The sequence below is a fragment of the Chelatococcus sp. KU-N122 genome (assembly GCF_055391085.1).
This window is the reverse complement of record NZ_AP043981.1, coordinates 8762212-8819882: the sequence shown is the minus strand read 5'-3', so window position 1 is coordinate 8819882 and position 57671 is coordinate 8762212. Positions and strand designations below refer to the sequence as shown.

Genomic DNA, 57671 nt, shown 5'->3' with positions numbered 1-57671 from the left:
TGGTGGAGACGCTGGCGCGCTCGGTGACCATCGAGATGGACCTGCGGCTCGAGGCGGCGGCGCTGTCGGAGCTGGCGGAGAACACCAAGGGCGACCCGGATTTCCGCGTGCCGCGCGTCGAGTGGAGCCTCACCGAGCGCGACGTGATGACGAGCGAATGGATCGACGGGGTCAAGCTCACCGATCTCGGCGCCGTGGCGGCGGCGGGCCATGACCGGGTGGCGCTGGCGCGGGCGATCATCCAGTCGTTCCTGCGCCATGCGCTGCGCGACGGCTTCTTCCACGCCGACATGCATCCCGGCAATCTGTTCGTCGACGGCGACGGCCGGCTGGTGGCGGTGGATTTCGGCATCATGGGCCGGCTCGGCTTCAAGGAGCGGCGCTTTCTCGCCGAGATCCTCTACGGCTTCATCAGCCGCGACTATATGCGCGTCGCCGAGGTGCACTTCGAGGCGGGCTACGTGCCGCCGGAGCACAGCGTCGCCGATTTCGCCCAGGCGCTCCGGGCCATTGGCGAGCCCATCCATAACCGCCGCGCCGACGAGATCTCCATGGCCCGGCTCCTGACGCTGCTGTTCGAGGTCACGGCCCTGTTCGCCATGAAGACGCGAACCGAGCTGGTCATGCTGCAGAAGACCATGGTGGTGGTCGAAGGCGTCGGCCGCACCCTCGACCCGCAGCTCGACATGTGGACGACCGCCGACCCGGTGGTGCGTGAGTGGATCACCCGCAACCTCGGGCCCGTGGGGCGTATCGAGGAGGCGGGGCGCGGCATCGCGGGCCTTGCCGCGCGGGTGGCGGCGCTGCCCGAGACCCTCGGCCGCGCCGAGCGGGTGCTGGACAGGCTGGAAGGCGCGACCACCACCGGCTTTGCGCTGGACGCCGACACCACCGACCGCATCGGGCAGGCCGAAGCGCGTCGGGCGCGGTGGAGCGCCTTCGCCCTCTGGCTGATCGTCATCCTGCTCGCGGCCTGGATGGCGTTCGGCTCGCACTAGATCGACGGAATCGGAGCCGCCGCTCTAGCTCTTTGTCTTAGCATTGGGCCCTTCCCAAAAACCGGCGTCCACTTTTGGTCCGATGTTCAAGATCGATCGCAGGCGTGCAGGCGCAGCCGTTGCCGGAGCGCGCCGAGGCACCTAATAGTCAAAATCTTCGGGGAGGAGACGATCCGTGCTGGTCGGGCGACGCATTCTGCTGATCATCGGCGGCGGCATTGCCGCCTATAAGGCGCTCGATCTGATCCGCCGCCTCAAGGAGCGCGGCGCCTCGGTCCGCTGTGTCATGACCGCGGCGGCACGGGAGTTCGTGACGCCGCTCTCCGCCGCTTCGCTGTCGCAGGAGAAGGTCTTCACCGATCTGTTCTCGCTCACCGACGAGGCGGACATCGGCCATATCGCCCTGTCGCGGCAGGCGGACCTGCTGGTGGTCGCCCCGGCGACCGCCGATCTCCTGGCCAAGCTCGCCAACGGCATCGCCAACGATCTGGCGAGCAATGCGCTGCTGGCCACCGACAAGCCGGTCCTGGTGGCGCCGGCGATGAACCCGCGCATGTGGCAGCATCCGGCAACGCAGCGGAACGCCGAGCGGCTCGCTGCCGACGGCGTGCTGTTCGTCGGGCCCAATGTCGGCACCATGGCCGAGCGGGGCGAGACCGGCGCCGGACGCATGGCCGAGCCGCTGGAGATCGTCGCCGCCATCGAACAGGCCCTGGGCCCGGAGGCCCCCGGCGTCTCGCAGGTGCCCTATCACAACGTCATCTATCAGGGCCCTCCGACCCCGGCCGCCGGCGCGGGCGAGCCCGTGGGCCGGCTCGAGCCGGCGCGGCCCCTGGTCGGACGGCGCGTGCTGGTGACCTCGGGGCCGACGCACGAGCCGATCGACCCGGTGCGCTATATCGCCAACCGCTCCTCCGGGCGGCAAGGCCATGCCATCGCCCGCGCCGCCGCCGAGGCCGGCGCCTACGTCACGCTGGTGTCGGGGCCGGTGGCGCAGCCGGATCCGCCTGGCGTGCACGTGGTGCACATCGAGAGCGCCCGCGAGATGCTTGAGGCGGTCGAGGTGGCGCTGCCGGCCGATGCGGCCGTGTTCACCGCCGCCGTGGCGGACTGGCGTGTGGCCGACGCCGCCGAGGAAAAGATCAAGAAGCAGGGAGCCAGCGCCCCCACGCTCACGCTCGTCGAAAACCCGGACATCCTCGCCCACGTGGCGCAGATGACGAAGGGCCGGCCGCGGCTGGTTGTCGGCTTCGCCGCCGAGACGGAGCACGTCGTCGAATACGCCAAGGCCAAGCTCGCCCGCAAGGGCTGTGACTGGATCGTCGCCAACGATGTGTCGCCCGAGACGGGGATCATGGGCGGCACGTCGAACACGGTGCACCTCGTCACCGGGACCGGCGTCGACGACTGGCCGACGCTGGACAAGGACGAAGTCGCGCGCCGGCTGGTGGCCCGTATCGCCGCCGCCCTCGGCCCGCAGGTGTGAGCGGATGGTCGTGCCGGTGCTCCGCTTCCTGAGACTGCCCGAGGCCGTGGGCCTGCCGCTGCCTGCCTATGCGACGGACGGCGCGGCGGGCTTCGATCTGCGCGCCGCGGTGCCGGAGGAGTCCGAGACGAGCCTCGCCCCCGGGGCGCGGCTGCTCGTGCCGACGGGCTTTGCCGTGGCGATTCCGCCCGGCTTCGAGCTGCAGATCAGGCCCCGCTCGGGCTTGGCGGTCAACCACGGCGTGACGGTGCTCAACAGCCCCGGCACCATCGACAGCGACTACCGGGGTGCGATCGCAGTATGCCTTATCAATCTCGGGGAGCGTGCCTTCCCGATCCGGCGCGGCGACCGCATCGCCCAGGCCGTCGTGGCGCCGGCGCCGCAGGCCGAGATCATCGAGGTGGAGGATCTCGACGGCACGGCCCGTGGAGCGGGCGGCTTCGGCTCCACCGGCGTGCGCTAAGGATCCAGCCAAATGACGCCCGCTCGGGTGCATTCTTATCATTAGACCCATTATGGTGGTATTTGGCGGGAAAGGGTCGGGGCAGGCCCTGATCGGGTGATCGCACCGGATCGGGGCCGTGCTTCGGGAAGCGCTTCATGCGTCCTCGCCCGGGGCGGGGGCACAGGCGGAGAGACTGGTCCATGATGTTATTGTCGCGGCGAAGCGTGCTTGCCATCGCGGCCGTGGTCGACGTGGCCATCCACGCCAGGCCGATGCCGGTCGCGGCCAAGCTTCTCGCCGCCAGACATCAGCTGCCGCCGCGCCACCTCGAAACCGTGCTGCAGACCCTGGTTCGAGCCGGTATCCTGAAGGGGGTGCGGGGCCCCCGGGGCGGCTACGAGCTGGCGCGTGAACGGCGGCGCATTTCTGCCGGCGATATCGTTCGCGCCGTCATGGCCGGCAACGACGACGAATCGCTGCCGCCCGCCCCGGAATCCCGGCTTGTGGAGGCGGTGATCGATCCCGCGGTCAAGGCGGCGGCTGAGGCATTCCTCGGCAAGCTCGACGAGATCACGGTGGAGGATCTGTGTCGCGCCGCCGAGGCCAGGACGGTCTTCGGCGGCTTGCAAAGCGCGGCCGATTTCACGATCTGATATGTTGATCGGTACAATTGCACGGAAACGTTCGTTATAAGGCGGCCGTCGGTGTGGCCGCAGATCGCCGTCGTCGACCACATGAGCGTCTGCGGCCGCGTCCAGGGGAGAGCAAGATGGCAGAACCAGCGGTGAAGGCCGAGGGCGGAGTGCAGACGGCCGGACGGGGCCGGATCTATGATTCGATCACCGATACGATCGGCGACACGCCGCTCGTGCGCCTGAGCCGCCTGGCCAAGGACAAGGGCGTGAAGGCGAACCTGCTCGCCAAGCTGGAGTTCTTCAACCCGATTTCGAGCGTCAAGGACCGCATCGGCGTCAGCATGATCGACGCGCTCGAGGCGCAGGGGCGCATCAAGCCCGGCTCGACGCTGATCGAGCCCACCTCCGGCAATACCGGCATCGCGCTCGCGTTCGTCTCGGCCGCGCGCGGCTACCGCCTCATCCTGGTGATGCCCGAGACCATGTCGATCGAGCGGCGCAAGATGCTGCTGCTGCTCGGCGCGCAGCTGGAGCTCACCCCCGGCGCCCAGGGCATGCGCGGCGCCATCGCGCGGGCCCAGGAGCTCAACGCCTCGATCCCCGGCTCGATCATTCCCCAGCAGTTCGCCAATCCGGCCAACCCGGAGATCCATCGCCACACCACGGCGGAGGAGATCTGGAACGACACGCACGGCGAGGTCGACTATGTCGTCGCCGGCGTCGGTACCGGCGGCACCATCACCGGCGTGGGCCAGGTGCTCAAGCAGCGCCGCCCGCAGGTGAAGATCGTGGCCGTAGAGCCCGAGGACAGCCCGGTGCTCTCCGGCGGTCAGCCGGGGCCGCACAAGATTCAGGGCATCGGCGCCGGCTTCGTGCCGGAGATCCTCGACCGCTCGGTGATCGACGAGATCATCACCGTCGGCAATCAGACCGCGTTCGACAGCTCGCGCCTGCTCGCCAAGGTCGAGGGCATCCCGGCCGGCATCTCGTCGGGCGCCGCCGTTGCCGCCGCCCTCGAGATCGCCCAGCGCCCCGAGGCGGCGGGCAACAACATCGTGATCATCATCCCCTCGTTCGCCGAGCGGTATCTCTCGACGCCGCTGTTCGAGGGGCTGTGAGGGCAGGGGGCTGCATCGCCCACCGCCTCACGGGTCATGGCCGGGCTCGACCCGGCCAGCCATCGTCTTGAGATGAAGTAGGTGAGGACAGCCCTCGCGGGCTGGAACCGTCGGCTCCGACGGATGGCCGGGTCAGGCCCGGCCATCACGGCGCGACACTCAGTTCGTCGTGAAATCGTCGGTCACGATCGGTCCGAACAGCACCCAGCGCTTGCCGTCGAACTTCATCATCTGGAACTGCTTGTTGATGCGCCAATCGTCGGGCGTGGTCGAGACCGTCATGCCCGGCAGCGCCAGATCGGCGGCGTAGTCCTTGATGCTCGTCGCCTGCTTCATGATGTTGGCGCGTGTCAGGTTGTCGCCAGCCTGCTTCAGGATCTGGACGAGCAGGGCGGCCGTGGAATAACCGTAGGTGGCAATGCCGCTGTCGGCGTCCTCGTTCGGCGCCCACTTCGCCATGAACGCCTTGTATTTCTTCATGCCGGGATCGTCCGCCCACTGCGGGTCGAGCGGGTCCTTGCCGTAGTTGACGGACACGATGTCCTTGGCGTTCTCGAGCCCGGCGGGCACCAGCGTCTGGCTGACCGGCGTGGCGTTGATGTCGAGGATGTGGAGGGCGGGTTTCCAGCCCAGCTCGGCGGCCTTGCGGATCGACTGCGCCCCGAACTTCGGCGTGGTGACGTTGAAGAAGATGTCGGCCCCGGACGCCTTCAGCTTCACCATCTGGGCGTCCACCGTCGGGTCCGACAGCTCATAGGAGGCCTCGGCGACGATCATGTTCGCCTTTGGCCCGAGCGCGTCCTTGAGGCCCTTGACGTAATCTTTGCCCAGGTCGTCGTTCTGGTAGAGGATCGCGATCTTGCCGTTGGGCTGATTGGCGAGAATGTACTTCGCGTAGATATGCGCTTCCGACTGGTAGTTCGGATTGAAGGCGATCGTCCACGGGTAGTTCTTGGGATCCGTGAAACGTGTCGCGCCGGTCGAAGCGAGAAGTTGCGGCACCTTCTTGTCGTTGAGGTACCTCTGCACTGCGGCGTTCGACGGCGTGCCGATGATCTGGAAGGTGGTGAGCACCTCGTCGCTTTCGACGAGCTTGCGCACCTGCTCGACAGCCTTCGGCGGATTGTAGGCGTCGTCGTACTGGATCAGATTGATCTTGCGGCCGTTGACCCCGCCCTGCTCGTTGACCATGCGGATGTAGGCCGCCTGCACCCTGCCGATGCCGCCGTAGGCCGAGGCGGGGCCGCTCAGCGGAATGGTCTGCCCGACCTTGATCTCGGTGTCCGTTGCCCCGGTGTCGTACGCCTTCTGCGCGAGTGCAGGGCTCGTGAGCATCGCCCCGAGCGCGAGCGCGAGTATGGCAGCCGACCTGAATCCGCTCATGCATCGTCCTCCCGAATGTGGGCGCGGATGCTTCGGCCGCGCCGGTTTCTGGAAGGCTATGCAAAAAAAAGCCGCGAGGGAATGCCTCTTCCGGCTAAATTTCGGGCGTTGCGAACCCACAGCGGTCCCGTGACGCACTCGCCGTCGGGTTGAACTCCGCTTCGGCGGCGCAAGGCGGCGCCCCTACGGCGTGGGCGCCCTCGCGGCCGCGCTGATCCGGCTGCTGCTTCCGAGCGACCTCAGGCCGCCGCCTCCTTGGCGCGCTCCTGGCGCTTGCGCTCGTTGGGGTCGAGGTAGCGCTTGCGCAGGCGGATCGACTTGGGCGTCACCTCGACCAGTTCGTCGTCCTGGATCCAGGCCAGCGACCGCTCCAGCGTCATACGGATCGGCGGCGTCAGCTTCACCGCCTCGTCCTTCGACGTGGTGCGGATGTTGGTGAGCTTCTTGCCCTTGAGGACGTTGACCTCCAGGTCGTTGTCACGGGTGTGGATGCCGACCAGCATGCCCTGATAGACCTTGACCCCGGCGTCGATGATCATCGGGCCGCGGTCCTCCAGGTTCCACAGGGCGTAGGCCACCGCCTCGCCCGCCTCGTTGGCGATCAGCACGCCGTTGGTGCGGCCGGCGATCTCGCCCTTGTGGTCCTGGTAGCTGTGGAACAGCCGGTTCATGATCGCCGTGCCACGGGTGTCGGTCAGCAGCTCGGACTGGTAGCCGATGAGGCCGCGCGTCGGCGCATGGAAGACGAGCCGCTGGCGGTTGCCGCCGGAGGGCTTCATCTCGATCATCTCGGCGCGCCGCTCGGACATCTTCTGCACCACCGTGCCGGCGTACTCCTCGTCGACGTCGATGACGACCTCTTCGATCGGCTCCAGCACCTCGCCGTCGGCACCCTGCGAGAACACAACGCGCGGCCGCGACACGGCGATCTCGAAGCCCTCGCGGCGCATGGTCTCGATCAGGATGGCGAGCTGCAGCTCACCGCGGCCCGACACGAAGAAGCTGTCCTTGTCGGAGGACTCCTCGATCTTCAGCGTGACGTTGCCCTCGGCCTCCTTGAACAGCCGGTCGCGGATCATGCGGCTGGTCACCTTGTCGCCTTCGGTGCCGGCCAGCGGGCTGTCGTTGACGATGAACGACATGGTGACGGTGGGCGGATCGATCGGCTGGGCCTGGATCGGGGTGTCGACCGAGGGGTCGCAGAAGGTGTCCGCCACCGAGCCCTCGACGAGGCCGGCGATGGAGACGATGTCGCCCGCCTCACCCAGCTCGATCGGCTGCCGTTCGATGCCACGGAAGGCAAGGATCTTGGAGACGCGCCCGGTCTCGACCAGCTTGCCCTCGCGGTTGATCACCTTGATGGACTGGTTGGGCTTGACCGTGCCGGAGGCGATGCGGCCGGTGATAATGCGGCCGAGGAAGGGATTGGCCTCCAGGAGGGTGCCGAGCATGCGGAAGGGGGCCGGGTCCACCTTGGGTTCCGGCACGTGCTTCAGCACGAGGTCGAACAGCGGCGCCAGGCCCTCGTCCTTCGGCCCCTCGGGCGACATGGCCATCCAGCCGTCGCGGCCCGAGCCGTAGAGGATCGGGAAGTCGAGCTGCTCGTCGGACGCGTCGAGCGCCGCGAACAGGTCGAACACCTCGTTGATCACCTCGCTCGGGCGTCCGTCCGGGCGGTCCACCTTGTTGATGGCCACGATCGGCCGAAGGCCGATCTTCAAGGCCTTGCCGACCACGAACTTGGTCTGCGGCATCGGGCCCTCGGCCGCGTCGACAAGCACGATGGCGCCGTCGACCATGGACAGGATGCGCTCCACCTCGCCGCCGAAGTCGGCGTGGCCGGGCGTGTCGACGATGTTGATGCGCGTGTCCTTCCAGACCACCGACGTGGCCTTGGCCAGGATGGTGATGCCGCGCTCCTTTTCGAGATCGTTGGAATCCATGACGCGCTCGGCGACGCGCTGGTTCTCGCGGAAGGACCCGGACTGCTGCAGGAGCTTGTCGACGAGCGTGGTCTTGCCGTGGTCGACGTGCGCGATGATCGCGATGTTGCGGAGCTTCATGACCGGACCTGAAAGGAATTTCGTTGCAGCGCAATAACAGAAGGCCGCGCCGGCGACAACGCGGCGCCCTTCCGATTACGCAGCTGGGCTGAATCTCCGCTTATATGCGGCGGCGCGCGGGCGAGCGCAAGCCGCCGCGGCGAACGGCGCGCCGCTCAGCCCTGCGCCGGGTCGATGATGGTGCTCCACAGATCGCTGTCGGCGGCGTCCTTGAGGGTCACCTTCATCTGCCCGGTCGCCCCATCGATCGCCACATGGCCGAAGAACTGGAGCCCTGCGGCCGGCGAGGCGTTCTGCCCCTGCTCCTTGGTCGGGGCCTTGGCGTAGCGCAGCTCCGGCCCGAAGGTGTCGTCGAGGTCGGCCGGCCCGAACGTGCCGGCGTGCAGCGGGCCCGAGACGAACTCCCAGAAGGGGTCGAAGTCCTGGAAGCGGGCCTTGTCCGGATTATAGAAGTGGGCGGCCGTGTAGTGCACGTCGGCGGTGAGCCAGACGGTGTTGCGCACCTTCTCCCGCTTCATGAACGCGAGCAGATCGGCGATCTCCAGCTCGCGTCCGAGCGGCGGGCCGTCGCCCTGGGCGATCGCTTCCGAGCCGAACTTGCGGTCGACGTCGTAGACGACGATGAGGCCGATCGGCATGTCGGCGGCGATGACCTTCCAGACCGCGTTCGACGCCTTGAGCTCGCGCTTGAGCCACGCCAGCTGCGCCGGGCCGAGGAAGTGAGCGTCCGGGCCGTACTGCTCCTGGCGGTTCTCGCCGTTGGGCCCGCGATAGCTGCGCATGTCGAGCATGAACACGTCGAGCAGCGGCCCGTAGGCGATCTTGCGGTAGACGCGGCCGGGCTCGGCCGGCTCGAAGCGCATCGGGCTGTATTCATGGAAGGCGCGCGACGCCCGCGCCGCCAGCAGCATCATGTTCTTGTCGACGTAGCCCTTGCGCAGGTGCTCGGCGCGGGTCAGCGGCTCGCCCGGCCACCAATTGTTGGTGACCTCGTGGTCGTCCCACTGCACCAGCAGCGGGATCTCCCGGTTCATGGCCAGCAGGTTCTTGTCCAGGAGGTTGTACTGGTAGTTGCCGCGGAACTCGGCCAGCGTCTCGGCAGGCTTGGATTTCGCCTCGGTGACGAGGTTCTTCCAGAGGGTGCCGTCGGGCAGCGCCACCTCCGCCTTGATCGGGCCGTCGGCGTAGATGTTGTCGCCGGAGTGGATGAAGAAGTCGGGGCGGTTCTTCAGGATGGTCGAGTAGATGGTCATGCCGCCGCGGCTCTCGTCGATGCCCCAGCCCTGGCCAGCGGTGTCGCCGGACCAGCAGAACGAGATCGAGCTCCGATCGGCCGGCGCCGTGCGGAAGCGGCCGACGAGGGCCTCGCCGCGGATGCCCGGCTCGGCCAGATCCTGCGGCGTGATCCTGTAGAAGACGTCCTGGCCGGCCGGCAGGCCGGCGAGCGCGACCTTGCCGGTCATGTCGCTCTCCGGCAGCACGTCGACGAACACCCCGCCGAACGGCTCCTTGAAGCTCTCCGTGGTGGAGAGCTCGATGATGAGCCGCGCCGGCCGGTCGGAGCGGCCCCAGACCACGGCGGCGTCGCCCGAAACGTCACCGGACTGCAGGCCATGGCTCAGCGCCGGGCGGTCGGCGGCGCGGGAGATCCCGGGCAGGGCGAGGTTGCCGCCGACGCCGACGAGACCGGCGGCCCCGCCGGCGGCGAGCAGGCGACGGCGAGTGATCGGTCGGTCGCGCAAAAGGTCACGCATGGGCTGCCGCTCCTGAAAGCCTGTATTGTGCGTGCACAACATTGAGAATCGGCGACCGCCCCATGACGCTGTCGTGACAGGGACCGGCTCCGTCCGAGCTGTTGACGGGCGTCGCCGTTACGCTAGAACGAGCCCGTACCGCTCGGTACCAAAGCCGGTATGCGCAGTATCGAACTGCTGCGCCGCTATCGCGCGCCTGCGCCGACCTGTACCGTGGGCGTATGGCAGGATTCAGGGAGGCTGCATGTCCATGTTGACGCTCGATCGTTGGGGGGCGCGTCCGCGTGCCGGCGCGCTGGCGTTGGGCGCGGCGCTGCTGCTGGCGCCGGCGATGGGGCGAGCCGACACGCCCGGCGTGACCGCGACGTCCGTGAAGATCGGCAACATCGACGCCTACAGTGGCCCTGCCGCCGTCTACGCCGCGCTCGGCCGGCTGCCCGGTGCCTATTTCAAGATGCTGAACGAGAAGGGCGGTGTCGCCGGGCGCACCATCGACTACATCAGCTACGACGACGGCTACAGCCCGCCCAAGACGGTGGAGCAGGCGCGTAAGCTGGTGGAGAGCGACGAGGTGGCGGCCATCTACGGCCCCCTCGGCGCGCCCACCAACTCGGCCATCGCCAAGTACATGAACATCAAGAAGGTGCCGCAGATCTTCATCGCCTCCGGCGCGACGAAGTTCGGCGATCCCAAGAACTTTCCCTGGAGCATGGGCTTGCAGCCGAGCTACCAGAGCGAGGGACGGGCGTTCGCCACATATCTCCTGTCCGCCAAGCCCGATGCCAAGATCGGCATCCTCTACCAGAACGACGACTTCGGGCGTGACGTGCTGAAGGGCTTCGAGGACGGGCTCGGCGACAAGAAGTCGTTGATCGTCGCCAAGATTCCCTACGAGACCACGGACGCGACCATCGATTCCCAGGTGCTGCAGATCAAGGCGGCGGGCGCGGACGTGTTCATGAACATGACGACGCCGAAGTTCGCCGCGCAGGCCATCCGCAAGATCGCCGAGCTCGGCTGGCACCCCATGCACTTCCTGGGCTCCAACGCCTCGTCGATCGCCTCGGTGCTGAAGCCGGCAGGACTGGAAAACGCCAAGGGCATCATCTCCAGCGCCTACCTGAAGGACCCCAACGACCCGACGTGGAAGGACGATCCCGCCTTCAAGACCTGGGGCGCCTTCCTCGACAAGTACTTCCCCGAGGCGGACCGCAAGGATTCGCTCACGGTGTACGCCTATGTCTCGGCCCAGGTGATGGAGCAGGTGCTGAAGCAGGCGGGCAGCGATCTGTCGCGCGAGACGATCATGAAGCAGGCGGCCAACCTGAAGGACTTCGCGCCGGACCTGCTGCTGCCGGGCATCAAGATCAACACCAGCCCGACCGACTACTTCCCCATCGAACAGCTGCAGCTGATCCGCTTCAACGGCGAGCGCTACGAGAGCTTCGGACCGGTGCTCGACAGCGCGCTGCCGCGCTGAGCCGACGAAGCCGCCGGAGAGGTCTCACAGCGTCATGGCCGGGCTTGACCCGGCCATGAGCGCGGGTCGGGGCAAAAAAGAGCTGGGAGGAGAGCGTCATGGCAAGCACCGTCTATCAGACGTTCGCCGATGTGGCCGCGCGGTGGCCGGACCGGCCCTTCGTCGCGGTCGGGCCGTTGGCCAGCCGGAGCTACCTGCCGGAGGGCGTCGAATACAGCTACGCCGAGGCGGCCGAACGAATCGGCCGGCTGCGCGAGGCCTATGCGTCGGCGGGCTACGGCGTCGGCCACCGGGTCGGCCTGCTGCTGGAGAACCGGCCGGAGCACCACTTCCACTTCCTCGCCCTGAACAGCCTCGGCGTCGGCGCGGTGCCGATCAACCCGGACTACCGGCCGGACGAGAGCCGCTACCTCATCGAGCATTCCGAGCTCTGCCTGATCATCGCCCTGCCGCACCGGCTCGATGACCTCGGCGCCGTCGCGGCGCAATGCGCGCAGCGACCGCCGGTGCGCTCGGTCGCCGACGACCGGCCGTTGCCGCCCGCCCCGTCCGCCGCCCGCCGCGAGACGCCGGGCCCCGACACCGAGACCACGCTGTTCTACACGTCGGGCACCACCGGGCGGCCCAAGGGCTGCGTGGTCACCAACGACTACTACGATCTGGTCGGCGAGCTCTATCGCACGCGGGGCGGCCTTCTGGTGCTGCGCGAGGGCGAGGAGCGCATCTACAACCCGCTGCCGCTGTTCCACATCAATGCCGGCGTGTTCAGCTTCATGGGCGCGCTGACCACCGGCGGCTGCTCGATCCTGCCCGACCGCTTCCACCCCCATTCGTGGTGGCAGGAGCTCGCCGACAGCCGCGCCACCATCTTCCACTACCTCGGCATCATTCCCGCCATGCTCATGAAGCTGCCGCCGGGGCCCTACGACCGCACGCACGGCGTGCGGCTGGGGGTGGGGGCCGGCTGTGAGCCGAACCTGCACCGGGCCTTCGAGGAGCGCTTCGGCCTGCCGCTGATCGAGCTGTGGGGCATGACCGAGACCGGCGGCGGCTTCATCGCCTCGGTCGAGCCCCGGCTGATCGATACCCGCGCCTTCGGCCGGCCCGGCACCAGCCCAGGCCTGGAACTGGAGGCACGTGTCGTCGACGCCGGCGATGTCGACGTGCCACTCGGCCGGCCCGGCCAATTGCTGGTCCGGCGGTCGGGCGGGAACCCCCGGCGCGGCTTCTTCACCGAATACCTCAAGAACGAGGATGCGACGGCCGAGGCGTGGCACGGCGGCTGGTTCCACACGGGCGACGTGGTCACCCAGGACGAGAGCGGCATGCTGTTCTTCGTCGACCGCAACAAGAACATCATCCGCCGGTCCGGCGAGAACATCTCGGCGGCCGAGGTCGAGGCGACCCTGCTCGGGCACGAGGCGGTGCTGGAGGTGGCGGTCATCGCCGTGCCCGACGACATCCGCGAAGAGGAAGTGATGGCCTGCGTGGTGGCGAAGGAAGGCTATCCCGCCGGCGAGGCCCTGGCGCGGGCGCTGTTCGATCACGCCAACGCACGGCTATCCTATTACAAGCCGCCGGGCTGGGTGCTGTTCGTGCCGGCCTTGCCGAAGACCAGCACGCAGAAGGTGCAGAAGACCGAGATCGTCGCCAAAGGCACCCGGCCGGAGGCGATCGCCGGCGCCATCGACCTCAGGGCGAGCAAGAAGCGCACGGCGCCGGCCCACTGAACGGCTGCGCTGGAGGTTCTGCCTCCGAGCCGCGGCGTCAGCGCACGATCGATGCGGCACCGCCGATCAGGGAGGTGCTCGCGACGATCAGCAGCGTGATCACCGCAAGGGCTGGAACGGTCAGCAGCAGGCCGACCAGGATGGCGGCGCCGTCGCGGGCCATCAGGCCCAGCGCGAACGCCACCATGGCGATGGCCGGTGCGAGGTTGCCGAAGGGGATCGGCGCCATGATCGCGAGCGCCAGAGCCAGCACCGGCAAAGCGAGCGCCATGCGGGCGCGCGGCCCGGTCAGGAACGACAGGCGCTGCTCGCAGAGCCAGCGCTCGGCGCGGACGATCCACGGCAGGGCGGCGGCAATGGCGAGGCGCAGCGTCGGCACCGGGATGGTCCGTTCGCGCACCATCCGGGGCAGCCAGAGCTGGCGTGCGCCGGCCATGATCTGCACCGAGATGAGCGCCATGAGCGCGCCGAGCACGAGGCCGACCGGCCCCGGCAGGGGGATCATGGTGGGCAGCGTCAGCAGCAGCAGCGCCAGGCCCAGCCCCTCCATGCCGAGCCGGTCGATGATGGTTCCGACGGTCGTGCGCTCGCCGCTGACGCCGCGCGCGACATCGAGCAGGTCGCGCACGATCGGCCCTCGCGGACCCTGCCGCGTCCTGGCGAACATTCGCCGCACGGCCCGCAGGAAACGGTTGCCCGGCGGGCGAAGGCGGTCGCCGACCGTCGATTGGCTGTCGCTCATTCCCACATCATCCCGGGGAGCGCCTTGCAACTGGATGGAGACACCCGATCGCGAGGGCGGCGCTCCGGATTCAAGCGCGCGACGCACGTCCCTCCGGCCGGATGAGCCCATCCGGATCGACATGCGCGAGCGATCCGGCCAGCTTGCCCGCCAATAGCGTCAACTTGGCGACGACGGTGAGGCGCCCGTGGGGTGCCGCGACGGCCGTGCGTCTCACGCCACCTTGGCGCGGGCAGGCTCCTCGAACTCGAACAGCCGCGCGTAGCGGGCGATTTCGCTCTCCTCGCCGGTCGCCTTCTGCGGATTGTCGGAGAGCTTGACGGCGGGGCGGCCGTTGGCGCTGGAGACCTTGCAGACCAGCGAGGCGGCCTTCAGCCCGTCGCGGGGACCCGGCGCGCAGCCCTCGAAGTCGTTGGTGAGGTTGGTGCCCCAGCCGAAGCTCATGCGCACGCGCCCCTGGAAGTGGTGGTAGGTGGTCTCGATCGCCGCCACGTCCAGGGCGTCGGAAAATACCAGCAGCTTCTCGCGCGGGTCGCGGCCCTTGAGCCGCCACCAGGTGCAGATCTCCTCGCCGCCCTCGAGCGGGGGCTTGGAATCCGGCCGGAAGCCGGTCCAATCCGCCACCCAGTCCGGGGCGCGCTTCAGGAACGACGTGGTGCCGAAGGAGTCCGGCAGCACGACCAGCAGATTGCCGCCGTAGTAGCGCTCCCAGGCCTCCAGCACCCGGTAGGGCGACATCAGCCGCTCCTCGTCCGTGTCCGCCAGCGCCGCCAGCACCATGGGCAGCTCGTGGGCGTTGGTGCCGATGGCCTCCAGGTCCGTGTCCATGGCGAGCAGCACGTTGCTGGTGCCGAGCAGCGCGTCGCCGAGACCTTCCTTCAGCGCCTCGACGCACCAGCGCTGCCACAGGAAGCCGTGGCGCCGGCGCGTGCCGAAATCGGAGATCCTGAGCTCCGGCAGCTTGCGCAGCCGTTCCACCTTCTCCCACAGCTTGGCCTTGGCGCGGGCGTAGAGCACGTCGAGGTCGAAGCGGCCCATGCCTTTCATGGCGGCGCGCGAGCGCAGCTCGTTGACGATGGCGAGCGCCGGGATCTCCCACATGGTGGTGTGGGTCCACGGCCCGGCGAAGTCGAGCACGAACTGGCCGTCCTCGCGCCTGAGGTCGTACTCCGGCAGCTGGAAGTCGGCGAGCCAGGCCAGGAAGTCCGGCGCGAAGATCTGGTGGCGGCCGTAGAAGGAGTTGCCGGCGAGCCAGATCATCTCCTTCTTGGCGAGGCGCAGGGTGCGGGCATGGTCGAGCTGCTCGCGCAACTCGCGCTCGTCGATCTCGTCGGCGATGCGGATCGAATGGGACCGGTTGATCAGCGTGAAGTCGGCGCGGACGTCCCGATACAGGCCCCAGATCATCTGGAGCATCAGCAGCTTGTAAAAGTCCGTGTCGAGCAGGCTGCGGATGATCGGGTCGAGCTTCCAGCTGTGGTTATAGACCCGCCGCGCTATATCGATGGTGGCCATCGGGCCTCTCCACACTTATCCCATCGCACCAATCCGCGCAGGCGGAATAATGTCAAGGTGATGCGGCGGGCTCCGCCTTTGGCGTCTCCGGAGCCGCTTCTTGCGCCGCGGCCTTCCCTCAGTATAGTCCGCGCCTTCAAACTCTCAGCCCGGCCGACCGAGCGTACCCCCCGCGATTGGAAGATCATGTCCGCCAAGCCCGTCAACAAGGTCGTTCTCGCCTATTCCGGCGGTCTCGACACGTCGATCATCCTGAAGTGGCTGCAGACCACCTACGGCTGCGAGGTCGTGACCTTCACCGCGGACCTCGGCCAGGGCGAGGAGCTGGAGCCGGCGCGGCAGAAGGCGCTGCTGCTCGGCATCAAGCCCGAGAACATCTTCATCGAGGACGTGCGCGAGGAGTTCGTCCGCGACTACGTCTTCCCCATGTTCCGGGCCAATGCCCAGTACGAGGGGCTCTATCTGCTCGGCACCTCGATCGCGCGGCCGCTGATCGCCAAGAAGCAGATCGAGATCGCCGAGAAGACCGGCGCCGACGCCGTCTCCCACGGCTCCACCGGCAAGGGCAACGACCAGGTCCGCTACGAGGTGGCCTATTACGCCCTGAAGCCGGACGTCACCATCATCGCGCCCTGGCGTGAGTGGGACCTGCGCTCGCGCGAGGCCCTGATCAAGTTCGCGGAGGATCACCAGATCCCGATCGCCAAGGATAAGCGCGGCGAGGCGCCGTTCTCGGTCGACGCCAACCTGCTGCACTGTTCCTCCGAGGGCAAGGTGCTGGAGGACCCGGCCGTCGAGGTGCCGGACTACGTCTATTCCCGCACCGTCGATCCCGAGAAGGCGCCGGATACGCCGACCATCGTCACCATCGACTTCGAGAAAGGCGATCCCGTCGCCGTCGACGGGGTCAAGATGTCGCCGGCCACCCTGCTCGCCAAGCTCAACGAGCTCGGCCGCATCAACGGCATCGGCCGCCTCGACCTGGTCGAGAACCGCTACGTCGGCATGAAGAGCCGCGGCATGTACGAGACGCCCGGCGGCACCATCCTCCTTCAGGCGCACCGCGGCATCGAGAGCATCACGCTCGACCGGGGCGCGGCGCACCTCAAGGACGAGCTGATGCCCAAGTATGCCGAGCTGATCTACAACGGCTTCTGGTTCTCGCCGGAGCGCGAGATGCTGCAGGTGCTGATCGACAAGAGTCAGGAGTTCGTCACCGGCTCGGTCCGGCTCAAGCTCTACAAGGGCGGCGTCCACGTCATCGGCCGCGAGAGCCCGTATTCGCTCTACAGCCAGGATCTGGTGACCTTCGAAGAGGGCGCTGTCGCCTACGACCACCGCGACGCGGCGGGCTTCATCAAGCTCAATGCGTTGCGCCTGCGCACACTCGCCCAGCGCAAGAGGATGCTCGGCCTCTGAGCCGCCACCGATGACCATTCACGCCATGACCCCCGAGGCGGACGCCGTCGCCCGCCGCCGGACCTTCGCCATCATCTCGCACCCGGATGCGGGCAAGACGACGCTGACCGAGAAGCTGCTGCTGTTCGGCGGCGCCATCCAGCTCGCCGGCGCGGTCAAGGCCAAGCGCGGTGGGGCGGCGACGCGGTCGGACTGGATGGGCATCGAGCGCGAGCGCGGTATCTCGGTGGTCACCTCGGTGATGACCTTCGAGTACGGCGGCCACGTCTTCAACCTGCTCGACACGCCGGGCCACGAGGACTTTTCCGAGGACACCTACCGCACGCTGACGGCGGTCGATTCCGCCGTGATGGTGATCGACGCCGCCAAGGGCATCGAGGCACGCACGCGCAAGCTGTTCGAGGTCTGCCGCCTGCGCGACATCCCCATCGTCACCTTCGTCAACAAGCTCGACCGGGAGGCGCGCGACCCCTTCGACCTGCTCGACGAGATCGAGAAGACGCTGGCCCTCGACACCGCGCCGGTGACGTGGCCGATCGGCCGCGGCAAGTCCTTCGCCGGCACCTACGACCTGCGCCGCAACCTGGTGCGCCGGCTCGACGACGATACCGAGGCTTTCGCCGTCAACGGGCCGGAGGACAGCCGCCTGCTCGCCATGCTGCCGGAGCACGAGCGCGACGCTTTCGCCGAGGAGCTGGGGCTCGCCCGCGAGGCGCTGCGGCCATTCGACCTGCCGAGCTTCCGCGAGGGCCACCTGACGCCGGTGTTCTTCGGCTCGGCGCTGCGCAATTTCGGCGTGCGCGATCTCATCGACGCCATGGGCGAGTTCGCGCCGCCGCCGCGCGGCCAGCAGGCCGACACGCGCCTGGTCGAGCCGACGGAGCCGCGCATGACCGGCTTCGTCTTCAAGATCCAGGCGAACATGGATCCCAATCACCGCGACCGCATCGCCTTCATGCGCGTCTGCTCCGGCCGGCTGACGCGCGGCATGAAGGCCAAGCTGGTGCGCACCGGCAAGCCGATGAGCCTGGCCGCGCCGCAGTTCTTCTTCGCCCGCGACCGTGCCATCGCCGAGGAGGCCTTCGCCGGCGACGTCGTCGGCCTGCCCAACCACGGCACGCTGCGCATCGGCGACACCATGACCGAGGGCGAGGAGATCGTCTTCCGCGGCGTGCCGAGCTTCGCGCCGGAGCTGCTGCGCCGTATCAAGCTGACCGACCCGATGAAGGCCAAGAAGCTGCGCGACGCCCTCCAGCAGATGGCGGAGGAGGGGGTGGTGCAGGTGTTCGTGCCCATGGACGGATCCGGCGCCATCGTCGGCGTCGTCGGCGCGCTGCAGCTCGACGTGCTGAAAGAGCGCCTCGCCGCCGAGTACGGCCTGCCGATCGATTACGAGCCGACGCGCTTTTCCATCTGCCGCTGGGTCACCTGCGACGACAAGGCGGAGCTCGACCGCTTCATCGATGCGCACACCTCGTCGATGGCGCTCGACCTCGACCGCGAGCCGGTGTTCATGGCGGCGAGCCCGTTTTCGCTGACCTACGAGCAGGAGCGCTGGCCGGCGATCCGCGCCAGCGACGTCAAGGACTACCAGACCCGCGCGGGCGACTGACGCCATGGCCCCGCCGCTCCTCGCCCTCGCCGACATCCGCCTGCGCCTGGGCACGCAGCCGTTGCTCGACGGCGCCGAGCTCGCCGTGGGCCGGGGCGAGCGGCTGGCCCTGGTGGGCCGCAACGGCTCCGGCAAGTCGACACTGCTGAAGATCGCCGCCGGTCTGGTCGAGCCCGACGGCGGCACGCGCTTCCTCCAGCCCGGCGCCACCCTGCGCTACCTGCCGCAGGAGCCCGACTTTTCGGGCCACGCCACCGTGCTCTCCTACGTGGAGGCGGGCCTCGGCCCCGGCGATGATCCGTACCCGGCGACCCGCTACGTGGAGGATCTGGGCCTCGGCCCCGATGACGATCCGGCCAATCTCTCGGGCGGCGAGGCGCGCCGTGCGGCGCTCGCCCGGGTGCTGGCGCCGTCGCCGGACATCCTGCTGCTCGACGAGCCTACCAACCACCTCGATCTGCCGACCATCGAGTGGCTGGAGAACGAGCTGGCCCAGTCCCGGACCGCCCTGGTGTTGATCAGCCACGACCGGCGCTTTCTCGGCGGGCTGGCCCGCGCCACCGTCTGGCTCGACCGCGGCATCACGCGCCGCGCCGAGATCGGCTTCGACAAGTTCGAGGCCTGGCGCGACAGCGTCTACGAGCAGGAGGAGCGGGAGGCGCACAAGCTCGACCGCAAGATCGCCTCCGAAGAACATTGGGTACGCTACGGCGTCACCGCCCGGCGCAAGCGCAACATGCGCCGCATGGGCGAGTTGGCGGCGATGCGCGACGCCCGGCGCACGGCCCGCCGCGCCACCGGCCAGGCCGCCATGGCGGCGACCGAGGCGGATGGCTCCGGCAAGCTGGTCATCGAGGCCGTGGGGATCGGCAAGTCCTTCGGCGACCGGCCGATCGTGCGGGATCTCTCGCTGCGCGTCCACCGCGGCGACCGGCTCGGCATCATCGGGCCCAACGGCGCCGGCAAGACGACGCTGCTCAACCTGCTCACCGGCACGCTGACGCCGGACACCGGCACGGTCCGCCTCGGCGCCAACCTGGAAATGGCGACGCTGGAGCAGCGCCGCGACAGCCTCGATCCCAATGCCACCCTGGCCGAGACGCTGACCGGCGGGCGCGGCGACACGGTGAGCGTCGGCGGCGTGCAGCGCCACGTCGTCTCGTATATGGGCGATTTCCTGTTCCCGCCGGAAATGGCTCGCACGCCGCTGCGCGTGCTGTCCGGCGGCGAGCGGGCGCGGCTGATGCTGGCCCTGGCGCTGGCCAAGCCGTCCAACCTGCTGGTGCTGGACGAGCCGACCAACGACCTCGACCTCGATACCCTCGACGTGCTCGAGGAGATGCTCGGCGAGTACAAGGGCACCGTCATCCTGATCAGCCACGACCGCGATTTCCTGGATCGCATCGTCGATGCGGTGCTGGTGCCGGAGGGGCAGGGGCGCTGGCTGACCTATGCCGGCGGCTATTCCGACATGCTCGCCCAGCGCGGCGCCGACATCGTCTCCACTCGGGAGCGGCCGGGCGAGCGCCGGGCGGACAAGCCGCGGGCGGCCGAAGCGGCGCCCACTGCGGCGCGGGAGAGCAAGCGGCGACTGAGCTTCGCCGAGAAGCACGCCCTGGAGACGCTGCCCAAGACCATGGCGGCGTTGGAGGCCAAGCTCACGGCGCTGCAGGCCAAGCTCGCCGACCCCGACCTCTACGCCCGCGATCGGACGGCCTTCGACAGGCTCTCCGCCGCGGCGGCACAGATGCAGGGCGAGCTGTCGGCCGCCGAGGATCGCTGGCTCGAGCTGGAGATGCTGCGGGACGAACTGGCCTCCTGAGCGCCAACTGCTCTGCACGATGATCTCGAGCGGCCGGGGCCGGCCGTGACGCAGGAATCGCCTCGCTTTCCCCCGTGACGCTAACTGTCATGGAAGAGCGATATGGCTGTGCTTGATGTCGATCAGGGCTCGAGCGGCGCCGTGCAGTCACACGTCGCGTCGCAGCCTGCAAGGCCGGCCAGCGGAGGGCGAGATGAAAGCGATCGATGTGATGGTGAAAGACGTCGTGACGGCCACGCCGGACATGACGATCGCGGACGCGGTCAAGCTCCTGGTCGGGCATGACGTCAGCGCACTGCCGGTGGTCGACGGCGACGGCCGTCTCGTCGGGATTCTGAGCGAGGCCGATCTCCTGCACCGGGAGGAGATCGGCACGGAGCAGCATCGGTCGCGCTGGATCGAGGCGATCCTGCCCGCCCATGTGCTGGCCCACGAATTCGCCGCCGCGCACGGCAAGAAGGTCTCGGAGCTGATGACCGAGGCGGTCGTCACGGCGGCCGAGGATACCCCGATCGGCGACATCGCCGCCCTGATGGAGCGCCATCGGATCAAGCGCGTGCCGATCGTTCAGGATGGCCGCATCGTCGGCATCGTCAGCCGGTCCAACCTCGTCCAGGCGCTCGCCTCCCAGAGCAGCGCCGCCGCCGCGCCCAGCGACGACGACCGGACCATCCGCCTGGACATCCTCGAGCGCCTGAAGCAGCAATCCTGGACCGATTTCGGCGAGCGCAACATCATCGTGCGCGACGGCGAGGTCCACATCTGGGGGCTGGTCGGATCCGAGGACGAGCGCAAGGCGCTTGTCGTGCTCGCCGAGAACACCCCCGGCGTCCGTTCGGTGGTGGACGAGACGCTGCAGTAGCCGCACCGTCCAAGCAGCCCGCCGCGACGCCGCCCTGTCCGGCGTCGCGGGCGATGCGGGCGTGGTGATGTCGTCGCCCCGAGTGATTGCCTCAAGTCGTCGCGTCACGCCGTGACTTCAAGTCGGTGCAGGAGGTCGTTCCCTTACTGGCCAAGCGGGGCCTCCCTTGCTGGCCAAGCCGCGCGCCCAACTGGCCGGTGCCGTCGGGGGTGTTCGGGACCCGGGTGACCGCGGTATTCCAACGCGATCAGAACGGCAGAACGAGACCACGACCATGGACGGCAACGACGATCTGATCCTCATCCTCGATCCCATCCACGAGGAAGGGGTCGGGCGCCTGGCGCGGTCGTTCCGGCTCAAGCTGCCGGGCGAGGCGCTGACCGCCGCGGATCTCGCCGTGGCAGCGGCGGCGGTGGTGCGCACCTCGAAGATCGGCGCCGGCTGGCTGTCGACCACGCCGAAGCTACGCCTTATCGCCAAGCACGGCTCGGGCGTCGACAACATCGACGTGCCGGCCGCCACCGCGCGCGGCGTGCTGGTCGCCAATACCCCCGGCGGCGCCAACTCGACGGCGGTGGCGGAAGGCGCCGTGACGCTGATGCTCGCCGTGCTGCGGCGGGTGCGCGAGATGGACGTCCTCGTGCGTGAGAACCGCTTCAACGACCGCTGGTCGCTCCGGCTCGGCGACCTGACCGGCGGGCGCCTCGGTCTCGTCGGCTTCGGCCAGATTGCGCGCGTGCTGGCGACGATCTGCGGTGCCGGGTTCGGCATGACGGTGTCTGCCTACGATCCCTTCGTCAGCACCGAGGACATGGCCAAGGCGGGCGTGGCGAAGGCCGACGATTTGGCGGCGCTGGCCGCAACGGTCGACGTCCTGTCGGTTCACGTCCCCTTGAGCGCGAAGACCCACCATCTCGTCGGGGCGCGGGAGATCGCGGCGATGCGCCCCAGCGCCGTCATCGTCAACACCTCGCGCGGTGGCGTGGTGGACGAGGCGGCGCTGGCGCAGGCGCTGCGCGACGGCCGCATCGCCGGCGCCGGCCTCGACGTGTTCGAGGTGGAGCCGCCGCCCGCCGACGACCCGCTCTTCCAGCTGCCGAACGTGGTGCTCAGCCCCCATGTGGCGGGCATCACCAACGGCAGCATGCGCGCCATGGCCATGGGCGTCGCCGACATCGTGGAGACCACGCTCGCCGGCGGCCGCCCGGCGACGCTGCTCAACCCCTAGAGCGCTTTGCGATTGGGTGGGCTCACCCAATCGCAAGAAAGCGCTCCAGATTCAAAAGGCTATGAGCATTTCTCTGCCATTGGATGGGTCCATCCAATGGCGAAATGCTCTAGGCGCTGGAGGTGCGCCTGCACCGCCCGGCCTGATCCGCCCTCATCCCTTAGCCGGGCGATGATCCTCTCCGACTGCGACGCCATGAGCGTCCGAGCAGCGGAGCGGGCTCGGATCACTTATTTCTTCATCGCTCCGACGAGGGGGCACTCGCTCTCGCTCAGAGGGCGATATGCGTCTTTGGCCTCGATCTTCTCGATCACCTTGTAGTAGGCCCAAGGCTTTTCGAGTTCGGCCGGCTCCTTCACCTGAACCAGATAAAAGTCGTGAATGAGCTTATTGTCGGCCCGCAGCGTGGCACCGGGCGCGAAGACATCGTCCACGGGCGTGGAGCGCATCTTGTCGAGGACGGCGCCGGTGTCGTCAGATCCGGCGGCCGCGACCGATTTGAGATAGTGCAATACCGCCGAATAGACCGCGGCCTGAGGCGCCGTCGGCATCGCTCCGCGTAGGGCAAAGAAGCGCTTGGCGAACGCCCTGGTGTCGTCGTTCAGATCCCAGTACCAGGCTGTGACGGTCGTGAGGCCTTTTGCCGTTGCCAGGCCCATGCCGTGGACGTCGGTCAGGAACATGAGCTCCGCTACCGGCTTCTGCGATCCGGAGCTCATGCCAAACTCGTTCCATTGCTTCATGGAGCTGACGAGCTGTTCGCCGGCATTGGCGAAGGCGATGACCTTTGCGCCGGAGGCCTTCGCCTGCAGAAGGAACGAGGCATAGTCGGGATTGCCCAAGGGGTGGAAAACCGAGCCGAGCGGCTTGCCGCCCACTGACGCCAGCACGCGCTCCGATTCCGCCACCATGTTCCTGCCGAAGGCATAGTCAGCCGCGATGAAGTACCATGTATCGAAACCTTGTCCGACGAGTTTTCGAATAGGACCTGCAACCAGGTTGTAATTGTCGTGCAGCCAGGCCAGCCCCGTCGGGGAACATTGCTTTCCGGTGATGTCGGTCGTACCGACGGCAGAGTAGATGACGATCTTGTTCCTCTCTCGGGCGATGGACTGGATCGCCAGAGCAACCGCCGAGTTTCCGACGTCGGCCACCATGTCGATACCGTCGGCGTCATACCAGCGACGCACGATCTGCGCGCCGACATCGGCCTTGTTCTGGTGATCCGCAGAAACGATCTCGACCTTGAAAGACGGCATCAGCTTCTGAAAGTCTTCGACCGCGAGCTTCGCGGCCGCGACCGAGCCCAGACCGGCCAGATCGGAGAGCGGCCCCGATTGATCGTTGATGATGCCGATCTTGACGACCCCGCCGGAGATCTCGGCCGTGGCAACGCCGCTCCCGAGCGCGATAGCTGAGATCACGCCTATCGTCGACTTCACGAATTTACTGAAAATGACATGCCGAGATGATGTATTGTGGTCGTGCGCCATTTCTCGCGGTCCCCTGCCGAACCAGCCGATGCGTTCTTGTTGTGCAACAAAGCGTTAGTTGGGCGAGTTAAGCCGGCTTCGCGCGCCGCACTCTTGCTGTTCGCGACATCAAGCTACCGCTCGGCAGGGATGCTCGACAACGCCGCATTTCCGTCATTTTCTGCCATGGGCCGGGCGCGCTTCATCGTGCCGAGCCTATCCGCCGCTGCGCCGACAGCCGATCCGAACATCGACGCTCAGTGGTCGTGCGCTCAGGCGTTGCGAGCCGCGCGGCGCAGGGATCGCGGTGGCTGGCCGAACGCCCGGATGAAGGCGCGGCGCATCCTTTCGGGATCGCGGAAGCCCGTCGTCTCGGCAACACGCTCGATCAGGTCGCCCGATGTCTGCACCCGCTCGCGAGCCACCTCCAGGCGAAGCCTTTCGATGGCCTTTGATGGCGTCGAGCCCGTTTCGGCGGTGAAAATCCGCGCAAAATGGCGCGGACTCAGACCCGCACGTTCGGCCAGTCGTTCAACCGTGAGAGACGTATCGAGATGTTCGCGTGCCCAGGAGAGCAATGTGCCGAAGCGGCCATTTGGCGTCTTCAGCTCCAGCAGCGACGAGAACTGGGATTGGCCGCCGCTGCGGCGATGGTAGAGCACGAGCTGCCGGGCCGTATCCTGGGCAACGGCGTCGCCGTGGTCTTCAGCAACCATCGCGAGCGCGAGATCGATCCCGGCGGTAATTCCAGCGGACGTCCAGACACCGCCGTCGCGAAGAAAAATCCGGTCGGGATCCAGCTTTACCTTCGGGTAGCGTGAGACGAAATCCTGCGCGCGGCACCAATGGGTCGTGGCTTTGCGGCCATCCAAAAGACCCGCCTCAGCAAGAATATAAGCGCCGGAGCACACGCTCGCGACGCGCACGCCGCGTCGAGCCAGCCGGCGTACGAAGGCGAGAGTCTTCTTGCAATCGGTCGCCGTGTCGACACCATTTCCGCCTGCGACGATCAAGGTCGAGATGGAGTCCGCAGAACGCAGGCCGGATGCAAGCATCTCGACCCCGGCGGAGCTTCGCACCGGCCCTGCATTGACGGCGAGCATCCGGACCTGTGGTGCCATCGGAGCGAAGCGTCGGGCAATCTCGAAGACCGAGACCGGACCGGCTGCATCCAGCAACTGGAAGTCCGGAAAAATCAGAATGCCGATCATGGCCACGTCCGCAAACGAGGGAACTGCGTCGTTTCTAATGGAAGGGAGCCATGGCAAGGTGCTGTCGTCAAGCTGGCTGCCAAAGGCTCCAAAATGTCGAAACGACTTAAGATAGGATTGCTTGTATTCCCTCGCATAACGCAGCTCGACATGACTGGTCCGCTCCAAGTGTTCTCGAGCGTACCCGATGCCGACGTGTATCTGGTCTGGAAGCGCATCGAGCCGGTTTCGAGCGACACCCCCCTCACCATAACGCCGACGATCAGCTTCGCCGATTGCCCGCAGCTCGATGTCATCTGTGTGCCTGGCGGCTATGGCACCGATGACCTGCTGTTGGATGATGAGGTTCTGGACTTCCTGCGCGAGCAGGCTCAGCACGCGAGTTATGTCACGTCGGTTTGCACCGGATCACTTGTGCTCGGGGCGGCCGGGTTGTTGAAAGGCTATCGCGCAGCCACGCACTGGAGCGCGGTCGAAGCGCTGCCTCTTCTTGGCGCGACGATCTCTCGGGATCGTGTCTGCATCGATCGCAACCGCATTACGGGTGGCGGTGTGACTGCGGGCATCGATCTTGGCCTGACAGTCGTTTCCAGACTGGTCGACCGTCCGACCGCCGAAGCGATCCAGCTGCGGCTGGAGTATAATCCGGCACCACCTTTTAACGCGGGTTCGCCGGAAACCGCGCCCGCGGAGGTGGTCGCGTTGGCGAAGGGGAGGATGAAGGCGGGGCAGGCGCGACGGCTCGACGTCGTCAAGGCGGCCGCGGCGAGGACGCCTTCATTCGCTTAGCGGGAGATGTCGCCGCAGCCATCGGCCTTAGTCGGCCGCTTCAGCTATATTGCAAGGACCCGGCCATCCATCCGCTCAAAGACTCAAGACCTGAACGAAGTGTTCCCAGCAAATAGGCTGAAGCGGCTGACCGGCGACGTTGCATTGCGGCGCACCTGACCTCAACCCATTGCGGAGTCCGGAGAGTTGCCGCACCGCCGATTTGATATCGTGATCAAGGGGGGCCGCGTCCTCGACCCCGAAAGCGGGCGGGACGAGATCGCCGATGTTGGAATTGCCTCGGGCGTCGTCGCGACAATCGGTCTGATTCCAGCCTCTACGGGCGGCACGGTCATCGACGCTTCGAACAAGACGGTTTGCCCAGGCTTTGTCGACATCCATGCGCACGGCCAATCCGTGGCGGCGGACTGGATGCAGGCGTTCGACGGGGTGACCACGGCTCTTGAATTGGAGGTCGGCGTCCTCCCCGTGGGGGCCTGGTACTACCGGCAGGACAGGGAGAGGCGCGTCCTGAACTACGGCGCCTCGGTGGGCTGGATATTCGCTCGCAAGGAGGTCATGGCCGGCATCGTCCCGGACCCGCAAAAGCATTCCATGCAAATGATGGGGGAAGGGTCCGACAACCGGGGCGGCTGGTCGACCAACATCGCGACGCCGTCGCACATCGCAGACATTCGCGCCGTCATCGAGAAGGGGCTGCGCGAAGGTGGCATCGGGATCGGCATTCCGCATGGTTATGCGCCGGGGGCCGGTGTCAAGGAAATGACCCAGGTCTGCGAGATCGCGGCAAGGACGGGAACGCCGACATTCACGCACGTCCCGTTCATGTCGAACAAGGATCCGCAGAGCTCGGAGGAGGCGTACGTCAGACTGATCGGCTACGCAGCTGCAACCGGCGCTCACATGCACATCTGCCATCTGAACTCGACGTCGCTGCACGATATCAGGCGGTGTCGCGAGTTGCTCCAGAATGCCCAGGCCAAAGGGCTGCCCATAACAGTGGAGGCCTATCCATACGGCACGGGATCTACCGTCGTATCCGCCAGCTTCTTTGCCGCTCCCGATTTCACCGACAGAACTGGCTCGACCTACGACAGCATCGAACTGATCCACAATCGGCACCACATGAAGGATCGCGCCGACCTGCTGTCGGCCCGGGAGGTCGACCCCGCCGCTTTGGTGGTATGGCATTTTCTTGATCTCGAGCGAAGCGAGAGCCATCAGGAGCTGCTCGACTTGTCCGTTCTATACCCGGGTGGATCGATCGCGTCCGACGCGATGCCTTGGGTCGAGCCCGACGGGTCCATCTACCGCGGCGAGGAGTGGCCCCTGCCGAGCAGGCTGTCATCACATCCTCGGTCGGCGGGAACGTTCACCAAGTTTCTCGGCGAGTACCAGAGGTCGCTCGGCAAGATCGGTCTGATGGACGCGCTCGCCAAGTGCACGATCCTGCCGAGCAGAATACTCGAGGGTTGCTTGCCCCAGATGCGCCGCAAGGCGCGTCTTCAGGACGGGTGCGATGCCGATGTTCTGGTCTTCGATCCGGAGACGGTCGCAAGCAGAGCCAGTTTTTCCCATATGACCGCGCATGCCGTCGGCATGGACGCGGTGATCGTGGCCGGCACGCCAGTCATACTTGGCGGCCGGCTCGATACGCAGGTGAGGCCGGGCCGCGCCCTGCGATGCGGCGTGTAAGCCGGTGATCGACGGGCACCCTCGGGATCCTGTTCCTGTCCTGCTCGTCGCCGGCGCGCTCGGCGCCGGCAAGACCACACTGATCAATCGCATCCTCCAAGCGGATCACGGACGCACGCTCGCTGCGGTGGTGAACGATTTCGGTTCGATCAATATCGACGAAGCCATCCTGTCGCTCACCGGCCAGCCCATCTACGGCCTGACGAACGGTTGCATCTGTTGCTCGCTTCAGGGGGATCTGCTGCGCACCTTGCGGACAATCCTCTCGCTGAAAGCGACGCCCGATGGGATCGTGATCGAAGCAAGCGGGATCTCCGATCCCCGCGGCATAATGGAAGCGCTGTTCGATCCGGTCTTGCGCGAAGCTGTCAGACTCGACGCCGTGGTGACAGTCGTCGATGCCGAGGACCATGACCCGACGGATGAACTCTGGAACGCGCAACTCCGTTCCGCCGACTTCGTGGTTTTGAGCAAGACGGCGAGCGCAGACCAAAACAACCTGGTGTCCCTGCGTGCGATGCTCGGCTCGTTGCACAAGAAGCTGGTTTTTTCGGCGGACGAGAATGGCGGGGTTCCGATCGACCTGCTGCTCGGTGCCGGATCGCAGCACAGAGAAACGCATGGCCTCGGGGCGCTCTCGCATATCAGGGATGACCGATTCACGCGCCTTGAATGGACATGTCCAGCGCCTATTTCGTTGCAGCGTTTTCAGTTCGCAATTCAGTCTCTCGCCCCGCAACTGGCGCGCGCGAAGGGGTTTTTCTCCATCGCGGAAAAGCCTGGACAAGGCTATCTGTTTCAACTCGTCGGCCAGCGTGCCAGCCTGGCCCCGGCGATCAAGCCTGTCGTTGTTACGCAGCTCGTGTTCATCGGCAGGGCGGAGATCTTCGATGCCGGACGCGCGAAAGCGGTTCTTGAGTTGATGAGACAAGAACCGTAATCCTCACAGGGACGAAGCAAAGAATGTTTGGATTTCCGTCGGCTCTACGGTAGAGCCGGGATTTATCCGGCGAGCACGTTCATACGGACAATTTGTTGGGAGTGCGCATGGCGCAGACCATTGTTCTTGGGGCGGGCATGGTGGGCATTGCCACGGCCCTGGCCTTGCAGGACCGAGGCCATGACTGTGTGGTCGTCGACCGGTCGCCTCCGGGATCTGAAACCAGCTACGGCAATGCCGGGATCATCCAGGCCGAGGCCGTCGAACCTTACGCTCTCCCTGCGAGCCCGCTGACCTTGCTGCGCATGGCGTTCGGCTGGAAGAATGCCGTCCATATCGACTGGCGCTCGCTGCCACGTCAGGCGCCGGCGCTCTACTCCTATTGGCGCTCGTCGGCGCCGGCCTTCCTGCGAAGGGCCATTCCTGTATGGCAGCAGCTTGTGTCCGAGGCCCTGCCGCGCCACGCCGCTTTGATTGCGGCTTCCGGTGCCGATAACCTCATCCGCAGAGACGGCTACTGGGAGGTCCACGCGACGGAGGCCGGGCTTGGCGCCGCCGTCGTGGAGGCCGAACGGCGGAAGCGTCAGTACGGCCTTGAATTCGCCGCCGCCGATTCGGCAGCGCTGTCGCGCGCAGAGCCCGGCCTGCGAACCGCGTTGGCGGGCGCCATCCATTGGACGTCGCCATGGACTTGCCTCGCTCCCGGAGAGCTTGTCGGCGCCTACGCGAAGCTGTTCGAGAGACGGGGCGGCAAGATCGTGAGCGGCGACGCCTTTTCGCTCGCGCAATCCGGACGCGGGTGGCGCGCCGCCGGCGAAAGCGCGGAACGTGTCGTCGTCGCTCTCGGCCCGTGGTCCCCGGATCTGCTCAAGGCCTTCGGATACCATGTGCCGATGGTGCGCAAGCGCGGCTATCATCGCCATTACGGCGGTGATCACGGTCTCAGCCGTCCCATGCTCCTGGCGGATCATTCCGTGGTTCTATCGCCCATGCTCAAGGGCCTGCGGATTGCGACGGCCGCCGATTTGTCCGCGGGCACGCCACAGACCAATCCCCGCCAGTTGGCACGGGGCGAGGCCGTGGCGAGGTCACTTGTGAATTTGAGCGAGCCCCTCGAAGACATCCCTTGGTCGGGAACGCGGCCATGCCTGCCGACCATGCTGCCGCTGGTGTGCGAAGCCAAACGTCATCCGGGGCTGTGGCTCCACTTCGGTCACGGACATCAGGGATTTACGCTGGGGCCCGTGACGGCCGACCGATTGGCGCGTGCGATCGATGGTGAGACAAGCGCGGTCGACGGTTTGGACGCCGGCGTTCGATAGAGCATTTTCGAGCGAAGTGGATGCCGGTTCGCGTGAAGAAAATGCGATAAAGTAAGTAGATAGAGCATTTCCGCGATTCGGAGAAACGCGGAAATGCTCTAGGGTCCGGATCATTCGCCGTTGCGTCCTCATGCGTGAAGGGCGTGGCCGAGGGCGCTGAGCGCAGCCTCGTGATAGGCCTCACCGAGCGTCGGGTGCGCATGCACCATGGCGGCCACGTCTTCCAGGGTTGCGGGCATCTCGACCGCGCTCACGAAGGCAGCGGCGAGCTCCGAGACGTGAGCGCCGACGGCCTGGATGCCGACGACGACGTGGTCCTCGCGCCGCGCCACCACGCGCACGAAGCCGGCTTCGGCATCCATGGTGAGGGCGCGCCCGTTCGCCAGGAGCGGGAAGGTGCCGACCACGGCTCGGGCCGGCGCGCCGGCCTCGTCGGGCGAGGCGCCCACCGTCACGATCTCGGGATCGGTGAAGCAGACCGCCGGGATGGCGACCGGATCGAAGCGGCGGCGCCGGCCGGCGATGATCTCCGCCACCATCTCGCCCTGCGCCATGGCCTTGTGCGCGAGCATCGGCTCGCCCACCACGTCGCCGATGGCGAAGACGCCGCGCATGGCGGTGCGGCACTGGTCATCGACCAGGATGCAGCCGTCACGGGTGTCCACGGCCATCCGCTCGAGGCCGTAGCCGTCCAGCCGCGCGCGGCGCCCCACGGTGCTCAAGATTTTGTCCGCCTCGATCGTCGCCGCCTCGCCGGCCGCGGTCTCCAGCCGCAGCTGTCCGTCCGAGATGCCGAGCGCCTTGGCCGACAGGTGCACCGCGATGCCCAGGCGGTCGAGGCTGCGCCGCACCGGATCGGTCAGCTTGGCGTCGTAGAGCGGCAGGATGCGCTCCTGCTGTTCCACGATCGCAACGGCGACGCCGAGCTTGCGGAAGGCGATGCCGAGCTCGAGCCCGATATAGCCCGCCCCGACCACCGCCATCCGCTGCGGCAGGGCGGTGAGCGACAGCGCCTCGGTCGAGGAGATCACCGCCCCGCCGAAGGGCAGGGCCGGCAGCTCGACGGGCACCGAGCCCGTGGCCAGCACCACGTTCTCCGCCGTCACGGCGAAGCGCTCCTCGGCGGTCTCCACCGTGCAGGTCTTGGCGTCGGTGAAGACGGCGCGGCCGGCGATGAGGCGCACCTTGGCGCGACGCAGCAGCGCGCTCACGCCGCCGCCCAGGCGCTCGACGATCCCATCCTTCCACGAGACGGTCCGCGCGAAGTCGACGGTGGGCGGCGCGCCGAGACGGATGCCCGCCGGGTCGGCGCCCTGCGCCGCCGTCGCCATCTCGGCGAACCGTGACGCGGCCTGGATCAGGGCCTTGGATGGGATGCAGCCGCGCCGGAGGCAGGTGCCGCCGAGGCCGTCCTCGTCGACGAGGATGGTGTCGAGCCCGAGCTGGCCGGCGCGGATCGCCGCCACGTAGCCGCCCGGGCCGCCGCCGACCACGAGAACCTTGGCCTTGAGCGCGGTCGTCATCGGTTACTCCAAGAACGAGGTCACTCCGAGAACTGGATCACTCCAGGAACAAGGTCGCGGGCTGTTCGAGCAGAGCCCTCAGCCGCTGGATGAATTCGGCCGCGACCCAGCCATCCACCACCCGATGGTCGAACGAGGAGGACAGGTTCATGATCTTGCGGGGGACGAACTGGCCGCCCTCGAAGACCGGGCGGACGGCGATCTTGTTGACCCCGACGATGGCCACCTCCGGCGCGTTGATCACCGGGGTGGTCGCCAGGCCGCCGAGGGCCCCCAGGCTGGTGATGGTGATGGTGGAGCCGCCAAGCTCGTCGCGCGTGCTTTTGCCCTCGCGCGCCGCCTCGGCGAGGCGGGCGATCTCCGCGGCACAGGCCCACAGGTCCAATGCCTCGGCATGGCGCACCACGGGCACGACGAGGCCCGCCGGCGTCTGCGTGGCGATGCCCACGTGCAGGGCCTCGTGCCTGCGCAGCACACCCGCCTCGTCGTCGAATCGGGCGTTCAGCCCCGGAAAGTCGGGCACGGTCCGCACCAGGGCGCGCACGAGGAAGGGCAGCAGCGCGAGCCGCGGCCGGCGCTCCCCGTATTGGTCGTTGAGGGTCTTGCGCAGGTCCTCCAGCGCCGTGACGTCCACCTCCTCGATGTAGGAGAAGTGGGGGATGCGGCGCTTCGCGTCCTGCATGCGCTCGGCGATCTTGCGCCTGAGCCCGATGATCGGGACCTCCTCCACGCCGTCACCCCGGGGCGGCGAAGGCGCTCGGGCGGCCGGGCCGGACTGGCTGCGCGCGAGGTCGACGCGCGTGATGCGCCCGCCCGGCCCGGTGCCCGTCACGAACTGAAGCGGGATGCCCGCCTCGTAGGCGCTGCGGCGCACCGCCGGAGACGCCAGCGGGCGTCGGACGGACGCCGTCGGCGGCGCCGGTTCCGGCGGGTGTCGGCGCAGGGCCTGTGGTGCGGGCGACTCGGTCGGCGGGACGCTTGCCGGCGGCGGCTTCGCCGCGGGTGGCGCCGGCTGGACCGTTGTCGGCTCGGCCGCGGGCGTGAGCGCCTCGGCCTGGTCCGTGTCCGATGTCTCGAACGTCAGCAGCTCGGCGCCCACGGGCACCGTGTCGCCCGGCTTGACGTAGAGAGCGACGACTCGCCCGCTCACGGGCGAGGGGATCTCCACGGTCGCCTTGTCCGTCATCACGTCGACTAGCGGCGCATCTTCCTGCACCACGTCGCCGATCTTGACGTGCCAGCCGGTGATCTCCGCGGTGGCGATGCCCTCGCCGATGTCGGGGAGCTTGAAGGAGAGCTGGCCCATGTCAGGGCTCCATGGCACGGCGCAGCGCCTCGGCCACGCGCGCGGGGCCGGGGAAGTAGTGCCATTCCAGGGCGTGCGGATAGGGCGTGTCCCAGCCGGTCACCCGGGCGACCGGCGCCTCCAGATGGTAGAAGCAGTGCTCCTGGACCAGCGCCGACAGCTCACCGCCGAAGCCGCCGGTCCGCGTGGCCTCGTGCACGATCACGCAGCGGCCGGTCTTCGTCACCGAGGTGACGATGGTGTCGATATCGACCGGGATAATGGTGCGCAGGTCGATGACTTCGGCATCGATGCCGCTCTGGGCGACCGCCGCCAGCGCCACGTGGACCATCGTCCCGTAGGCCAGCACCGTGACGTCCGATCCCGGGCGGACCACGGCTGCGCAGCCCAGGGGGATGGAGAAGTAGCCGTCCGGCACCTGGGCGCGCGGATCCTCGCCCCAGGGCTTCAGGGGCTGGTCGTGCCGGCCGTCGAACGGGCCGTTGTAGAGCCGCTTGGGCTCGAGGAAGATGACCGGGTCGTCGTCCTCGATGGCGCTGATCAGCAGGCCCTTGGCGTCGTAGGGGGTGGAAGGGATGACCGTCTTCAGCCCGCACACGTGCGCGAAGATGGCCTCGGGGCTCTGGCTGTGGGTCTGCCCGCCGAAGATGCCGCCGCCATAGGGCGTGCGCACCGTCAGCGGCGCGGTGAATTCGCCGCCCGAGCGATACCTGAGCCGGGCGGCCTCCGAGATGAGCTGGTCGGTGGCCGGATATATGTAGTCGGCAAATTGGATCTCGATCACCGGCCGCAGGCCGTAGGCACCCATGCCGACGGCGGTCCCCACGATACCGGCCTCGGCGATCGGCGTATCGAAGACCCGGCGCCTTCCGTATTTCTGCTGCAGCCCCTGGGTGCAGCGAAACACGCCGCCGAAATAACCCACGTCCTCGCCGAATACGAGCACGTCGGGATTGCTGCCCAGCATGACGTCCATGGCGGAGTTGATGGCCTGGACCATGGTCATTGTCGGCATGTCAGACCCCCATCTCCTGCCGCTGACGCCGCAGATGCCAGGGCATCTCCTTGAACACGTCGTCGAACATGGTGGCGGCGCTGAGGGTTGGCCCGCCGCCGAGGGTGCCGAGCGCCTCCGCCTCCTTCGCGGCGGCCCGAACCTCCTCCTCCACCTCGGCGGCGAGGGCGGCGTGACGCTCCGGCGACCACTCGCCGAGCCGATAGAGATGCTCCCGCAGCCGATCGATGGGATCGCCGAGCGGCCATGTGCTCTCCTCGCCGGCCGGCCTGTACTTGCTGGGATCGTCGCTGGTGGAGTGCGCGGAGGCCCGGTAGGTGAACAGCTCGATCAGCGTCGCGCCGCGATTGGTGCGGGCCCGGTCGGCGGCCCAGCGGGTGACGGCATGGACGGCCAGGAAATCGTTCCCGTCCACGCGCAACGTCGGCAGGCCGTAGCCGAAGCCGCGGGCGGCGAAGGTGGTCTCCTCCCCGCCGGCCAGGCCCTGGAAGCTCGAGATGGCCCATTGGTTGTTGACGACGTTGAGGACGACGGGCGCCCGGTAGACCGAGGCAAAGGTGAGCGCGTGGTGGAAGTCGCCCTCCGCGGTCGCGCCTTCGCCGACCCAGGAGGCCGCGATGCGGTCGTCGCCCTTGTAGGCGGAGGCCATGGCCCAGCCCACCGCCTGGCTGAACTGGGTGCCGAGATTGCCGGAGATGGAGAAGAAGCCGGCCTCCTTGCTGGAGTACATGACCGGCATCTGCCGTCCCTTCAGCCGGTCGCCCGTGTTCGAATAGACTTGGCACATCATGTCGACGAGCGACCAGCCGCGGGCGATGAGGAGCCCCTGCTGGCGGTAGGTGGGAAAGCACATGTCGCCGCGGCTGAGCGCGAAGGCCTGGGCGACGGCGATCGCCTCCTCGCCGGTGCACTTCATGTAGAAGGAGGTCTTGCCCTGGCGCTGGGCGCGGACCATGCGCTCGTCGTAGGCGCGCGTCAGCATCATGGCCCGCAGGCCGCGCCGCAGCGTGTCCGCATCGAGGCGCGGATCCCAGGGGCCGACGGCGGCGCCGGAGCCGTCGAGCACGCGGATGAGGCCGAAGGCGAGATCGCGTGTCGCCTCGGCGGGGGCCGCGACGTCCGGGCGCGGCATGGCGCCCGCCTCGGGGATGGAGAGCGTGCTGAAATCGGGGGGCTCGCCCGGCCGATGGGCAGGCTCGGGGACGTGAAGGTCAAGGCGCGGACGATTGCGCGGGAGCTCGTTCATTTGCCGTCCTCGGACAGGCGGTCAGGACCGGTCGATCCGCGAGAGCATGTCGCCATCGGATGAACTCAGCCGACGGCGAAATGCTCCAACGCTTTGGGCGCGGGCTGTGCGCACCGGTCGGACGCCGCGCCCGACGCGAACAGTCCGACTTTTGGCGCCCCGGGTACAGCCAGCTCCGCCGTCACGACGCCCACGATCTGGCCGATCCGCACGGCGATGTGGCGTGCTGCCTCGTCGCCGGGCGCTTCGTAGGTGAAGTCGGCCAGGAAGCCGGTGTCCTCGCGAGCCGTCTCCATGGCCAGCAGGCCCACGTCGAGCCGGTGCACGAGATCGAGAGCCCGGATGGCGCTCTGCATGCTCAGAACCTTCAGCTTCAACCGGTACGCCACGCCGACACCTTCCCGCTTGTCACCTTCAACGTGATATAAATTACCCGGAGATCGGCATAATAACTTTCTAATGTTTGGACGTTTTGGTTATTTTAAAGAAGGATCATCCGTAATTTTTAGGTATGGCAGAAGATTATAACTGCATGTTGAGGGCGCGGCCTGGACGGACCGAGGAGGGGACTGAGCCGATGCAGAAGGACAAGGGCCTTGACGCGATCGACCGGCGCATCCTGGCCGCCCTGCGCAAGGAGGGGCGGCTGACCAATAGCGAACTGGCGGAGAAGGTCGGCCTGTCGGCCAGTCCGTGCTGGACGCGGGTCAAGCGCCTCGAGGAAGCAGGATACATCGAGGGCTACGTGGCGGTGCTCAGCCAGGCGCAGCTCGGCCTGCCCGACACCGTCATCATCGAGGTCATGCTGGACCGGCACGACGAGGATCAGCTCGAGAGGTTCGGCCTCGCCCTGGCCGAGCTGCCGGAGGTGCTGGAAGCGTATCTGACGACGGGCGAGTACGACTACCTCATCAAGGTGGCCGTGGACGGCACGTCGGGCTACGAAAGATTCCTGCGGGAGCGGCTCTACAAGGTGCCGGGAATCCGCCACAGCCGGTCGTCGTTCGCCTTGAAGTGCCTGAAGCGGGAGATCTCGCCCATGCCGTAAGCCGGGCTGCCGGCTGCGGGCGCGGCGAGCTCGTCGAGACTTGCCCTCGATCCGAGCCGCCGAGGGCGCGTTCGGTAAGGTCGGGGTCACCGGACGCCTCGATCAGGCGCTCGGCACGGCTGTCCACAGGCGGCCGGCGCCATTCGGTTGGAAACCGGCGCGTGATCATGGTCTAAGGCCCGGGGCATGATCGGTTGACCCTTGGTTCGCAAAAGTGGGCATCGGTCTTGCGAGGGGAACCGGCGATGCCGACCGATCAACCGCGCGCTTCTCAACACGTCGTCGCCGACCAGAGCGAGGTCTTCGCCTTCCTGTCGTCGGCATCGACCTATGGGTTGGCCGCGCCGCCGGTGCGCATCGACACGCACGGGGCCGTCGTCGTGCTGGCGGGTCCCTTCGTCTACAAGGTGAAGCGCGCCGTCCGCTTCCCGTTCCTCGACTTCTCCACCCTCGACAGGCGGGAGCGGGCCTGCCGCACCGAATTCTCCGTCAACGCCGTCTACGCGCCGCAGCTCTATATCGGCGTCGTCGCCATCCGCCGCGGCGCCGGCGGGCTCCGGCTCAGCGAAGCGGCAGACGATGCCGACGGCGAGGTCGTCGAATGGGCGGTCAAGATGCACCGCTTTCCGGTCGATCAGACACTCGATCGGGTCGCCGAGGCGGGCGGGCTGACCGCGGCGTTGATCGCCGATCTGGCGCGGGTGGTGGCCGCGTCCCACGAGGCTGGCGAGCGCCGGCGTGATCCGGCCCAGGTCGCCATCAACGCCATGTACCTCGACCAGAACGCCGAAGCGTTCGCCGAATACCCCGAGCTGTTCGAGCCGCACCGGGCCGAGGCCATCGTCGCCGCCGGGCACGAGGCATTCGCCCGCAACCGGGACCTGCTCGTCGACCGCTGCCTCGCTGGCTATGTCCGCCGCTGCCATGGCGACCTGCACCTGCGCAACATCGTTCTGCTCGACGGCAAGCCGACGCTGTTCGACGCCATCGAGTTCGACGAGCGCATCGCCACCTGCGACCTGCTCTACGACCTGGCATTCCTGCTGATGGACCTCGTCCACCGCGGCTTTGCCGACCAGAGCAACGGGCTGCTCAACCGCTACCTCTGGCTGGCGGACGAGGCGCATCTGGCGGGGCTGGCGGCGCTGCCCCTGTTCCTGTCGATCCGCGCGTCGATCCGCGCCAAGGTCACGGCTGCCGGTCTCGACCACCTCGACGGCGCCGCGCGCGACCGCGAGGCCCGTGCGACCGCGGGCTATTTCGATCTGGCGGAGCGCTTCCTGGCGCCCTCGGCGCCCCGGCTGGTGGCCGTGGCCGGCCTCTCCGGCACCGGCAAGAGCACGCTCGCGGCGCGTCTCGCTCCCCGCCTCGGCTTTGCCCCCGGCGCCGTTCACCTGCGCAGCGACATCGAGCGCAAGCGCCTGTTCGGCGTCGGCGAGACCGAGCCGTTGCCGCCCGAGGCCTATGACGCCGCGACCGGCGAGAGGGTCTATGCCACGCTGGCGCGCAAGGCGGCCACAGCGCTCGCGGCCGGGGCCGCCGTGGTGGTCGATGCCGTCTATGCGCGTCCCGACGAGCGCGCCGCCATCGAAGCCGTGGCGCAGGCTGCCGGCGTGCCGTTCACCGGGCTCTGGCTGACGGCGCCCGAAAACGTGCTCGTCGGGCGCGTCGAGGCCCGCCGCGGCGATGCGTCCGACGCCCGCGCCGACACCGTGCGGGCGCAGCAGCATTACGAGACCGGTGCGATCGGCTGGGCCAGGATCGACGCCACGCCGCCGCCCGATCAGGTGGCGGCGGCGGCGCGGGAGGCGCTGGAGCGCGCTAGTAGTGTTGCACAGAGGATTTGACGGGTCAGCGTCAACAGAGCCGCTCGCCACCCCTCTCTCCGCTTGCGGGGAGAGGTTCGCGGCTGGAGCCGCAGCAGCCTTTGCTGCAATGGGCTCAAGCGTCAAAATCTCGGTGCGGAGCTAGAGCGTTTCGCAGTCTGGTGAGACCCCGCGATGGCGCAGCGCCCGGGTCAAGACTTCGGCGTCAGCGCTGCTTTGAACGCGGCGCTGTTGGACCGCATCATGTCGACGTAGGTGGCGGCCGGGCCGCCGGCGGGCGAAAGAGCGTCCGAGTACAGCTTGCCGCCGATGGCGGCGCCGGTCTCCTGGGCGATGCGGTCCATGAGGCGCGGATCGGAGATGTTCTCCAGGAACACCGCCGGGATTTTCTGCGTCTTGATCTGGCTGATGACGCGGGCCACGTCCTTGGCCGAGGCCTCGGTTTCGGTCGACACGCCCTGGGGCGCGATCACCTCCAGCCCGTAGGCGCGGGCGAAATAGCCGAAGGCGTCGTGGGTGGTGATGATGCGGCGCCGGTCGGGCGGGATGGCGGCGATGGCCGCTTTCACCTCGCCGTCCACGTTGGTCAGCTCGGCCAGGTAGGCGGTGGCCCGCGCATCGTAGCCGGCCTTGCCGGTCGGGTCGGCCTTGATCAGTGCGTCGCGAATGTTGGCCACGTAGATCTTGGCATTGGCGACGTTCTGCCAGGCGTGCGGATCGATCGCCTCATGGCCCGGATGATCCTCGTCCTCGCCCTTGATCGACTTCACCCCCTGGGAGGCGACGACGACCGGCGCCTTGGTGCCGGACGCCTTGATCAGCCGCGCGATCCAGCCCTCCAGGCCGAGGCCGTTGACGACGACGAGCTTGGCGGCCGCGAGTTTCTTGGCATCGGCCGGCGCCGGCGAGAACACGTGCGCGTCGCCGTCCGGGCCGACCAGGACATCGACGGCGACATGATCGCCGCCGACCTGCTTGACCAGATCACCCAGGATCGAGAACGAGGCGACGACCGGCAGCGGCTCGGCCGCGAACGCGGCTGGAGCGACGAGAGCCGCGGCGATGAGCGCCAGCGCGCCCGTGACGGCGCGTCGCGTCGTGCCGGTCGCGTCCTGTCCGGGGCGACGTTGGACCCGGTCTGAATTGCAAGCCATGGCGTTGTTCCTTGAGCCGTGGGAAGCGGGCAGGGCGGAGCATCCCGTCCGTCCGACGAAAAATGTTATAACGTTGCATGAACGGCGGACAAGGCGTCCGGCTGCGATCGACCGTCGCGGGAGGCGCGGCCATGGACCGACCGGGAAGCCTCTAATCCGGTGCGTCGACCCGTTCGAAGATCGCGTCGATGACCCGGTTGAGCGCCGCGATGTCGGTGTCCGCCAGGCCGCCCACCACCTTCTCCTGGTAGGCGAGGGCGACGGGAATGATCTGCCGATAGACGACATAGCCCTCGTCGGTGAGCGACAGGTTGATCTCGCGCCGGTCGTTGGAGCTCACCTCGCCGATGACCAGGCCGCGCTTCTCCAGGGTGGAGACGGCGCGCGACACCTTGGTCTTGTGCATGCGGGTGTGCTGGCCGATGGCTTTGCCGGTCATCCGCTTGTACTCGCCCAGCACCGCGAGCACGCGCCATTCCGGAATGGCGATGCCGAAGCGGCGGGCATAGTGCTTGGCGAGCCCCTGCGAGACCGCCTCGGACAGGACGGCCAAGCGGTAGGGCATGTAATGCTGCAGGACCAGCGGCTCCGAGTCCTCGGGGCTTGCGGGGCGCTCGCTGTCGCCGGGAAGAGGGTCGTGCATATCGTGGCCTAAAGCGCTTGGCGCGGAGATGGAGCCGTCCGGGCGGCGGGGACGCCGCCCCCGATCACGGGACGCACGCCGTCTTCACGGCTCTTAGCACGGCGGCGGCGATCGTCTCGTGACCGGCACTCCACAGCGTCAGGTCCCTCGTCGCGACGTCGGTTCCCTGCACTTGCACTCGACCGGGGCGCGGCGCAACCTCTGCTCGCCGAAGCCGATCCATGCGCTTGCGCGGTCTCCGGATTTGAAGTTCCGGAACGCGGATGCCATGAATGGCATCGAACTGCAAATCCGCCGGATGCGCCCCGCTAAGGGCCCGCGCCTTACCCATGGATGACGGCGATGATCAAGGACCTGATGGTGCATCTCGACGGAACGGCCGAGGACGAGGTTCGCCTGGGCCACGTCGAGGCGGTGGCGACGGCGATCGGCGCGCATGTCACGGGCCTGTTCACCAATCCGCTGCCGGACTACGCCACGGTGATGCCGATCGAGGCCGGGGCCGCGGCCGTCTCGGTGGTCGCCGACATCGAGGAGCAACTGCGGCGCGAGGGCGACGCCATCGCGGCGCGCCTCTCCGATCGGCTGGGCCGCCTGGAGGTGCCGACCGAGATCAGGCGTCTCGACGAGCGGCCGGCCAACCTGGCCCGGCACGCCGCCCGCCAGGCGCGCTGGGCGGATCTGTTCGTGGCCAGCTGCCCCTACCGGAGCGACGCGGCCGGGGATTGGGCGGAACTGGTGGAAGCGGTGCTGCTGGAGAGCGGCCGCGGCATCATGCTGATCCCGCCCGGCCGGCGCGCGCCCGACACGATTCGCCGTGTCCTGATCGGCTGGCGCGACTGCCGCGAAGCGGCACGCGCGGTCGCCGAAGCCATGCCGCTGATCACCCATTCGACGCGCACCGACATCGTCTACGCCATCGTCAGGGACGATGAGCTGGTGGCGCGCTCGGCCGACGACCTCGCCGCCCACCTCGACCGTCACGGCGCCAAGGTGGAAGTCCATCCGGTCGATCGCGGCAGCCGCGTCGCGGCCGAGGTGCTGCTCGAGCAGGCCCACCGCCTCTCCGCCGACTTGATCGTCATGGGCGGCTACGGCCACTCGCGCCTGCGCGAATGGTTCACCGGCGGCACGACGCGCGACGTCATCACCCTGACCGACGTTCCCCTGCTGCTGGCGCACTGACCGCCGCGAGGGGGACTGTCCTGACCGCAGGGGAGGGGCTGGTGGGGCGTGGCTTCCACCGCCTCAACGACGGCGGAATCTGCCCCGTCGAAATGTGTCTGCCCGCTAGAGCGCTTTGCGATTGGGTGGAACCACCCAATCGCAAAGCGCTCCAGATTCAAAAGACTATGAGCATTTCTCCGCCATTGGATGGGTCCATCCAATGGCGAAATGCTCTAGGGAGTAGGGGCAGCGCAAACGCGCTCACGCTTCAAGACAAAAGCTTCCGGCATCGATCACGTCGTTTGCTTTGCCCGCTCCGGGCGCAGCACGGATTATCCGGATCTCCCCGAGCCGACCAAGCACTGCGCCAGGCTCCGCATCCGCCGTTGACGCCCTCATATCGCGATGCTACGTTCTGAACATGCGTTCAAAACGAGTGATCAATCCCGCCGACAGCGAAACGCGCGAAGCCATCGCCAAGGCCGCCGCGCGGCGTTTCGCGATGAACGGCATCCAGCAGACCACGATGCGCGAGATCACCGAGGAGGCGGGCATCAGCCTCGGCGCAGTGAATTACCATTTCGGCTCGAAGGACGGCCTGGCCTACGAGGTCTTCGACGCGCTCACCTTCGCGAACTGTGAAGCGCGCCACCGCGCCTACGATGCGCTCGAGGCGGGCCCCGAGCCCATCACGGTCGAGGCCATCTTCCGTATCCTCATCAGGCCCTACACCGAGGGGGACGAGGAGCAGCGGCGGCTCCTGGTCTACATCATCCAGGAGCACCGGCTCGCTCAGCTCGCCGTGGCCCGCGAGATCGGCAACAAGCATCTCGATGCGGTGGCGCTGCGGACCATCGGCCTCCTGCGCCGGGTCTGCCCGCACCTGAGCGAGGCCGAGATCCACTGGCGTTACCATCTGTCCCTGGGCGCCATCCTCTCGGTGGTGTCGGATTGCGCCCCCGAGAACCGCCTCAAGAACCTGTCCGGCGGCATCGCCGATGCGGCCGACCGGCAGGAACTGATCGCGCAGATCATCGCCTTCGTCGTGAGCGCCTTCCGGCCGCCGACGGACAGCTAGAGCATTTCTCTGCCATTGGATGGACCCATCCAATGGCAGAGAAATGCTCATCGTCTTTTGAATCTGGAGCGCTTTGCGATTGGGTGAGTCCACCCAATTGCAAAGCGCTCTAGCCGCCCTGATCACCGACGGCGGCATCAAGATCGAACAACAGGGAGCGACGTCCATGCCCAGGTGGCAATACACCAAAGGCCTGCATGATCTCGGCAACGGCTGCTACGCCTATCTGCAGCCCGACGGCAGCTGGGGATGGAGCAACGCCGGCCTGATCGTCGACGGCGAGGCCAACCTTCTTGTCGATACGCTGTTCGACTTGCAGCTGACTCGGGAGATGCTGGACACCATGCGCGATGCGGTGCCGGCCGCACGCACCATCGGCACGCTGGTGAACACGCACGCCAACGGCGACCACACCTTCGGCAACCAGCTCGTCGAGGGCGCCCAGATCATCACGACGGTCGCCACTGCCGAGGAGATGCTGGAGCGCCCGCCCGCGTTTCTGGCCGAGATGGTCAAGAACCGGGACAAGCTGGGCGAAGGCGCGCAGTTCCTCTATGACGTGATGGGCAAGAACTTCAAGTTCGACGACGTGGTCTACACGGCGCCGACGCAGACCTTCGAGACGCATCTCTCGCTCAAGGTCGGCGACAAGGCGGTCGAGTGCCTGCACGTCGGCCCCGCCCACACGCCTGGCGACACCCTGGTCTACGTTCCCCAGGACCGCACCGTCTTCACCGGCGACATCATGTTCGTCGGCGGCCACCCGGTGCTGTGGGCCGGTCCGATCGGCAACTGGATCCGGGCCTGCGACACCATCCTCGGCTGGGACGTCGACATCGTCGTGCCCGGGCATGGCGCCATCACGGACAAGAACGGCGTACGGCACTTCAGGAGCTATCTCGAATACATCGAGACCGAGGCGAGAAAGCTCTACGATTCCGGTTTGAATTACTACGATGCCGCGATGGAGATCTCGCTCGATCCCTATGCCGACTGGATCGATCCCGAGCGCATCGTCATCAACGTCGCCTCGCTCTACCGGGAGTTCGGCCTGAAGGACGAGCCGGGCCCGCTTCAGCTGTGGGCCGACATGTCCCGCTGGCACAAGGCCAAGGCCTGCGGCTGCGGCCGAGCGCACGACCACGATCACTGACCGACGGCGGCGGCAACGCCGGCAGAAGACCAGCGCACATGAGGGAGGTTGAGCCGTGAAGCTCGTGACATTCGAGACGAAGGATGCGCAACGCCATATCGGCGCGCTCGTCAGGGACGGCGAGGTCGTCGACTTCACCGCCAGCCGCCCGGCGGCGCATTTTCGCGACATGCTGGCCCTCATCGACGCCGGGCCGGCGGCTCTCGACGAGGCGCGGCGGCTGAGCGAGGGTGATGGGGCCGCTGTCGTCCGTCCCGCCACCGACGTGCGCCTGCTGGCGCCGGTCCCCGAGCCCCGGCAGATGCGCGACTGCCTGTGCTTCGAGAAGCATCTGAAGCAGGCGCGGGCCAGCGCGTTGATGCGCAGCGCGCCCGGCCAGCCTGTCGACCTCGACAAGATCGAGATCCCCCCGGTCTGGTACAAGCAGCCGATCTACTACAAGGCCAACCGCTTCAGCGTCATCGGCCCGGAGCATCCGATCGAGTGGCCGCGCTACTGCAAGCTTCTCGACTACGAGATGGAGTTCTGCATCTTCACCGGCAAAAGCGGCAAGAACATCAGCCGTGATCGCGCCCGCGATTACATCTTCGGCTATTCGATCTTCAACGACATGAGCGCCCGCGACGCCCAGGCCGAGGAGATGGCCGGCCAGCTCGGCCCGGCCAAGGGCAAGGACTTCGACACGGGCAACATCATCGGGCCCTGGCTGGTGACGGCCGACGAGGTGCCCAATCCCTATAACCTCGAGATGATCGTTCGCATCAACGGCGAGGAGCGCTCGCGCGGCAACAGCGGCGAGATGCACCATAAGTTCGAGGACATTCTCGCCCACATCTCCCAGGACGAGACGATCCACGCGGGTGAATTCTTCGGGTCCGGCACGGTCGGCAACGGCTGCGGGCTCGAGCTCGGGCGCTATCTCGAAGGTGGCGACGTCATCGAGCTCGAGGTCACCGGTCTCGGTGTGCTGCGCAATACGCTCGGCCCAAGGCCCTAGAGCATGTCCTCATTGCGAAGCGCTTCAATGGGGCGCTTCAGCTCTTCTGCAATGAAAATGCCCGATGGCGACGCATGAGTCTTCAAGTCGATGGATGGTCGGGTCAAGCCCGACTATGACGAGTGGAGACGGAAAGCCTTTATACTCAACGTCATGGTCGGGCTTGACCCGACCATCCATCCGCTCAAAGACTCAAAGCCCGGTGCATAACTCCTAGCAAATTGACTAAATCGGGCGACTAGCGACGCCCGCATAGAGAACGGAGTCCTTGTTACCAAGCGAGGACCAAGACGCCAGAGGAAAACGCCATGTCTTACCGTCGAATTCTGGGGGCGCTGCTTGCGGTGATGGGGCTTCTGGGCGCCGATGCGGCGTCCGCGGCCACCAAGATCCGGCTCGGCTATTCTGCGACGAGCGCTTTTGCCACGGCCTTCGTCGCTGCCGACCAGGGCATCTTCGCCAAGAATGGGCTCGACGTCGAGATGGTGCTCGTGCCGAACTCGTCCACGACGCCGGCGGCGCTCCTGGCCGACAGTCTCCAGGTCGCGACGCCGACCCCGCCGGTGACGCTGCAGGCGATCGAGGCCGGAGTCGATCTGGTCGTGCTCACCGGCGGCTCCGTCACGTCGGAGCGGGTGACGGATGCGGCCGTGCTGGCGCGCGAGGGATCGGGGATCAAGGAGGCCAAGGACTTCATCGGCAAGAAGGTCGGCACCCCCGGTCTCAACGCCTTCCTGCACGTGCTGTTTCGCGAATGGCTGAGCGGCCGCGGCGTGGACTGGAAGAAGGTCTCCTTCGTCGAAGCGCCCTTCGCCCAGCTCGGCGACATCCTCAAGACCGGACAGGTCGATGCCATCGTCACCGCCGATCCGTTCAAGACCCGCGCTATAGACAACAAGTCCGGCTATCTCGTCTCCAACTACCTGAGCGAAATAAAGCCCGGCACGGCGGCCGGATGGTTCGTCGCCGCCCGCAGGTGGGCGGACGCGAACCGGGACGCGGCCAAGGCCTTCCAGCTCTCCATGGTGCAGGCCGATGAGCTGGCCAAGGCCGACCCCGCGGCGCTCCGCAAGGCGATCGCGGTCTACACCAAGCTGCCGCCGGAGGTGATCGCGCAGCTGCCGCTGCCCGCCCTCGATGCCAAGCTCACCGATGCGCAGATCGACTTCTGGTCGAAGACCTGCCTGTCCCAGGGGCTGACCCGCAAGCCCGTCGATGCGAGCAAAGTCATATGGCACTGATGGCCTCCCTTCGCACAGCCCGCCCGGCGGCCGTCCGCGACGGCGCCCCTACGCTGCTGTCGGTCGACCACGTCGGCTTCGAGGTCGGCGGGGGCCAAAAAGGAGGGGCCCAAGCGCCCATGACGATCCTGTCGGACATCTCGCTCCAGGTGCACAGCGGCGAGTTCGTCTCGATCATCGGCGGCTCGGGCTGCGGCAAGACCACCCTGCTGCGGCTCATCGGCGGCCTCGCCCGGCCCACCTCGGGCGCCATCACCTTCGCCGGGCGGCCGGTCACCAAGCCGACCCGGGAGCGGGCGATCGTCTTCCAGGACTACGGCAAGGCCCTGCTGCCCTGGCGCAGCGTCGCCGGCAACGTGGCGCTGGTGCTGGAGACGCGTGGCGTGCCGCGCCGCGACCATGCGGAGATCATCGACGGTCTGCTGCGCAAGGTCGGCCTCGCCGATTGGAAGACCCATTTCCCGCGGCAGCTGTCGGGCGGCATGCAGCAGCGCCTGCAGATCGCCCGTTGCCTGGCGCAGCAGCCGCGCCTGCTGCTGATGGACGAGCCGTTCGGCGCGCTCGACGCCATGACCAGGCAGAGCTTGCAGGACGAGGTGGCGCGCCTCGCCGCCGAGACCGGCATGACGGTGATCTTCGTGACCCACGACATCGAGGAGGCGATCTACCTCGGCGATCGCGTGGTGGCGATGGACAGCCGTCCGGGGCGCATCGCGGCGGTGATCGACGTGGTGCTCGACCGGCCGCGCAACCAGTTGACCACGCGAGAGAGCCCGGAGTTCCTGGCCTATCGGCACGAGCTCTTCCAGCGACTGCCGGGTGGACACTGATGCGCCCGTTCGTGTTTCCAACCCTCCTTCTCGTGCTCTGGGAAATGGCCGGCCGCAGTGGGCTGTTCGGCTCCGAGCTGCTGTCCACGCCGAGCGAGGTGATCGTCGCCGCGGCCCGCGCCCTCGGCGACGGCAGCCTTCTCCAGGCGACGGCGCAGACGCTGACGGCGGCGATTGTGGGGCTGGCCATCGGCGCGCTGATCGGCGTCGCCATGGGGACGATGCTCGGCCTGTCTGCGCTCGCCTCCGATCTGGCCCAGGTCACGCTCGAGGTGCTGCGCCCGATCCCGTCCGTCGCCCTGATCCCGATCGCCATGCTGGCCTTCGGCTTCGGCTACGCCATGACGATCTCGATCGTCGCCTTCGCCTGCCTGTGGCCGACGCTGATCATCACGCAGGCGGCCGTCGCCCAGGTCCCGCCCCAGACGCTGGAGGTGGCCCGGGTGCTGGAGCTCGGCCTGGTCGCTCGGCTCCGCAAGATCATCCTGCCGTCGATCCTGCCGCGCCTGTTCGTCGGCATCCGCCTGGCGGCCGGCATCGCCCTGGTGGTGGCGGTCACGGTCGAGATCACGGCCAACCCGCTTGGCCTCGGCTACGCTCTGGTGGTGTCGCAAGAGACGCTGCAGCCGGCGCGGATGTTCGCCTTCCTGCTCTGGGTCGGCCTGCTCGGCTGGATCGTCAATGCCGGCCTCGTCCTCGCCCAGGACAGGCTGTTCCGGCGGTGGACGGTGGCGCCATGACCGGCCGCTCGCTCCTGCGGCTTGCCGGCAGCCTGGCGCTGCTCCTCGCCCTCATCGGCTGCTGGCAGTTGCTGGCCGATGCCGCCGTCGTTCCGCCCGTGTTCCTGCCCGGTCCCGATCGCGCCTTCGCGGCGCTGCTGCAGCAGGCAGACGACGGAACGCTGGCTGCCGCGACGATCGGAACGGTCGGCCGGATGCTCCAGGGATTCTGCGTCGCCTCCCTGCTCGGCCTGGCCATCGGCATCGCGGTCGGCCTGTCGCCGACCGCGCGAGCCTACCTGGAGCCGAGCCTCGAGGTTCTGCGTCCGCTGCCGGCGTCGGCTATCATCCCGGTGGCGATCCTGCTGCTGGGGCTCACCAAGACGATGATCGTCGCCGTCATCGCCTTCGGCTCGCTGTGGCCCGTGCTCCTGGGCACCATCCAGGGGCTCAAGGCGATCGACCCGCGGCTGCTCGAAGTGGCACGCGCGCTCGAGCTGTCGAAGCTCACCTTCATTCGCAGCATCGCGTTGCCCAACGCACTGCCGGACATCTTCGCGGGCCTGCGCCTGGCGTTGACGGTCTCCCTCATCCTCGCCGTGGTGACGGAGATGATGTCGGCCGAGCCCGGGCTCGGCTCGACCATCCTGCTCGCTGCGCGTTCGTTTCGAAGCGCCGATCTGTTCGCCGGAATCATCATGCTCGGCCTCGTCGGCTATCTCGCCAACACTCTGGTCCAGGCCGCGCAAGGCCGCCTGCTGCGTTGGCAATAGTGCATAATCCCAAAAAGTGGACGCCGGCTTTTGGAACCGAAGGTCCGCGTCAGCGAATAGATCATGCGTAAATAATGACTTAGAGCGGGATGATGATTCGAAGAAAAATCAACCCGCTCTAGCGCGGCCGATCCACAGTTCAGGCGTTCAACAGCGACGCCCTTCCGAGGTGTAGAGTAGAGCACCTCTCGATCAGATGTGACCGTCCGATCGGATAGACGTGCTCCAGGTCTATTCATCTCGAGCGCCTCTCCGCGGTCGTGAGGCGTTCCGGCGAGGCCGCCGGGTCAGGTCGCGACGCCGAGGCCATCCGGCCGGATTGCGGCCGGCGGGCGGCGTGTACGCGCGAATGCGATCGAGCGGGTGAGGCGACGCTTCAGCCGGTGGTGCCGCTCGACTGTACGTGTTTGATCGAGATGTTGAAAATAGATACGGATTCATTTTCTGAAACTGAAAATTTAGAAAAAATAAACATTGCGTTATGTAAGTAATAATCGTTAAGATGAGAGCTAAATTTGGCGAATTAAAAAGAATATGATTCGTCGAATGAACGTCGATCCGGCACTCCGTAGTCCGGATCAGCGACAGATCATGCTTAAACGAATAGACGAATCGGGATGATGACTCGAAGACGAGTCGTTCCTTTGCGCCGTCCACCAGCCGCCAGAGCCGTTCCATCGGCAGCGGTCCGCCATGTCTTGAATGTTTTCGGGGGGATAACAATGAGGATCGTCAAGGGAATCCTGCTGGGGTCCGCAGCAGGCTTGTTGCCTGCCGCCGCGGCGCAGGGGGCCGATCTGCCGATGAGCAAGTCGGCGCCGGTCGAATATGTCAAGGTCTGCGCGGTTCATGGCGTCGGCTTCTTCTACATTCCCGGCACCGATACGTGCATCAAGATCGGTGGCCGTGCCCAGTTCCAGTACAATTACAACCAGTACCGATCGCTCAACGGTCTCGACAAATCCGCCTTCATCGGAGCGGGCCGCATTCAGGTCGACGCGCGCACCGCGACCGCCTGGGGCACGCTGCGGACCTTCGTGCGCTTCGACATCGCCAGCCGCACCGGACAGACGTCGGGCGCCTCGCCGACCCTGCGGAACTTCGGCCCGTCGTCGTTCAACGCGACGGGCATCGACACCTACAATCGCGCCTACAAATACGTCGAGGTCGACAAGGCGTTCATCCAGTTTGCCGGTTTGACCGCCGGCCGCGCGTCGTCATTCTACGATTTCTATGTCACCGAGATCGAGCTGTCGAACACGTCGATCACCTCGAACGTCTCGTCCACCAATCTGCTGGCCTACACCGTTCAGCTGGGCAACGGCTTCAGCGCGACGGTGTCGGCGGAAGATCCGACCTTCCGCCGCAATCCGCTGTTCTCGGTCAATCCGTTCGGCGCCAACAACACCGGCTTCTTTGCGGGCACCTCGGCGGTGCTGAACCCGATCTGCGCCAGCGGCGTGGCCGGCTGCACCTATGGCTCGCCGGTCTATGTCTACGGCGGTTCAGGCGCCGTGACCGGCCGGGCCTTCGTCGACATCGCCCAGCGCGAACAGATCCCCGACTTCGTCGCCAACCTCCGCGTCGACCAGTCCTGGGGCTCGGCGCAGATCTCCGGCGCCGTGCATCAATTGTCCATTGGTTCGTACATCGGCAACACCTACTACCCCGACGGGGCATCGGTGCCGGCGGCGATCCCGCTGAATACCTCTACACCGCGCCCGGACGCGGCGTGGGGCTATGCCCTCCAGGCCGGCGTGAAGGTCAACCTGCCGTTCCTGGCGCCGGGCGATGCCCTGTGGCTGCAGGCGGCCTATGCCCGCGGCGCCATGTCGTATGTCGGCCTCGACGGTCCGATCGGCCGTTCGGGCGCGATCGAGGGCGGCATCGGCGGCGGCACCCGCTTCAATGCCTGGAAGCTCGACGGCTACGTCGACCCCACCAGCGGCGACATCAAGCTGACCACCTCGTGGTCGGCCGCCGCCGCCTTCCTGCATTACTGGGCCCCGCAGTGGCGGTCCGGGTTCGTCTTCACCTACGGCCAATTGGAGTATCCCGGCGCCGCCCGCGTTGCCGGGCCGTTGGGCAACGTCTACGGCGTCAACGGCAGCGGCGTGCTGACCGCGGCGAGCATCGCGGCCGGCGCCTACAACGTCGCCTTCAAGAGCTTCAACGAGTATCAGGCCCTCGCCAACCTGGTCTGGTCGCCGGTCAAGGACCTCGATCTCGGCATCGAGCTGCTCTATCAGCGCATCGACCCGCAAGGGCGCGTCTACGATAACAACAAGGGCGGCGCGGCGACCGGGCGAACCACCAGCAACGACGACAATTGGGCGACCCGCGTGCGCATCGACCGCACGTTCTGACGGCCAGCTCCCGGCTTGATTCGACAGTCGCCGGCGCGCCTGCCGCCGGCGCGGCGCAAGATTTGCCTGGGCCCTCCGGCGTCGGCCCAGGTGAGCCGGCGCGCCTGTCGAAGGGCCGATGACCAACGCCACGCGGATCGCCATCGTCGACGAGAGCCCGGTGCGGAGCGCCATCCTCGAAGAGGGGCTGCGCGACGCCGGCTATACCCGGATCATCGTCATCGGCGAGACAGCCGGCCTGCTCGCGCGCCTGCAGCAGATCGATCCGGACGTGATCGTGATCGATCTGGAAAATCCAAGCCGCGACAGCCTGGAGCAGATGTTCCACGTCAGCCGGCTGGTCAGCCGCCCGGTGGCGATGTTCGTCGACCAGTCGGACAGCCCGATGATCGCCGCGGCCATCGACGCCGGCGTCTCCACCTATATCGTCGACGGGCTGAAGCAGAGCCGGGTGAAGCACATCGTCGAGACGGCGATCGTCCGCTTCAACGCCTTCGCCAAGCTCAAGCAGGAGCTGGCGGAGGCCAAATCGAAGCTCGAGGACCGCAAGATCCTCGACCGCGCCAAAGGCATCCTCATGCGGGTCAAGACTATCTCCGAGGACGAGGCCTTCCGCCTCATCCGGCGCACCGCCATGAACGAAAACCGCACGCTGGCGCAAGTGGCGCAATCCATCGTGACGGCCGCGGAGCTGCTGCGATGACCATCTCCCTGCGGATCGGCTTCATCCCGCTGCTCGATGCGGCTCTCCTGGTCGCGGCGCGGGACGAGGGCTTCGCCGAGGCCGAGGGCCTCCATCTGGATCTGGTGCGCGAGGTGTCCTGGGCCAACATCCGGGACAAGCTGAACGTCGGCCTGTTCGATGCCGCCCACATGCTGGCGCCCGCCGCGATCGCTTCGACGCTCGGGCTCGGCCATATCAAGGTGGCGATCAGCGTGCCGATGGCGCTCAATCTCAACGGCAACGCGATCACCGTCTCGCGGGCCCTCTACGAGGCGCTCGCAGCCGAGGCCGGCACGGCACCGAGCCTCGATCCGCGGGTCTCATCGGCGGCGCTGAAGCGCCTCATCGACCGCCGGGCGGCGGCGGGCGAGCCGCCACTGGCCTTCGCCCACACCTTTCCGTTCTCGACGCACCATTACCAGCTGCGGACATGGATGGCGGCCGGCGGCATCGATCCGGAGCGGGACGTCAACCTGGTCGTCATCCCACCGCCGCTGATGGCGAAGAGCCTTGAAAGCGGCCACGTCGACGGCTTCTGCGTCGGCGCGCCGTGGAATGCGACGACGATCGCCGCGGGCCATGCGGTGATCATGCATCACGGCACCCAGATCGTCGCCGATTGCCCGGAGAAGGTGCTGGGCGTGCCGACGCGCGTCCTCGCGGAGCAGCCCGAGACGATGGCGGCGCTGGTGCGGGCGCTGGCCAACGCGGCCCGCTGGTGCGCGGACGCGGCCAACCGGGCCGGGCTCGCGCAGCTCATGGCGCGGCCCGAGATCCTCGGCGTGCCCGCCGCCATCGTCGACATGATCCTGGCCGGCGAGCTGCCGCTCGGCCCGGCGCCGCCGCCGGTGCCGGATCTCGCCTACATCCGGCTCGATCCGGCCGCCCTGCGGCCGACGCCGGCCCAGGTCGATTTTCTGCTGGCGCAAATGGTCGACGCCGGCCAGCTCGCGGCGTCCGCCACCCAGCGCGACGCCGCCCACCGCGTCTATCGGCCCGACCTGTTCGAGCTGGCCGGTGTCGTTGCGGCCGAGACGCCGATCCCCAAGCCGTTCGCCGCGCCTCCGCAGGATAGTCGCTGACGCAATTTCGAGCGCGGCGAGCCTATTTCCTTCGCACTGCAGCAAAAGAGGTGAGCGCGCCTGCGAAGCCTCTACGGCCATGCCGCGGAGGGACGACGTCCGGCTCTGCGCGAATTCGCTTCCTGGCACGAGACCTGCTTCGAGGAAGCCGGAAGGGTCTAATGGCGGGCCCGTAGCAATGCCGCGGACGGGTTTGGGGCTCCCCCAAGCTCGACGCGGCTTTTTTGTTTTCCGGCGTCCGGCGCCGAGAGCGAGAGGGGAGCCCGATGACCATGGATGTGCTGAGCGGGACGAAACCGGCCACCGCAGAGGCAACCGCTGACCCGGGGCCGTCGCGTCGCGGCTTCCTCCGCGGCACGCTGTCGGCGGCCGCCCTGCTCGGCGCGGCGAAAGCCGCCTTCCCCGGCGGCGCCTTCGCCCAGGGAACCGGTCCGGAGACCACCAAGGCGATCCTCGGCTACATCGCCCTGATCGACGCCTCGCCGCTGGTCATCGCCAAGGAGAAGGGGCTGTTCGCCAAGTACGGCATGCCTGATGTGGAGGTGGTGAAGCAGGCCTCGTGGGGCGCGACGCGCGACAACCTCGTGCTCGGCGGTGCAGCCAACGGCATCGACGGCGCCCATATCCTGAGCCCGACCCCCTACCTGATCTCGACCGGCAAGGTCACGCAGAACAACCAGCCGACGCCGATGTACCTGCTGGCGCGCCTCAACTACGACGCCCAGGCGATCTCCGTCTCCAACGACTACAAGGACCTCAAGGTCACCACCGACGCCTCGCCGCTGAAGGCCGCCTTCGCGGAGCGCAAGGCCGCGGGCAAGGAGGTCAAGGTGGCCATGACCTTCCCGGGCGGCACCCACGACCTGTGGATCCGCTATTGGCTGGCGGCCGCCGGCATCGATCCCGACAAGGACGTCTCGACCATCGTGGTGCCGCCGCCACAGATGGTCGCCAACATGAAAGTTGGCACCATGGATGCATTCTGCGTGGGCGAGCCCTGGAACGAGCAGCTCGTCAACCAGGGCATCGGCTTCACGGCGTGCACGACGGGCGAGATCTGGAAGCGGCATCCCGAGAAGGCGCTCGGCATGCGCGCCGACTGGGTCGACAAGAACCCCAAAGCCGCCTTGGCGATCCTGATGGCGGTCATGGAAGCGCAGCAATGGTGCGAGAAGGCGGAGAACAAAGCCGAGCTGGCCGCGATCGTCGGCAAGCGCCAATGGTTCAACGTCCCCGTCGCCGACATCATCGGGCGGCTGAAGGGCGACATCAACTACGGCAACGGCCGGGTGGCCACCGGCACCGACCAGCAGATGAAGTTCTGGACCGGCGGCGTCTCCTATCCGTTCAAGAGCCACGATGCCTGGTTCCTCACGGAGGACATCCGCTGGGGCAAGTACGAGCCGACGCTGGACATCAAGGCCTGGGTCGACAAGGTGAACCGCGAGGATCTGTGGCGGCAGGCGGCCAAGGCGATCGACGCGCCGGCCGGCGACGTGCCGGCCTCCAGCTCGCGCGGCGTCGAGACGTTCTTCGACGGCAAGGTCTTCGATCCCGCCGACCCGATGGGCTACCTCAAGAGCCTCTCGATCAAGCGGGCCATGGTCTGAGGCACGGAGCAGCCAGGTGACCATGCCCCTGTCATCGCAAGACCCGCAGGTGCTGCCGTCGGCGCCCCGCGCCGCCATCGATGCCGTGCGCCCGCGCGACGCGGTCGCCTCCGCCGGGACGCGCCTCGCTCCCATGCTGTGGCGGCTGCTGGCGGTCACGCTGCCGCCGCTGATCGCCGTGGCTCTGCTGCTGCTGATCTGGCAACTGCTCACCGGGGGGCCGGGCTCGACGATGCCGTCGCCGGCCCAGATCTGGAGCGAGTCGCGTGACCTCATCGTCGACCCGTTCTTCAACCACGGCACCCAGGACATCGGCCTCGGCCTGCGCGTGCTGGTCAGCCTGCAGCGCGTGGTGATCGGCTTCGGCCTGGCGGCCATCGTCGGCGTGCTGCTCGGCGCGCTGATCGGCCAGAGCGTCTGGGCCATGCGCGGCCTCGATCCGATCTTTCAGGTGCTACGGACGGTGCCGCCGCTGGCCTGGCTGCCGCTGTCGCTGGCGGCGTTCCGCGACGCCAGCCCCTCCGCCATCTTCGTGATCTTCATCACGGCGATCTGGCCGGTGATCATCAATACCGCCGTCGGTATCCGCAATATCCCCCAGGATTACCGCAACGTCGCCGCGGTGCTCAGGCTGAACTCGATCGAGTTCTTCTGGCGCATCATGGTTCCGTCCGCCGCGCCCTACATCTTCACGGGCCTGCGCATCGGCATCGGCCTGTCATGGCTCGCCATCGTCGCAGCCGAGATGCTCACCGGCGGCGTCGGTATCGGCTTCTTCATCTGGGACGCGTGGAACTCCTCGCGCCTCGCCGACATCATCGTGGCGCTGCTCTACATCGGTGTCGTCGGCTTCCTGCTCGACCGGCTGGTGGCGCTGATCGGCCGCCTGGCGACGCGCGGCACCGCCGCCTAACCCTTCCGCAAGGAGCCCACCATGTCCGGCGCATTCCTCAGGATCGAAGGCGTGGGCAAGACCTACGTCAACGGCAATACGGTCAGCCACGTGCTGTCCGACATCGATCTCGCCATCACGCAGGGCGAATACATTTCGATCATCGGCCATTCCGGCTGCGGCAAGTCCACCTTGCTCAACATCATCGGCGGCCTCACCCGGGCGACCACCGGTGCCGTCATCCTCGACCACAGCGAGGTCAACAGCCCGGGCCCGGACCGGGCCATCGTGTTCCAGAACCATTCGCTGCTGCCGTGGCTCACGGCCTACGAGAACGTCCGGCTCGCCGTCGACAAGGTGTCGGGCGGCAGCCGCAGCCGCGCCGAGCGGCACGCGTGGACCATGCACAATCTCGAGCTCGTGCACATGGCCCAGGCCAAGGACAAGCGTCCGGCCGAGGTGTCGGGCGGCATGAAGCAGCGCATCGGCATCGCCCGGGCGCTGGCCATGGAGCCCAAGGTGCTGCTGCTGGACGAGCCGTTCGGCGCGCTCGACGCGCTGACGCGGGCGCACCTGCAGGACCAGGTGATGCAGATCCATATGACGCTGCGCAACACGGTGATCATGATCACCCACGACGTGGACGAGGCGGTGCTGCTCTCCGACCGCATCGTCATGATGACCAACGGGCCGGCGGCCCAGATCGGCCAGCTGCTCACGGTGCCGCTGGCGCGCCCGCGCAACCGGCTGGAGGCGGCGAGCGATCCGATCTACCTCAACTGCCGCGAGGCCGTCCTGCGCTTCCTCTACGAGCGCCACCGCTACGTAGAGGCCGCTTAGAGGCCCTGGGCGCGGGCTGGACTCGCTCGCGCGCTGATCCGCGCGCCTTCCCGCTCGCGGCGGACGGCGCCTGGAGGCCTCCCGATCAGATGGAATCGTCTGGTCGAATCGAGATGCTTCAGCGTCTTCAATCTGGAGCGCCTCGCTCCGATCGGATGCGTCCACCCGATCGGAACGCCTTCCAGGGCGCGCTTGCAACCGATACGGGCAGCTCCCATCTGCTGGTGACTACGGCAGGAGGAAGTTCGATGAAGATCGTGCTCTTTCGTCTGGCCCTGATCGGCGCCGCCCTTGCAGCGGGCGGCGCGGTTGCCTTCGCAGCCAAGGTTGTGGGGAATGGATAGCTCGTCCCGCGACGAGCTTCCGCGTGTGCTGCCAAGGCCGCCCCTTCCGATCGGCGGAGCGGCGTCTCGCCGGGCGGTCCGAGTGGCCCGGCGGAGGTGCGTTGATCCTCGCCGGCATGTCCCGGTCAGATCGAATCATCTGAACGGGAAGACATGCTCCAAGCTATTGAACCTGGAGCGCGTCCGTCGGATCGGGTGCTTTCCACCCGATCCAGGCGCTTTCTAGAGACGGCCATGATCAGGGGGATTGTTCCCCCTGATCTGCCCGCTTCCGACTATTCCGCGGCAACCGTCAGGGGCGTTGCGCCGGCGTTGAAATAGTGCCGGTCCCAGTCGGCGACGGTGCCGATGGCTTCCATGGACTTCTCGAACTTGACGTAGCGGTCGTCCATGATCGCGCGCGGGTCGAAGCTTTCGTCGGCGATGATGCCGTGCACGCGGCGGCGCTGCATGCCCATGTTGCCGCCGTCGTAGATCGGCAGCACCGAGGCCTCGCGCAGGTATTTGCCGAACTTGTGCTCGGTGCTGAGGCTGTTGACGCCGACGATCTGCATGCACTTGTAGACGACGTCGAACATCGCTTCGGTGGTGTTGATCTTGCACATGGCGCCCACCAGCTCGGCATGCTGCTCGTGCTTGTCGAGATAGTCGGCCGCCCGCCAGCAGAAATAGCGCGCCGATTCGATCTTGGCGGCACAGTCGCCCAGGATGTAGCCGACGTTCTGGAAGCGGATGATCGGCGTCAGCGATCCGGCGGTGTTGGTCTTGGCCCACGCCAGAGCGTCCTCGTAGGCGGCGCGCGCCACACCAACCGCGGCGATGCCGGCTACCGGCCCGGACCAGGCGAAATTCCGGTTGATGACGAAATCGCCGTTGCCGACCGCGCCCGGCAGCAGGTTGTCGGCGGGAACGCGGGCGTTGTCGAACGTCACGGTGGCGTTGGAGCCGGTCCTGTGCCCCTCCTTGTTGATGAACTCGTAGGTGACGCCGGGCGTGCCGCGCTCGACCACGATGGCGGAGAGCCCCTTGGTGCCGCCGACCTCCGAGTCGGTCCGCACGATGACGGTCTGCGAGTTGGTGCCCTTGGCGTCCCAGCCGCCCGAGGAGGGCCATTTCTTGCTGCCGTTGATGATGAAGGAATCGCCGTCGCGCGTGGCGATCAGGCCGACGCCGGCGGGGCGCGGGAAGGGGCCGTCGAAGTTGGCGGTGCCGCTCGGGCTGCCGGGCGGCTCGCTGGCGGTCCAGCCGCTCAGATATTCGCCGGTCGGATCCGACGTCGCCGCGCCGATGAAGCGCTGCTTCTGTTCCTCCGTGCCGTACCAGGCGACCGGCATCAGGCCCAGCCCGTTGCACAGCACGGTGCAGGCAAAGCCCGGATCGACAGCGCAGATCTCCTCGGCGGCAATAGTGAAGTCGAGGCAGGACAGGCCGCCGCCGCCGTAGGCCGCGGGCAGCATGGCCATGGCGATGCCGCGCTTGTAGGCCTCGACGTAGGCGCCCTTCGTCCGCGCGTGGGCGTTGACCGGGTCCGGATCCCGGTCAGCCTCCGGGATCACCGGAGCCAGAACCTCGACGGCGAACTCGCGCGCCATCGCTTGGATCTTGCGCTGCTCTTGCGACATCGTGAAATCGATTGCCATGACAATCACCCCTTCAGGCTGGAGTTTGGATCCGGGCGAACGCGCGCAGTGCCGATCTTTCACGAAGATCAACCTGACCTATGCTTCACGGGTACTTTGCGGCGGGCGTGCCGTTCGCCTCGGATGCTGGAAACGCTACTTTTGACTGCCGTATATGTCAAAAGTGATTCTGAACAAGATATGAGCCGAATCTGCATGTACTTTGAGCGTTATGATCGCAAACGAGGCTGAATGCCGAGCATTGTGGTCATCGCCACGGCTCACTATAGTGATTTCGGCAACAGGTGCTCAGGGATCTGACGGTGCTCGGTAGCGGTGAACCCCAGCAGCGACTGCTTTCGCAGCTTCTGGAATTCAAATCTGGCCTTACGATCGACGAGCTGTCGCAGAACCTCGACCTCAGCCGGACGGCGGTGAAGCAGCAGCTGACCAGCCTGGAGCGTGACGGCTACGTGGCGCGCGGCAGTGCCCGAAAAACGCGCGGCCGTCCCGGCCAGGTCTACGTGCTGACCGACGCCGGCATCGACTTCTTCCCAAAGCGCTACTCCTGGTTCTCGCGCATCCTGCTGCAGAGCCTGCGCGCCCAGGTCGGCGACGGCGACCTGGCGCGCTACATGTTCGATCTCGGCGTCGACATGTCGGCCGCCGCCATCCCGCGCCTCAGCGGCAAGACGCGGCTCGAGCGCATCATCGAGATCGTCCGCATCATGAACGAGACCGGCTTCGCGGCGCG

The 57671-nt window shown here is 67.3% G+C and carries 48 protein-coding genes (2 of these 48 only partly in view); 33 read left to right on the top strand and 15 right to left on the bottom strand.

The window, feature by feature from the left end; all coding sequences use genetic code 11:
* The 5 genes from ubiB to cysK form a co-directional block, all read left to right on the top strand.
* Positions 1–998: the 3' portion of a 2-polyprenylphenol 6-hydroxylase gene (gene ubiB / locus ACZ5PO_RS39580; RefSeq protein ID WP_464188941.1), read on the top strand. 577 nt of this gene lie to the left of the window's left edge; the window shows 998 of its 1575 coding nt (coding positions 578–1575); its start codon lies beyond the left edge, outside the window; the stop codon is at positions 996–998.
* Positions 999–1173: 175 nt separating this feature from the next.
* Positions 1174–2484 carry a phosphopantothenoylcysteine decarboxylase domain-containing protein gene (locus tag ACZ5PO_RS39575; protein WP_464188939.1) on the top strand — a complete coding sequence of 437 codons (1311 nt, stop codon included), beginning with the start codon at positions 1174–1176 and terminating at the stop codon, positions 2482–2484.
* A gap of 4 nt (positions 2485–2488) precedes the next feature.
* A complete protein-coding gene (dut, locus tag ACZ5PO_RS39570) occupies positions 2489–2947 on the top strand; it encodes a dUTP diphosphatase (protein WP_464188937.1) in 459 nt (152 codons plus the stop codon).
* A gap of 182 nt (positions 2948–3129) precedes the next feature.
* Positions 3130–3582: an RrF2 family transcriptional regulator gene (locus tag ACZ5PO_RS39565; protein ID WP_464188936.1), complete on the top strand. Its 453-nt coding sequence runs from the start codon at positions 3130–3132 to the stop codon at positions 3580–3582.
* Between the two features lie 116 nt (positions 3583–3698).
* Complete coding sequence (gene cysK / locus ACZ5PO_RS39560; protein ID WP_464188934.1) at positions 3699–4682, top strand: cysteine synthase A; 984 nt, start codon at positions 3699–3701, stop codon at positions 4680–4682.
* A gap of 159 nt (positions 4683–4841) precedes the next feature.
* On the opposite strand, the gene ACZ5PO_RS39555 is transcribed toward cysK, so the two are convergent.
* The 3 genes from ACZ5PO_RS39555 to ACZ5PO_RS39545 form a co-directional block, all read right to left on the bottom strand.
* Positions 4842–6065 carry an ABC transporter substrate-binding protein gene (locus tag ACZ5PO_RS39555; RefSeq protein WP_464188932.1) on the bottom strand — a complete coding sequence of 408 codons (1224 nt, stop codon included), beginning with the start codon at positions 6063–6065 and terminating at the stop codon, positions 4842–4844.
* 239 nt (positions 6066–6304) lie between these two features.
* Positions 6305–8128 (bottom strand): translational GTPase TypA, encoded by a 1824-nt coding sequence (gene typA / locus ACZ5PO_RS39550; RefSeq protein ID WP_464188930.1) that lies wholly within the window; start codon positions 8126–8128, stop codon positions 6305–6307.
* A 155-nt stretch (positions 8129–8283) separates the two neighbouring features.
* Positions 8284–9882 (bottom strand): alkaline phosphatase D family protein, encoded by a 1599-nt coding sequence (locus tag ACZ5PO_RS39545; RefSeq protein ID WP_464188928.1) that lies wholly within the window; start codon positions 9880–9882, stop codon positions 8284–8286.
* A 244-nt stretch (positions 9883–10126) separates the two neighbouring features.
* Between ACZ5PO_RS39545 and ACZ5PO_RS39540 the strand changes: the two genes are divergently transcribed.
* Positions 10127–11362, top strand: coding sequence for an ABC transporter substrate-binding protein (locus ACZ5PO_RS39540; RefSeq protein ID WP_464188926.1), 1236 nt, complete (start codon positions 10127–10129; stop codon positions 11360–11362).
* Positions 11363–11460: 98 nt separating this feature from the next.
* Positions 11461–13092: an AMP-binding protein gene (locus tag ACZ5PO_RS39535; protein WP_464188924.1), complete on the top strand. Its 1632-nt coding sequence runs from the start codon at positions 11461–11463 to the stop codon at positions 13090–13092.
* Positions 13093–13129: 37 nt separating this feature from the next.
* Here ACZ5PO_RS39535 and ACZ5PO_RS39530 read toward each other — a convergent pair whose 3' ends face one another.
* A complete protein-coding gene (locus ACZ5PO_RS39530) occupies positions 13130–13834 on the bottom strand; it encodes an exopolysaccharide biosynthesis protein (RefSeq protein ID WP_464188922.1) in 705 nt (234 codons plus the stop codon).
* A 213-nt stretch (positions 13835–14047) separates the two neighbouring features.
* Positions 14048–15349 (bottom strand): nicotinate phosphoribosyltransferase, encoded by a 1302-nt coding sequence (locus tag ACZ5PO_RS39525; RefSeq protein WP_464188920.1) that lies wholly within the window; start codon positions 15347–15349, stop codon positions 14048–14050.
* Between the two features lie 186 nt (positions 15350–15535).
* On the opposite strand from ACZ5PO_RS39525, the gene ACZ5PO_RS39520 reads away from it, so the two are divergent.
* From ACZ5PO_RS39520 to ACZ5PO_RS39500, 5 genes are all read left to right on the top strand, one after another.
* On the top strand, positions 15536–16768 hold the full coding sequence (locus ACZ5PO_RS39520) for an argininosuccinate synthase (RefSeq protein ID WP_464188918.1): 1233 nt from the start codon (positions 15536–15538) through the stop codon (positions 16766–16768).
* Between the two features lie 10 nt (positions 16769–16778).
* A complete protein-coding gene (locus ACZ5PO_RS39515) occupies positions 16779–18380 on the top strand; it encodes a peptide chain release factor 3 (RefSeq protein WP_464188916.1) in 1602 nt (533 codons plus the stop codon).
* Positions 18381–18384: 4 nt separating this feature from the next.
* On the top strand, positions 18385–20202 hold the full coding sequence (locus tag ACZ5PO_RS39510) for an ABC-F family ATP-binding cassette domain-containing protein (RefSeq protein WP_464188914.1): 1818 nt from the start codon (positions 18385–18387) through the stop codon (positions 20200–20202).
* 193 nt (positions 20203–20395) lie between these two features.
* The gene (locus ACZ5PO_RS39505; RefSeq protein WP_464188912.1) at positions 20396–21064 is read left to right on the top strand and encodes a CBS domain-containing protein; all 669 of its coding nucleotides are present in this window, start codon (positions 20396–20398) and stop codon (positions 21062–21064) included.
* 274 nt (positions 21065–21338) lie between these two features.
* Positions 21339–22292 carry an NAD(P)-dependent oxidoreductase gene (locus tag ACZ5PO_RS39500; RefSeq protein ID WP_464188910.1) on the top strand — a complete coding sequence of 318 codons (954 nt, stop codon included), beginning with the start codon at positions 21339–21341 and terminating at the stop codon, positions 22290–22292.
* 230 nt (positions 22293–22522) lie between these two features.
* Here ACZ5PO_RS39500 and ACZ5PO_RS39495 read toward each other — a convergent pair whose 3' ends face one another.
* Positions 22523–23785 carry an ABC transporter substrate-binding protein gene (locus ACZ5PO_RS39495; RefSeq protein WP_464188908.1) on the bottom strand — a complete coding sequence of 421 codons (1263 nt, stop codon included), beginning with the start codon at positions 23783–23785 and terminating at the stop codon, positions 22523–22525.
* Positions 23786–24036: 251 nt separating this feature from the next.
* Positions 24037–24975: a GlxA family transcriptional regulator gene (locus ACZ5PO_RS39490; protein WP_464188906.1), complete on the bottom strand. Its 939-nt coding sequence runs from the start codon at positions 24973–24975 to the stop codon at positions 24037–24039.
* Positions 24976–25068: 93 nt separating this feature from the next.
* Here ACZ5PO_RS39490 and ACZ5PO_RS39485 point away from each other — a divergent pair, with 93 nt between their 5' ends.
* The 4 genes from ACZ5PO_RS39485 (at position 25069) to ACZ5PO_RS39470 (ending at position 29721) form a co-directional block, all read left to right on the top strand.
* A complete protein-coding gene (locus ACZ5PO_RS39485) occupies positions 25069–25764 on the top strand; it encodes a DJ-1/PfpI family protein (protein WP_464188904.1) in 696 nt (231 codons plus the stop codon).
* A 186-nt stretch (positions 25765–25950) separates the two neighbouring features.
* Positions 25951–27459: an amidohydrolase family protein gene (locus tag ACZ5PO_RS39480; protein WP_464188902.1), complete on the top strand. Its 1509-nt coding sequence runs from the start codon at positions 25951–25953 to the stop codon at positions 27457–27459.
* A 4-nt stretch (positions 27460–27463) separates the two neighbouring features.
* Complete coding sequence (locus ACZ5PO_RS39475; protein WP_464188900.1) at positions 27464–28399, top strand: CobW family GTP-binding protein; 936 nt, start codon at positions 27464–27466, stop codon at positions 28397–28399.
* A 107-nt stretch (positions 28400–28506) separates the two neighbouring features.
* The gene (locus ACZ5PO_RS39470; protein ID WP_464188898.1) at positions 28507–29721 is read left to right on the top strand and encodes an NAD(P)/FAD-dependent oxidoreductase; all 1215 of its coding nucleotides are present in this window, start codon (positions 28507–28509) and stop codon (positions 29719–29721) included.
* 128 nt (positions 29722–29849) lie between these two features.
* On the opposite strand, the gene lpdA is transcribed toward ACZ5PO_RS39470, so the two are convergent.
* The 5 genes from lpdA to ACZ5PO_RS39445 all read right to left on the bottom strand — a co-directional run bounded on the left by lpdA (position 29850) and on the right by ACZ5PO_RS39445 (position 35200).
* Complete coding sequence (gene lpdA, locus ACZ5PO_RS39465) at positions 29850–31244, bottom strand: dihydrolipoyl dehydrogenase (RefSeq protein WP_464188896.1); 1395 nt, start codon at positions 31242–31244, stop codon at positions 29850–29852.
* Positions 31245–31281: 37 nt separating this feature from the next.
* Complete coding sequence (locus ACZ5PO_RS39460; RefSeq protein ID WP_464188894.1) at positions 31282–32550, bottom strand: dihydrolipoamide acetyltransferase family protein; 1269 nt, start codon at positions 32548–32550, stop codon at positions 31282–31284.
* A 1-nt stretch (position 32551) separates the two neighbouring features.
* Positions 32552–33565 (bottom strand): alpha-ketoacid dehydrogenase subunit beta, encoded by a 1014-nt coding sequence (locus ACZ5PO_RS39455; RefSeq protein ID WP_464188892.1) that lies wholly within the window; start codon positions 33563–33565, stop codon positions 32552–32554.
* A gap of 1 nt (position 33566) precedes the next feature.
* The gene (locus tag ACZ5PO_RS39450; RefSeq protein WP_464188890.1) at positions 33567–34811 is read right to left on the bottom strand and encodes a thiamine pyrophosphate-dependent enzyme; all 1245 of its coding nucleotides are present in this window, start codon (positions 34809–34811) and stop codon (positions 33567–33569) included.
* Between the two features lie 65 nt (positions 34812–34876).
* Complete coding sequence (locus ACZ5PO_RS39445) at positions 34877–35200, bottom strand: hypothetical protein (protein ID WP_464188888.1); 324 nt, start codon at positions 35198–35200, stop codon at positions 34877–34879.
* Between the two features lie 188 nt (positions 35201–35388).
* On the opposite strand from ACZ5PO_RS39445, the gene ACZ5PO_RS39440 reads away from it, so the two are divergent.
* Positions 35389–35859, top strand: coding sequence for an Lrp/AsnC family transcriptional regulator (locus tag ACZ5PO_RS39440; RefSeq protein ID WP_464188886.1), 471 nt, complete (start codon positions 35389–35391; stop codon positions 35857–35859).
* Between the two features lie 245 nt (positions 35860–36104).
* A complete protein-coding gene (locus ACZ5PO_RS39435) occupies positions 36105–37706 on the top strand; it encodes a bifunctional aminoglycoside phosphotransferase/ATP-binding protein (protein WP_464188883.1) in 1602 nt (533 codons plus the stop codon).
* A 170-nt stretch (positions 37707–37876) separates the two neighbouring features.
* Here ACZ5PO_RS39435 and ACZ5PO_RS39430 read toward each other — a convergent pair whose 3' ends face one another.
* Together ACZ5PO_RS39430 and ACZ5PO_RS39425 are read right to left on the bottom strand one after the other, a co-directional pair.
* On the bottom strand, positions 37877–38839 hold the full coding sequence (locus tag ACZ5PO_RS39430; RefSeq protein WP_464188881.1) for a metal ABC transporter substrate-binding protein: 963 nt from the start codon (positions 38837–38839) through the stop codon (positions 37877–37879).
* 151 nt (positions 38840–38990) lie between these two features.
* Complete coding sequence (locus ACZ5PO_RS39425) at positions 38991–39482, bottom strand: MarR family winged helix-turn-helix transcriptional regulator (RefSeq protein WP_464188879.1); 492 nt, start codon at positions 39480–39482, stop codon at positions 38991–38993.
* Between the two features lie 342 nt (positions 39483–39824).
* Between ACZ5PO_RS39425 and ACZ5PO_RS39420 the strand changes: the two genes are divergently transcribed.
* From ACZ5PO_RS39420 to ACZ5PO_RS39355, 14 genes are all read left to right on the top strand, one after another.
* Positions 39825–40667, top strand: coding sequence for a universal stress protein (locus ACZ5PO_RS39420; protein ID WP_464188877.1), 843 nt, complete (start codon positions 39825–39827; stop codon positions 40665–40667).
* A 403-nt stretch (positions 40668–41070) separates the two neighbouring features.
* Positions 41071–41727: a TetR/AcrR family transcriptional regulator gene (locus ACZ5PO_RS39415; protein WP_464188875.1), complete on the top strand. Its 657-nt coding sequence runs from the start codon at positions 41071–41073 to the stop codon at positions 41725–41727.
* Between the two features lie 166 nt (positions 41728–41893).
* Positions 41894–42880: an MBL fold metallo-hydrolase gene (locus ACZ5PO_RS39410; protein WP_464188872.1), complete on the top strand. Its 987-nt coding sequence runs from the start codon at positions 41894–41896 to the stop codon at positions 42878–42880.
* A gap of 55 nt (positions 42881–42935) precedes the next feature.
* A complete protein-coding gene (locus ACZ5PO_RS39405; protein ID WP_464188870.1) occupies positions 42936–43877 on the top strand; it encodes a fumarylacetoacetate hydrolase family protein in 942 nt (313 codons plus the stop codon).
* A gap of 308 nt (positions 43878–44185) precedes the next feature.
* Positions 44186–45118 carry an ABC transporter substrate-binding protein gene (locus ACZ5PO_RS39400; RefSeq protein ID WP_464188868.1) on the top strand — a complete coding sequence of 311 codons (933 nt, stop codon included), beginning with the start codon at positions 44186–44188 and terminating at the stop codon, positions 45116–45118.
* Between the two features lie 119 nt (positions 45119–45237).
* Positions 45238–45948 (top strand): ABC transporter ATP-binding protein, encoded by a 711-nt coding sequence (locus ACZ5PO_RS39395; protein WP_464188866.1) that lies wholly within the window; start codon positions 45238–45240, stop codon positions 45946–45948.
* The gene (locus ACZ5PO_RS39390) at positions 45948–46688 is read left to right on the top strand and encodes an ABC transporter permease (protein WP_464188863.1); all 741 of its coding nucleotides are present in this window, start codon (positions 45948–45950) and stop codon (positions 46686–46688) included. The genes ACZ5PO_RS39395 and ACZ5PO_RS39390 overlap by 1 nt, the downstream gene beginning before the upstream one ends.
* Entirely contained in the window at positions 46685–47440 is a 756-nt protein-coding gene (locus ACZ5PO_RS39385; protein WP_464188861.1) for an ABC transporter permease, read from the top strand. The genes ACZ5PO_RS39390 and ACZ5PO_RS39385 overlap by 4 nt, the downstream gene beginning before the upstream one ends.
* Positions 47441–48162: 722 nt before the next feature.
* Positions 48163–49806 (top strand): porin, encoded by a 1644-nt coding sequence (locus ACZ5PO_RS39380; RefSeq protein ID WP_464188859.1) that lies wholly within the window; start codon positions 48163–48165, stop codon positions 49804–49806.
* A gap of 118 nt (positions 49807–49924) precedes the next feature.
* Positions 49925–50509: an ANTAR domain-containing response regulator gene (locus tag ACZ5PO_RS39375; protein WP_464188857.1), complete on the top strand. Its 585-nt coding sequence runs from the start codon at positions 49925–49927 to the stop codon at positions 50507–50509.
* Complete coding sequence (locus ACZ5PO_RS39370; protein ID WP_464188855.1) at positions 50506–51612, top strand: CmpA/NrtA family ABC transporter substrate-binding protein; 1107 nt, start codon at positions 50506–50508, stop codon at positions 51610–51612. The genes ACZ5PO_RS39375 and ACZ5PO_RS39370 overlap by 4 nt, the downstream gene beginning before the upstream one ends.
* A gap of 272 nt (positions 51613–51884) precedes the next feature.
* On the top strand, positions 51885–53222 hold the full coding sequence (locus tag ACZ5PO_RS39365) for a CmpA/NrtA family ABC transporter substrate-binding protein (protein WP_464197234.1): 1338 nt from the start codon (positions 51885–51887) through the stop codon (positions 53220–53222).
* A gap of 22 nt (positions 53223–53244) precedes the next feature.
* Positions 53245–54135, top strand: coding sequence for a nitrate ABC transporter permease (ntrB, locus tag ACZ5PO_RS39360; protein ID WP_464197232.1), 891 nt, complete (start codon positions 53245–53247; stop codon positions 54133–54135).
* Positions 54136–54156: 21 nt separating this feature from the next.
* Positions 54157–54954 (top strand): ABC transporter ATP-binding protein, encoded by a 798-nt coding sequence (locus tag ACZ5PO_RS39355; protein WP_464188853.1) that lies wholly within the window; start codon positions 54157–54159, stop codon positions 54952–54954.
* A gap of 619 nt (positions 54955–55573) precedes the next feature.
* Here ACZ5PO_RS39355 and ACZ5PO_RS39350 read toward each other — a convergent pair.
* Positions 55574–56938, bottom strand: coding sequence for an acyl-CoA dehydrogenase family protein (locus tag ACZ5PO_RS39350; RefSeq protein ID WP_464188851.1), 1365 nt, complete (start codon positions 56936–56938; stop codon positions 55574–55576).
* Positions 56939–57240: 302 nt separating this feature from the next.
* Here ACZ5PO_RS39350 and ACZ5PO_RS39345 point away from each other — a divergent pair, with 302 nt between their 5' ends.
* Positions 57241–57671: the 5' portion of a helix-turn-helix transcriptional regulator gene (locus ACZ5PO_RS39345; RefSeq protein WP_464188849.1), read on the top strand. 199 nt of this gene lie beyond the right edge of the window; the window shows 431 of its 630 coding nt (coding positions 1–431); its start codon is at positions 57241–57243; its stop codon lies off the right edge, out of view.

Excerpts from the sequence above, each read along its gene's own strand:
- dut (WP_464188937.1), top strand. The coding sequence starts at position 2,489 with ATGGTCGTGCCGGTGCTCCGCTTCCTGAGACTGCCCGAGGCCGTGGGC.
- ACZ5PO_RS39565 (WP_464188936.1), top strand. The coding sequence starts at position 3,130 with ATGATGTTATTGTCGCGGCGAAGCGTGCTTGCCATCGCGGCCGTGGTC.
- cysK (WP_464188934.1), top strand. The coding sequence starts at position 3,699 with ATGGCAGAACCAGCGGTGAAGGCCGAGGGCGGAGTGCAGACGGCCGGA.
- ACZ5PO_RS39555 (WP_464188932.1), bottom strand. The coding sequence starts at position 6,065 with ATGAGCGGATTCAGGTCGGCTGCCATACTCGCGCTCGCGCTCGGGGCG.
- typA (WP_464188930.1), bottom strand. The coding sequence starts at position 8,128 with ATGAAGCTCCGCAACATCGCGATCATCGCGCACGTCGACCACGGCAAG.
- ACZ5PO_RS39545 (WP_464188928.1), bottom strand. The coding sequence starts at position 9,882 with ATGCGTGACCTTTTGCGCGACCGACCGATCACTCGCCGTCGCCTGCTC.
- ACZ5PO_RS39540 (WP_464188926.1), top strand. The coding sequence starts at position 10,127 with ATGTCCATGTTGACGCTCGATCGTTGGGGGGCGCGTCCGCGTGCCGGC.
- ACZ5PO_RS39535 (WP_464188924.1), top strand. The coding sequence starts at position 11,461 with ATGGCAAGCACCGTCTATCAGACGTTCGCCGATGTGGCCGCGCGGTGG.
- ACZ5PO_RS39530 (WP_464188922.1), bottom strand. The coding sequence starts at position 13,834 with ATGAGCGACAGCCAATCGACGGTCGGCGACCGCCTTCGCCCGCCGGGC.
- ACZ5PO_RS39525 (WP_464188920.1), bottom strand. The coding sequence starts at position 15,349 with ATGGCCACCATCGATATAGCGCGGCGGGTCTATAACCACAGCTGGAAG.
- ACZ5PO_RS39520 (WP_464188918.1), top strand. The coding sequence starts at position 15,536 with ATGTCCGCCAAGCCCGTCAACAAGGTCGTTCTCGCCTATTCCGGCGGT.
- ACZ5PO_RS39515 (WP_464188916.1), top strand. The coding sequence starts at position 16,779 with ATGACCATTCACGCCATGACCCCCGAGGCGGACGCCGTCGCCCGCCGC.
- ACZ5PO_RS39510 (WP_464188914.1), top strand. The coding sequence starts at position 18,385 with ATGGCCCCGCCGCTCCTCGCCCTCGCCGACATCCGCCTGCGCCTGGGC.
- ACZ5PO_RS39505 (WP_464188912.1), top strand. The coding sequence starts at position 20,396 with ATGAAAGCGATCGATGTGATGGTGAAAGACGTCGTGACGGCCACGCCG.
- ACZ5PO_RS39500 (WP_464188910.1), top strand. The coding sequence starts at position 21,339 with ATGGACGGCAACGACGATCTGATCCTCATCCTCGATCCCATCCACGAG.
- ACZ5PO_RS39495 (WP_464188908.1), bottom strand. The coding sequence starts at position 23,785 with ATGGCGCACGACCACAATACATCATCTCGGCATGTCATTTTCAGTAAA.
- ACZ5PO_RS39490 (WP_464188906.1), bottom strand. The coding sequence starts at position 24,975 with ATGATCGGCATTCTGATTTTTCCGGACTTCCAGTTGCTGGATGCAGCC.
- ACZ5PO_RS39485 (WP_464188904.1), top strand. The coding sequence starts at position 25,069 with ATGTCGAAACGACTTAAGATAGGATTGCTTGTATTCCCTCGCATAACG.
- ACZ5PO_RS39470 (WP_464188898.1), top strand. The coding sequence starts at position 28,507 with ATGGCGCAGACCATTGTTCTTGGGGCGGGCATGGTGGGCATTGCCACG.
- lpdA (WP_464188896.1), bottom strand. The coding sequence starts at position 31,244 with ATGACGACCGCGCTCAAGGCCAAGGTTCTCGTGGTCGGCGGCGGCCCG.
- ACZ5PO_RS39460 (WP_464188894.1), bottom strand. The coding sequence starts at position 32,550 with ATGGGCCAGCTCTCCTTCAAGCTCCCCGACATCGGCGAGGGCATCGCC.
- ACZ5PO_RS39455 (WP_464188892.1), bottom strand. The coding sequence starts at position 33,565 with ATGCCGACAATGACCATGGTCCAGGCCATCAACTCCGCCATGGACGTC.
- ACZ5PO_RS39450 (WP_464188890.1), bottom strand. The coding sequence starts at position 34,811 with ATGAACGAGCTCCCGCGCAATCGTCCGCGCCTTGACCTTCACGTCCCC.
- ACZ5PO_RS39440 (WP_464188886.1), top strand. The coding sequence starts at position 35,389 with ATGCAGAAGGACAAGGGCCTTGACGCGATCGACCGGCGCATCCTGGCC.
- ACZ5PO_RS39435 (WP_464188883.1), top strand. The coding sequence starts at position 36,105 with ATGCCGACCGATCAACCGCGCGCTTCTCAACACGTCGTCGCCGACCAG.
- ACZ5PO_RS39430 (WP_464188881.1), bottom strand. The coding sequence starts at position 38,839 with ATGGCTTGCAATTCAGACCGGGTCCAACGTCGCCCCGGACAGGACGCG.
- ACZ5PO_RS39425 (WP_464188879.1), bottom strand. The coding sequence starts at position 39,482 with ATGCACGACCCTCTTCCCGGCGACAGCGAGCGCCCCGCAAGCCCCGAG.
- ACZ5PO_RS39420 (WP_464188877.1), top strand. The coding sequence starts at position 39,825 with ATGATCAAGGACCTGATGGTGCATCTCGACGGAACGGCCGAGGACGAG.
- ACZ5PO_RS39415 (WP_464188875.1), top strand. The coding sequence starts at position 41,071 with ATGCGTTCAAAACGAGTGATCAATCCCGCCGACAGCGAAACGCGCGAA.
- ACZ5PO_RS39410 (WP_464188872.1), top strand. The coding sequence starts at position 41,894 with ATGCCCAGGTGGCAATACACCAAAGGCCTGCATGATCTCGGCAACGGC.
- ACZ5PO_RS39400 (WP_464188868.1), top strand. The coding sequence starts at position 44,186 with ATGTCTTACCGTCGAATTCTGGGGGCGCTGCTTGCGGTGATGGGGCTT.
- ACZ5PO_RS39395 (WP_464188866.1), top strand. The coding sequence starts at position 45,238 with ATGACGATCCTGTCGGACATCTCGCTCCAGGTGCACAGCGGCGAGTTC.
- ACZ5PO_RS39390 (WP_464188863.1), top strand. The coding sequence starts at position 45,948 with ATGCGCCCGTTCGTGTTTCCAACCCTCCTTCTCGTGCTCTGGGAAATG.
- ACZ5PO_RS39385 (WP_464188861.1), top strand. The coding sequence starts at position 46,685 with ATGACCGGCCGCTCGCTCCTGCGGCTTGCCGGCAGCCTGGCGCTGCTC.
- ACZ5PO_RS39380 (WP_464188859.1), top strand. The coding sequence starts at position 48,163 with ATGAGGATCGTCAAGGGAATCCTGCTGGGGTCCGCAGCAGGCTTGTTG.
- ACZ5PO_RS39375 (WP_464188857.1), top strand. The coding sequence starts at position 49,925 with ATGACCAACGCCACGCGGATCGCCATCGTCGACGAGAGCCCGGTGCGG.
- ACZ5PO_RS39370 (WP_464188855.1), top strand. The coding sequence starts at position 50,506 with ATGACCATCTCCCTGCGGATCGGCTTCATCCCGCTGCTCGATGCGGCT.
- ACZ5PO_RS39365 (WP_464197234.1), top strand. The coding sequence starts at position 51,885 with ATGGATGTGCTGAGCGGGACGAAACCGGCCACCGCAGAGGCAACCGCT.
- ntrB (WP_464197232.1), top strand. The coding sequence starts at position 53,245 with ATGCCCCTGTCATCGCAAGACCCGCAGGTGCTGCCGTCGGCGCCCCGC.
- ACZ5PO_RS39355 (WP_464188853.1), top strand. The coding sequence starts at position 54,157 with ATGTCCGGCGCATTCCTCAGGATCGAAGGCGTGGGCAAGACCTACGTC.
- ACZ5PO_RS39350 (WP_464188851.1), bottom strand. The coding sequence starts at position 56,938 with ATGGCAATCGATTTCACGATGTCGCAAGAGCAGCGCAAGATCCAAGCG.